Annotated in this window: 64 protein-coding genes (2 of these 64 running past the window's edge); 33 read left to right on the top strand and 31 right to left on the bottom strand. The window is 62.5% G+C overall.

The window, feature by feature from the left end; all coding sequences use genetic code 11:
* The 6 genes in view from C7451_RS10425 to C7451_RS10400 are tightly spaced (at most 48 nt apart) and all read right to left on the bottom strand, a layout consistent with a single transcriptional unit that may run on beyond the window.
* On the bottom strand, window positions 1-523 hold the start of the coding sequence (locus C7451_RS10425; protein WP_244181801.1) for an NAD(P)H-hydrate dehydratase. 902 nt of this gene lie to the left of the window's left edge; 523 of the gene's 1,425 nt are visible here — the first part of the coding sequence; its start codon is at window positions 521-523; the stop codon falls past the left edge of the window.
* A complete protein-coding gene (locus C7451_RS10420) occupies window positions 516-908 on the bottom strand; it encodes a hypothetical protein (RefSeq protein WP_110298897.1) in 393 nt (130 codons plus the stop codon). The genes C7451_RS10425 and C7451_RS10420 overlap by 8 nt, the downstream gene beginning before the upstream one ends.
* Window positions 889-2,610 (bottom strand): dihydroxy-acid dehydratase, encoded by a 1,722-nt coding sequence (ilvD, locus tag C7451_RS10415; RefSeq protein ID WP_110298896.1) that lies wholly within the window; start codon window positions 2,608-2,610, stop codon window positions 889-891. Before ilvD ends, C7451_RS10420 begins: the two co-directional genes overlap by 20 nt.
* Window positions 2,611-2,654: 44 nt before the next feature.
* Window positions 2,655-3,389 (bottom strand): N-formylglutamate amidohydrolase, encoded by a 735-nt coding sequence (locus tag C7451_RS10410; protein WP_110298895.1) that lies wholly within the window; start codon window positions 3,387-3,389, stop codon window positions 2,655-2,657.
* On the bottom strand, window positions 3,386-4,324 hold the full coding sequence (locus tag C7451_RS10405) for a 4-(cytidine 5'-diphospho)-2-C-methyl-D-erythritol kinase (RefSeq protein ID WP_167398505.1): 939 nt from the start codon (window positions 4,322-4,324) through the stop codon (window positions 3,386-3,388). Before C7451_RS10405 ends, C7451_RS10410 begins: the two co-directional genes overlap by 4 nt.
* A 48-nt stretch (window positions 4,325-4,372) precedes the next feature.
* Window positions 4,373-6,025, bottom strand: coding sequence for an electron transfer flavoprotein-ubiquinone oxidoreductase (locus C7451_RS10400; protein ID WP_110299020.1), 1,653 nt, complete (start codon window positions 6,023-6,025; stop codon window positions 4,373-4,375).
* A gap of 114 nt (window positions 6,026-6,139) precedes the next feature.
* On the opposite strand from C7451_RS10400, the gene C7451_RS10395 reads away from it, so the two are divergent.
* From C7451_RS10395 to gpmA, 4 genes are all read left to right on the top strand, one after another.
* A complete protein-coding gene (locus C7451_RS10395) occupies window positions 6,140-6,913 on the top strand; it encodes a uracil-DNA glycosylase family protein (RefSeq protein ID WP_146215348.1) in 774 nt (257 codons plus the stop codon).
* Window positions 6,914-6,917: 4 nt separating this feature from the next.
* Window positions 6,918-8,672, top strand: a complete 1,755-nt coding sequence (locus C7451_RS10390; protein ID WP_110298893.1) for a lytic transglycosylase domain-containing protein — start codon at window positions 6,918-6,920, stop codon at window positions 8,670-8,672.
* Window positions 8,673-8,675: 3 nt separating this feature from the next.
* Window positions 8,676-9,203 (top strand): molybdenum cofactor biosynthesis protein B, encoded by a 528-nt coding sequence (gene moaB / locus C7451_RS10385; protein WP_110298892.1) that lies wholly within the window; start codon window positions 8,676-8,678, stop codon window positions 9,201-9,203.
* Between the two features lie 123 nt (window positions 9,204-9,326).
* Window positions 9,327-10,013, top strand: a complete 687-nt coding sequence (gene gpmA / locus C7451_RS10380; RefSeq protein WP_110298891.1) for a 2,3-diphosphoglycerate-dependent phosphoglycerate mutase — start codon at window positions 9,327-9,329, stop codon at window positions 10,011-10,013.
* Window positions 10,014-10,022: 9 nt separating this feature from the next.
* On the opposite strand, the gene C7451_RS10375 is transcribed toward gpmA, so the two are convergent.
* From C7451_RS10375 to C7451_RS10335, 9 genes are all read right to left on the bottom strand, one after another.
* Window positions 10,023-11,045 carry an adenosine deaminase gene (locus C7451_RS10375; RefSeq protein WP_110298890.1) on the bottom strand — a complete coding sequence of 341 codons (1,023 nt, stop codon included), beginning with the start codon at window positions 11,043-11,045 and terminating at the stop codon, window positions 10,023-10,025.
* 153 nt (window positions 11,046-11,198) lie between these two features.
* Window positions 11,199-11,756, bottom strand: a complete 558-nt coding sequence (locus C7451_RS10370) for a phosphoribosyltransferase (RefSeq protein WP_110298889.1) — start codon at window positions 11,754-11,756, stop codon at window positions 11,199-11,201.
* A gap of 57 nt (window positions 11,757-11,813) precedes the next feature.
* On the bottom strand, window positions 11,814-12,245 hold the full coding sequence (locus tag C7451_RS10365) for a phosphate-starvation-inducible protein PsiE (RefSeq protein ID WP_244181799.1): 432 nt from the start codon (window positions 12,243-12,245) through the stop codon (window positions 11,814-11,816).
* A 15-nt stretch (window positions 12,246-12,260) separates the two neighbouring features.
* On the bottom strand, window positions 12,261-12,404 hold the full coding sequence (locus C7451_RS10360; RefSeq protein ID WP_110298888.1) for a DUF2474 family protein: 144 nt from the start codon (window positions 12,402-12,404) through the stop codon (window positions 12,261-12,263).
* Window positions 12,404-13,399, bottom strand: coding sequence for a cytochrome d ubiquinol oxidase subunit II (gene cydB / locus C7451_RS10355; protein ID WP_110298887.1), 996 nt, complete (start codon window positions 13,397-13,399; stop codon window positions 12,404-12,406). Before cydB ends, C7451_RS10360 begins: the two co-directional genes overlap by 1 nt.
* A gap of 2 nt (window positions 13,400-13,401) precedes the next feature.
* Window positions 13,402-14,835: a cytochrome ubiquinol oxidase subunit I gene (locus tag C7451_RS10350; protein WP_110298886.1), complete on the bottom strand. Its 1,434-nt coding sequence runs from the start codon at window positions 14,833-14,835 to the stop codon at window positions 13,402-13,404.
* A gap of 147 nt (window positions 14,836-14,982) precedes the next feature.
* Window positions 14,983-15,891, bottom strand: coding sequence for a YghX family hydrolase (gene yghX, locus C7451_RS10345; protein ID WP_110298885.1), 909 nt, complete (start codon window positions 15,889-15,891; stop codon window positions 14,983-14,985).
* Between the two features lie 17 nt (window positions 15,892-15,908).
* Complete coding sequence (locus C7451_RS10340; protein WP_110298884.1) at window positions 15,909-16,826, bottom strand: haloalkane dehalogenase; 918 nt, start codon at window positions 16,824-16,826, stop codon at window positions 15,909-15,911.
* A gap of 142 nt (window positions 16,827-16,968) precedes the next feature.
* The gene (locus C7451_RS10335) at window positions 16,969-17,592 is read right to left on the bottom strand and encodes a TetR/AcrR family transcriptional regulator (RefSeq protein ID WP_110298883.1); all 624 of its coding nucleotides are present in this window, start codon (window positions 17,590-17,592) and stop codon (window positions 16,969-16,971) included.
* An 839-nt stretch (window positions 17,593-18,431) separates the two neighbouring features.
* Here C7451_RS10335 and C7451_RS10330 point away from each other — a divergent pair.
* From C7451_RS10330 to bfr, 3 genes are all read left to right on the top strand, one after another.
* On the top strand, window positions 18,432-19,670 hold the full coding sequence (locus tag C7451_RS10330; protein ID WP_110298882.1) for a DUF418 domain-containing protein: 1,239 nt from the start codon (window positions 18,432-18,434) through the stop codon (window positions 19,668-19,670).
* 65 nt (window positions 19,671-19,735) lie between these two features.
* Window positions 19,736-19,906 carry a (2Fe-2S)-binding protein gene (locus tag C7451_RS10325; protein WP_110298881.1) on the top strand — a complete coding sequence of 57 codons (171 nt, stop codon included), beginning with the start codon at window positions 19,736-19,738 and terminating at the stop codon, window positions 19,904-19,906.
* 146 nt (window positions 19,907-20,052) lie between these two features.
* On the top strand, window positions 20,053-20,532 hold the full coding sequence (bfr, locus tag C7451_RS10320; protein ID WP_066284375.1) for a bacterioferritin: 480 nt from the start codon (window positions 20,053-20,055) through the stop codon (window positions 20,530-20,532).
* 265 nt (window positions 20,533-20,797) lie between these two features.
* On the opposite strand, the gene C7451_RS10315 is transcribed toward bfr, so the two are convergent.
* Window positions 20,798-22,000, bottom strand: coding sequence for a glycoside hydrolase family 5 protein (locus tag C7451_RS10315; protein WP_110298880.1), 1,203 nt, complete (start codon window positions 21,998-22,000; stop codon window positions 20,798-20,800).
* A gap of 228 nt (window positions 22,001-22,228) precedes the next feature.
* Between C7451_RS10315 and C7451_RS10310 the strand changes: the two genes are divergently transcribed.
* From C7451_RS10310 to C7451_RS10295, 4 genes are read left to right on the top strand one after another with little or no spacing between them, the layout of a single operon-like run.
* Window positions 22,229-23,206, top strand: coding sequence for an alpha/beta hydrolase (locus C7451_RS10310; protein WP_110298879.1), 978 nt, complete (start codon window positions 22,229-22,231; stop codon window positions 23,204-23,206).
* The gene (locus C7451_RS10305; protein ID WP_110298878.1) at window positions 23,203-23,955 is read left to right on the top strand and encodes a hypothetical protein; all 753 of its coding nucleotides are present in this window, start codon (window positions 23,203-23,205) and stop codon (window positions 23,953-23,955) included. The genes C7451_RS10310 and C7451_RS10305 overlap by 4 nt, the downstream gene beginning before the upstream one ends.
* A gap of 16 nt (window positions 23,956-23,971) precedes the next feature.
* Window positions 23,972-24,448: an RNA pyrophosphohydrolase gene (locus C7451_RS10300; protein WP_110298877.1), complete on the top strand. Its 477-nt coding sequence runs from the start codon at window positions 23,972-23,974 to the stop codon at window positions 24,446-24,448.
* A gap of 37 nt (window positions 24,449-24,485) precedes the next feature.
* Window positions 24,486-25,433: a DUF481 domain-containing protein gene (locus C7451_RS10295; RefSeq protein ID WP_110298876.1), complete on the top strand. Its 948-nt coding sequence runs from the start codon at window positions 24,486-24,488 to the stop codon at window positions 25,431-25,433.
* Window positions 25,434-25,708: 275 nt separating this feature from the next.
* On the opposite strand, the gene C7451_RS10285 is transcribed toward C7451_RS10295, so the two are convergent.
* From C7451_RS10285 to C7451_RS10270, 4 genes are all read right to left on the bottom strand, one after another.
* Window positions 25,709-26,464: a hypothetical protein gene (locus C7451_RS10285; RefSeq protein ID WP_146215347.1), complete on the bottom strand. Its 756-nt coding sequence runs from the start codon at window positions 26,462-26,464 to the stop codon at window positions 25,709-25,711.
* Window positions 26,465-26,632: 168 nt separating this feature from the next.
* Entirely contained in the window at window positions 26,633-27,187 is a 555-nt protein-coding gene (locus C7451_RS10280) for a GNAT family N-acetyltransferase (RefSeq protein ID WP_110298874.1), read from the bottom strand.
* A 149-nt stretch (window positions 27,188-27,336) separates the two neighbouring features.
* The gene (locus C7451_RS10275; RefSeq protein WP_110298873.1) at window positions 27,337-27,825 is read right to left on the bottom strand and encodes a glycine zipper 2TM domain-containing protein; all 489 of its coding nucleotides are present in this window, start codon (window positions 27,823-27,825) and stop codon (window positions 27,337-27,339) included.
* 209 nt (window positions 27,826-28,034) lie between these two features.
* Window positions 28,035-29,168 (bottom strand): zinc-binding dehydrogenase, encoded by a 1,134-nt coding sequence (locus C7451_RS10270; protein ID WP_110298872.1) that lies wholly within the window; start codon window positions 29,166-29,168, stop codon window positions 28,035-28,037.
* Between the two features lie 95 nt (window positions 29,169-29,263).
* Between C7451_RS10270 and C7451_RS10265 the strand changes: the two genes are divergently transcribed.
* Window positions 29,264-29,806, top strand: coding sequence for a pseudouridine synthase (locus C7451_RS10265; protein WP_110299017.1), 543 nt, complete (start codon window positions 29,264-29,266; stop codon window positions 29,804-29,806).
* Between the two features lie 9 nt (window positions 29,807-29,815).
* On the opposite strand, the gene C7451_RS10260 is transcribed toward C7451_RS10265, so the two are convergent.
* Together C7451_RS10260 and pspF are read right to left on the bottom strand one after the other, a co-directional pair.
* On the bottom strand, window positions 29,816-30,961 hold the full coding sequence (locus C7451_RS10260) for a cupin domain-containing protein (RefSeq protein WP_110298871.1): 1,146 nt from the start codon (window positions 30,959-30,961) through the stop codon (window positions 29,816-29,818).
* Window positions 30,962-31,002: 41 nt separating this feature from the next.
* Complete coding sequence (pspF, locus tag C7451_RS10255) at window positions 31,003-32,064, bottom strand: phage shock protein operon transcriptional activator (RefSeq protein ID WP_110298870.1); 1,062 nt, start codon at window positions 32,062-32,064, stop codon at window positions 31,003-31,005.
* A 162-nt stretch (window positions 32,065-32,226) separates the two neighbouring features.
* Here pspF and C7451_RS19790 point away from each other — a divergent pair, with 162 nt between their 5' ends.
* From C7451_RS19790 to queC, 14 genes are all read left to right on the top strand, one after another.
* Window positions 32,227-32,427 carry a hypothetical protein gene (locus tag C7451_RS19790; protein ID WP_146215346.1) on the top strand — a complete coding sequence of 67 codons (201 nt, stop codon included), beginning with the start codon at window positions 32,227-32,229 and terminating at the stop codon, window positions 32,425-32,427.
* A gap of 127 nt (window positions 32,428-32,554) precedes the next feature.
* Complete coding sequence (gene pspA, locus C7451_RS10250) at window positions 32,555-33,250, top strand: phage shock protein PspA (protein ID WP_110298869.1); 696 nt, start codon at window positions 32,555-32,557, stop codon at window positions 33,248-33,250.
* 4 nt (window positions 33,251-33,254) lie between these two features.
* Window positions 33,255-33,557, top strand: a complete 303-nt coding sequence (gene pspB, locus C7451_RS10245) for an envelope stress response membrane protein PspB (protein ID WP_060978252.1) — start codon at window positions 33,255-33,257, stop codon at window positions 33,555-33,557.
* Window positions 33,554-33,961 (top strand): envelope stress response membrane protein PspC, encoded by a 408-nt coding sequence (gene pspC / locus C7451_RS10240; protein ID WP_110298868.1) that lies wholly within the window; start codon window positions 33,554-33,556, stop codon window positions 33,959-33,961. Before pspB ends, pspC begins: the two co-directional genes overlap by 4 nt.
* A 39-nt stretch (window positions 33,962-34,000) precedes the next feature.
* Complete coding sequence (locus tag C7451_RS10235; protein WP_110298867.1) at window positions 34,001-34,321, top strand: hypothetical protein; 321 nt, start codon at window positions 34,001-34,003, stop codon at window positions 34,319-34,321.
* On the top strand, window positions 34,318-34,644 hold the full coding sequence (locus tag C7451_RS10230; RefSeq protein WP_208597918.1) for a hypothetical protein: 327 nt from the start codon (window positions 34,318-34,320) through the stop codon (window positions 34,642-34,644). Before C7451_RS10235 ends, C7451_RS10230 begins: the two co-directional genes overlap by 4 nt.
* A gap of 29 nt (window positions 34,645-34,673) precedes the next feature.
* A complete protein-coding gene (locus C7451_RS10225) occupies window positions 34,674-34,940 on the top strand; it encodes a hypothetical protein (RefSeq protein WP_110298866.1) in 267 nt (88 codons plus the stop codon).
* Between the two features lie 24 nt (window positions 34,941-34,964).
* A complete protein-coding gene (locus C7451_RS10220) occupies window positions 34,965-35,225 on the top strand; it encodes a hypothetical protein (RefSeq protein WP_208625190.1) in 261 nt (86 codons plus the stop codon).
* Between the two features lie 17 nt (window positions 35,226-35,242).
* A complete protein-coding gene (locus tag C7451_RS10215; protein WP_110298865.1) occupies window positions 35,243-35,518 on the top strand; it encodes a hypothetical protein in 276 nt (91 codons plus the stop codon).
* A 50-nt stretch (window positions 35,519-35,568) separates the two neighbouring features.
* Window positions 35,569-35,808: a hypothetical protein gene (locus C7451_RS10210; RefSeq protein WP_110298864.1), complete on the top strand. Its 240-nt coding sequence runs from the start codon at window positions 35,569-35,571 to the stop codon at window positions 35,806-35,808.
* A 51-nt stretch (window positions 35,809-35,859) separates the two neighbouring features.
* Entirely contained in the window at window positions 35,860-36,276 is a 417-nt protein-coding gene (locus C7451_RS10205; protein ID WP_110298863.1) for a SufE family protein, read from the top strand.
* A gap of 157 nt (window positions 36,277-36,433) precedes the next feature.
* Window positions 36,434-37,333: an Hsp33 family molecular chaperone HslO gene (hslO, locus tag C7451_RS10200; RefSeq protein WP_110298862.1), complete on the top strand. Its 900-nt coding sequence runs from the start codon at window positions 36,434-36,436 to the stop codon at window positions 37,331-37,333.
* A gap of 167 nt (window positions 37,334-37,500) precedes the next feature.
* Complete coding sequence (locus C7451_RS10195) at window positions 37,501-37,917, top strand: hypothetical protein (protein WP_110298861.1); 417 nt, start codon at window positions 37,501-37,503, stop codon at window positions 37,915-37,917.
* Between the two features lie 174 nt (window positions 37,918-38,091).
* Complete coding sequence (queC, locus tag C7451_RS10190) at window positions 38,092-38,775, top strand: 7-cyano-7-deazaguanine synthase QueC (RefSeq protein ID WP_110298860.1); 684 nt, start codon at window positions 38,092-38,094, stop codon at window positions 38,773-38,775.
* Window positions 38,776-38,856: 81 nt separating this feature from the next.
* On the opposite strand, the gene C7451_RS10185 is transcribed toward queC, so the two are convergent.
* Both C7451_RS10185 and lipB read right to left on the bottom strand, forming a co-directional pair.
* Window positions 38,857-39,177: a hypothetical protein gene (locus C7451_RS10185; RefSeq protein WP_110298859.1), complete on the bottom strand. Its 321-nt coding sequence runs from the start codon at window positions 39,175-39,177 to the stop codon at window positions 38,857-38,859.
* A complete protein-coding gene (gene lipB / locus C7451_RS10180; protein ID WP_110298858.1) occupies window positions 39,174-39,884 on the bottom strand; it encodes a lipoyl(octanoyl) transferase LipB in 711 nt (236 codons plus the stop codon). Before lipB ends, C7451_RS10185 begins: the two co-directional genes overlap by 4 nt.
* Before the next feature lie 111 nt (window positions 39,885-39,995).
* Between lipB and C7451_RS10175 the strand changes: the two genes are divergently transcribed.
* The 4 genes from C7451_RS10175 (at window position 39,996) to C7451_RS10160 (ending at window position 43,409) form a co-directional block, all read left to right on the top strand.
* Window positions 39,996-40,757: a glycerophosphoryl diester phosphodiesterase membrane domain-containing protein gene (locus C7451_RS10175; RefSeq protein WP_110298857.1), complete on the top strand. Its 762-nt coding sequence runs from the start codon at window positions 39,996-39,998 to the stop codon at window positions 40,755-40,757.
* A 63-nt stretch (window positions 40,758-40,820) separates the two neighbouring features.
* Window positions 40,821-41,390, top strand: a complete 570-nt coding sequence (locus C7451_RS10170) for a peroxiredoxin (RefSeq protein ID WP_110298856.1) — start codon at window positions 40,821-40,823, stop codon at window positions 41,388-41,390.
* A 45-nt stretch (window positions 41,391-41,435) separates the two neighbouring features.
* Complete coding sequence (locus tag C7451_RS10165; protein ID WP_110298855.1) at window positions 41,436-42,965, top strand: acyl-CoA carboxylase subunit beta; 1,530 nt, start codon at window positions 41,436-41,438, stop codon at window positions 42,963-42,965.
* 108 nt (window positions 42,966-43,073) lie between these two features.
* Entirely contained in the window at window positions 43,074-43,409 is a 336-nt protein-coding gene (locus tag C7451_RS10160; RefSeq protein ID WP_146215345.1) for a hypothetical protein, read from the top strand.
* 13 nt (window positions 43,410-43,422) lie between these two features.
* Here the strand turns inward: C7451_RS10160 and C7451_RS10155 are convergent, their stop codons facing one another.
* The 6 genes from C7451_RS10155 to C7451_RS10130 are packed head-to-tail and all read right to left on the bottom strand — an operon-like array spanning window position 43,423 to window position 49,545.
* Window positions 43,423-44,349, bottom strand: coding sequence for an RDD family protein (locus C7451_RS10155; RefSeq protein WP_110298853.1), 927 nt, complete (start codon window positions 44,347-44,349; stop codon window positions 43,423-43,425).
* Window positions 44,349-45,380 carry a stage II sporulation protein M gene (locus tag C7451_RS10150; RefSeq protein ID WP_110298852.1) on the bottom strand — a complete coding sequence of 344 codons (1,032 nt, stop codon included), beginning with the start codon at window positions 45,378-45,380 and terminating at the stop codon, window positions 44,349-44,351. Before C7451_RS10150 ends, C7451_RS10155 begins: the two co-directional genes overlap by 1 nt.
* Window positions 45,377-46,699, bottom strand: coding sequence for a DUF58 domain-containing protein (locus C7451_RS10145; protein WP_110298851.1), 1,323 nt, complete (start codon window positions 46,697-46,699; stop codon window positions 45,377-45,379). The genes C7451_RS10150 and C7451_RS10145 overlap by 4 nt, the downstream gene beginning before the upstream one ends.
* The gene (locus C7451_RS10140; protein ID WP_110298850.1) at window positions 46,696-47,652 is read right to left on the bottom strand and encodes an AAA family ATPase; all 957 of its coding nucleotides are present in this window, start codon (window positions 47,650-47,652) and stop codon (window positions 46,696-46,698) included. The genes C7451_RS10145 and C7451_RS10140 overlap by 4 nt, the downstream gene beginning before the upstream one ends.
* On the bottom strand, window positions 47,649-48,962 hold the full coding sequence (locus C7451_RS10135) for a DUF4350 domain-containing protein (protein WP_110298849.1): 1,314 nt from the start codon (window positions 48,960-48,962) through the stop codon (window positions 47,649-47,651). Before C7451_RS10135 ends, C7451_RS10140 begins: the two co-directional genes overlap by 4 nt.
* A 1-nt stretch (window position 48,963) precedes the next feature.
* Entirely contained in the window at window positions 48,964-49,545 is a 582-nt protein-coding gene (locus C7451_RS10130) for a hypothetical protein (protein WP_146215344.1), read from the bottom strand.
* Window positions 49,546-49,749: 204 nt separating this feature from the next.
* Between C7451_RS10130 and C7451_RS10125 the strand changes: the two genes are divergently transcribed.
* The gene (locus C7451_RS10125; protein WP_110298847.1) at window positions 49,750-50,493 is read left to right on the top strand and encodes a hypothetical protein; all 744 of its coding nucleotides are present in this window, start codon (window positions 49,750-49,752) and stop codon (window positions 50,491-50,493) included.
* A 42-nt stretch (window positions 50,494-50,535) separates the two neighbouring features.
* Here C7451_RS10125 and C7451_RS10120 read toward each other — a convergent pair whose 3' ends face one another.
* Window positions 50,536-52,296: a class I adenylate-forming enzyme family protein gene (locus C7451_RS10120; RefSeq protein WP_110298846.1), complete on the bottom strand. Its 1,761-nt coding sequence runs from the start codon at window positions 52,294-52,296 to the stop codon at window positions 50,536-50,538.
* A 274-nt stretch (window positions 52,297-52,570) separates the two neighbouring features.
* Here C7451_RS10120 and C7451_RS10115 point away from each other — a divergent pair, with 274 nt between their 5' ends.
* Both C7451_RS10115 and C7451_RS10110 read left to right on the top strand, forming a co-directional pair.
* On the top strand, window positions 52,571-53,308 hold the full coding sequence (locus tag C7451_RS10115; RefSeq protein WP_110298845.1) for a Crp/Fnr family transcriptional regulator: 738 nt from the start codon (window positions 52,571-52,573) through the stop codon (window positions 53,306-53,308).
* Between the two features lie 50 nt (window positions 53,309-53,358).
* Window positions 53,359-54,166, top strand: the 5' portion of a protein-coding gene (locus tag C7451_RS10110; RefSeq protein ID WP_110298844.1) for a sensor histidine kinase. The gene runs 278 nt beyond the window's last position; the window shows 808 of its 1,086 coding nt (coding positions 1-808); the start codon lies at window positions 53,359-53,361; its stop codon lies off the right edge, out of view.

Here is a 54,166-nt window from a genome sequence, read left to right as displayed (position 1 = left end):
GCGCCAGCACATGGTCGAAATGCAGCGGTTCGTTGAGCCAGACCGCACGGTCGGCATCGGCACCGCTGGGCAGATCGACAGCGAAGCTGCGCTGGGCCTGGTGCACCAGGGCTGCAAACTTCTCCCACAGCGCCGATTCGAGCGGACGCGTCAGCCCGCTGCCGAACAGGCAATCGACCACCTGCGTCGCCGGCCTTGCATCCTCGAATGCCATGACCTCGCCATGATAGCGCGCCCGCGCATTCCGCGCCGCGTCGGTGCGCGGATCACTCAGGGCGGCGACGGTAACCTGGACACCCCTTGCACGTAAAAACTCAGCGATAACATAGCCATCGCCGCCGTTATTGCCGGGACCACAGAGCACCAGGGTGGGCGTCGTGCCGCCAATGCGCCAGATCATCTGGCCCGCCCCCTCGCCCGCGCGCTGCATCAGCGCATCGACCGACACGCCCGATTCAAACATCGCCTGTTCGGCCGCCACCATCTCCGCGACCGTCAGCAGGGCGGCTCCGCGATCAGCCACCGCCTGCGCCAGGCTTGATCGTGGCGGGGATACGATACCGATCATCGCCGACCGAAAGCTGGATCCGGCCATCGGACAGAGGGGTTACCACCGCCTCTTCCGCGCCATCTGCAGACACGAGACCACGACCATCGGTGACAATCTCGAAACGGCGAAAGCCGCCATCGGGGTGGCGCAGCACCAGTTCGCGCCGATCGCCGCCCTGCACACGCTCGACATCGCATTTCTCGGCAAATTCGGCCTCGCCCGCCAGCGCGCAGGCGATGCGGCTATCATCGCCGCCGGCGACATCCGCCGGATCGGGGGGGGCAGTGTCGGTCGAACAAGCCGCCAGCAGGGCGAACCCTGCCACCATAGGCAGCGCGTCAGATATCCGCAAAGACATGCGTTTCCGCCTTTGCACCCGGGTGCGTAACCGCGCCCTTGCTCGCCGGACCGACATTCTGGGCATAGCGCCACAAGGCACCTGCCTGATAGTCGTTGGTGCGCGGTTGCCAGGCCTTGCGGCGCTCGGCCAGCACGGTCTCCTCGACATGCAGGTCGATCGTACCAGCCTCGGCGTCGATCGAGATCAGGTCGCCATCCTCGACCAGCGCGATCGGGCCGCATTCCGCCGCTTCGGGACCGACATGGCCAATGCAGAAACCGCGCGTCGCGCCGGAAAACCGTCCATCGGTGATCAGCGCCACGCTTTCGCCCATGCCCTGACCGTAGAGCGCGGCGGTCGTCGACAGCATCTCGCGCATGCCGGGGCCGCCCTTGGGTCCTTCGTAGCGGATCACGATGACCGAGCCCTCCTTGATCTGCCGCGCCTCGACCGCTGCGAAGCAATCCTCCTCACAATCGAACACCTGGGCCGGCCCTGTGAACTGCAGCCGGTCCATGCCCGCCACCTTGACGATCGCACCATCGGGCGCCAGCGAGCCCCTCAGGCCGACCACACCGCCGGTTGGGCTCAAGGGGGTCTTCACGTCATAGATGACCTTCTGGTCGGGGTTCCAGGTAACCTGGTCGATATTTTCGCCCAGCGTCTTGCCCGTCACGGTGATACAGTCGCCGTGCAGCAATCCGTTTTCGAGCAGCGTCTTCATCAGCATGTAGACGCCGCCGGCCTCATACATGTCGCGCGCGACATAGCGGCCACCGGGCTGGAGGTCGGCGATATAGGGCGTCGTCTTGAAAATTTCGGCCACGTCGAACAGGTCGAAATCGATGCCCGCCTCGCTTGCCATCGCCGGCAGATGCAGACCGGCATTGGTCGAGCCACCGGTTGCCGCGACGACACGGGCCGCATTTTCAAAGGCTTCGCGCGTGCAGATGTCACGCGGCCTCAGGTTGCGTGCCAGCAGTTCCATCACCTGCTCGCCCGCGGCAATGGCAATATCGGCGCGGCTTTCATAGGGCGCGGGCATCATGTTGCTGTTGGGCAACGACAGGCCGATCGCCTCTCCGACGCAGGCCATGGTGTTGGCGGTATACTGCCCGCCGCATGCGCCATGGCCGGGGCAGGCGACCTTTTCCAGCGCGATCAGATCCTTGAGCGGGCAATTGCCGGCAGCATGCTTGCCCACTGCCTCGAACACATCCTTCACCGTGACGTCGCGGCCATCATACTGGCCGGGCAGGATCGAACCGCCATAGACGAAGATCGATGGGACGTTGAGCCGCAGCATCGCCATCATCATCCCGGGCAGCGACTTGTCGCATCCGGCAAAGCCGACAAGCGCATCATAGCAATGACCGCGCATCGAAAGTTCGATGGAATCGGCAATGACTTCGCGGCTGACAAGCGAGCTCTTCATACCCTGATGGCCCATGGCGATGCCGTCGGTCACGGTGATGGTGTTGAATCGGCGTGGCATGCCGCCCGCCCGGTTGACGCCATCGCGGCAGACATCGGCCTGCGCGTTGAGCGTCGTGTTGCACGGGGCGCTGTCATTGCCTGCGCTGGCAATCCCCACGAAAGGCCGCGCAATCTCTTCTTCGGTCAGCCCCATCGCATAATAATAGCTGCGGTGCGGCGCGCGCTCGGGACCCACCGAAACGTGGCGGCTGGGCAGTTTCGACTTGTCGAACGAATGTGTCATGATGGGGCCTTTCTCTGGCCGCGCTCTTTCCAAAATCGGGCGCGCTACGCAAGTCTATTGCGGCATCCCAGCAGTACGGGTGCCAATATCTCCGCCATGCGGGCGGCCCCGGCGGCGTCCGAAACCTGGTCCTGCCGCATTTCGACCCCCAGATAGGCGCGGCCCGGGGCTTCGGCATGGCGGTTCATCGTCGCGTTGAGCAGCGCGCCCGAATAGGGCAACTGGTCGCCAACATTCAGCCCGGCCCCGGCAAGCAGCGGAATGGCGATCCGGGCCGCCCGGTCATCGCGATTGTACAATATTCCGATATGCCAGGGCCTTGCCTCTTCAGGCCGGGTCGCAAGTTCGGGCGTGAAGCTGTGCAGCGAGAAAATGAACGGCTCTGCCATGGCGGCCAGAGTCCGCGCCACGGCGTCATGATAGGGGCGGTAATAGGCCGCAAGCCTGACTTCGGGATCGACGCCCAGGTTTCCCGGAATATCGATTCCGTCGCTGGTCAGCGGGATCAGACCTGCGGCATCCTCCTCGCGATTGAAGTCGATCACCAGCCGCGAAACCCGCGCCAGTACCGCGCCGCACCCTATCTTTTCACACAGCAACCGGGTGACTTCGGCGACGCCAATATCGATCGCGACATGCTGCGTCATCACTTCCGGTGGCACGCCCAGATTGATGCCGTCGGGCACGTGGTTGCTGGCATGATCGGCAATGATGACGATTTTTTCGCCTGCTGATCCCGGCTTTGGCGCAATGATTTCATAGGGTTGAAATCCATTCATCGCAGCAATCCTGACATAAGCCACCATTCTGGCTGTTCCGCAGCGATGATCTGGTGCGCCGACTGGCACGCTGAAACCGAATCGAAAAGTGCAAAGCAGCTCGCCCCGCTGCCAGACATGCGCGCCAGCCGGACACCGTGGGCGGCACTCAGGCGTTCGAGCACCTGCCCGATCTCGGGCACCAGGGCGCGTGCCGGGGGTTCGAGATCATTGCGGCCAAGCGCGATCACCGCCTCCAGGCTGGACGTATCGAGCGGCCCTCGGTCCTGCTGATCCCAGCCCTTGAACACCGGCGCCGTGCCGAGCGGAATACCGGGATTGGCGAGCAGGATCGGCGTTCCGGACAGGCCCGGCAGTTCCAGCGCTTCCAACGCCTCCCCCCTGCCCTCGACGCGCAGGCTCTGGCTGATGACACAGGCTGGAATGTCGGAGCCCAGCGTTTCCGCAATGGCGCACAGCGCACGGTCGTCCAGCCCGCAATTCCAGAACCGGTTGAGCAGGCGCAGGGCGGCGGCGGCATCGGCAGAGCCTCCGCCGATGCCGGATGCAACAGGGAGGTTCTTGGTGAGATGGAGATTTGCGCCCGCCTGTCCACTATCCATGATCTGCAACCCATCCGAGTTCCCGAGCGCAGTCGAGGGACGTGCTCGCATCGGTCGCGGATACGTCCCTCGACTTCGCTCGGGACAAACGGAAATTAGCGATCTGGCAGCACGGTACACCAGGTTTTCTGGGCCGGTATCTAGACCTTGCGCGAAAGGCCCCTCGATAGAGAGCGTCAGAAGACCATCATTTCGCGGCTCTGCACGAAGCACATCGCCAGAATCGACAAAGGCAAACAGGCTTTCAAGCTCGTGATAGCCGTCTGCACGCCGCCTGCGGACGTGGAGCGCGAGATTGATCTTGGCATAAGCGGTTTCGATGAGCACCGGCACGGGTTCCTGAGAAAAACCCCTCCCCGATGCGGGGAGGGGCGAACCGCCTTACATGTTCGGATAGTTCGGGCCGCCGCCACCTTCGGGCACCACCCAGTTGATATTCTGGCTCATTTCCTTGATGTCGCAGGTCTTGCAATGGACGCAGTTCTGCGCGTTGATCTGGAAGCGCGGATTGCCCTCCTCCTGTCCGACCACCTCGTACACGCCCGCCGGGCAGTAACGCTGGGCCGGTTCGTCATAAAGCGGCAGGTTGACCTGGATCGGGATGCTCGGGTCCTTGAGCTGCAGGTGAACCGGCTGGTCTTCCTCGTGATTGGTGTTCGACAGGAACACCGAGGACAGACGATCAAATGTCAGGACACCATCAGGCTTGGGATAATCGATCTTCGGGTACAGGTCCGCACGGCCCATATGCTTGTAATCGGGATCGTGCTTCATGCTGATCGGCAGGCCTATGCCAAGCTGGCGCATCCACATGTCTATGCCGCCCAGCACCGTACCGATGGTGCCGCCAAACTTGTCGACGCAAGGCTCGACATTCTGCACCTTCTTCAGCTCCTCGGCGATCCAGCTGTCGTTCAGCGTTTCCTGATAATCCGACAGTTCATCCGAAGTGCGATCGGCCTGGATCGCGCGGAATGCAGCTTCGGCGGCGAGCATGCCCGATTTCATCGCGGTGTGGCTGCCCTTGATGCGCGGCACGTTGACGAAGCCTGCGCTGCACCCGATCAGCGCACCGCCCGGGAAGGCGAGCTTGGGCACCGACTGCCAGCCACCCTCATTGATCGCGCGCGCACCATAGGAAACGCGCTTGCCGCCCTCCAGGATCTTGCGGATTTCCGGATGCGTCTTCCAGCGCTGGAATTCCTGGAACGGCGACAGGTGCGGGTTCTGGTACGAAAGCGCCACGACAAAGCCGAGCGCAACCTGGCCATTGGCCTGATGATAGAGGAAACCGCCACCCCAGGCATCGTCGAGCGGCCAGCCCTGGGTGTGGATCACCCGGCCCGGCACGTGCTTCTTGGGGTCGATGTCCCAAAGTTCCTTCAGGCCGATACCATAGACCTGCGGCTCGCAATTCGCCTCGAGATCGAACTGACGCTTGAGGATCTTGGTCAGGTGTCCGCGCGCGCCCTCGGCAAAGAAAGTGTAGCGGGCATGCAGTTCCAACCCCGGCGTGTAGTCGGCCTTGTGCTCGCCGTCCTTGCCGATGCCCATGTCACCCGTGGCGACGCCCTTGACCGAGCCGTCCTCGTTATACAGGATTTCCGCTGCGGCGAAGCCGGGGAAGATCTGGACTTCCAGTTCCTCAGCCTTTTCCGCGAGCCAGCGGCACAGATTGCCGAGGCTTCCGGTATAGGTGCCCTTGTTGTGCATGAACGAAGGCGTCGCGATATGCGGGATCGCCATCTTCTTCGTCTTGGTCAGCACCCAGTGATGGTTCTCGGTCACGGGGGTGGCGGCCATCGGACAGCCCTGCTCGCGCCAATCCGGAATAAGCTCGTCGATCGCCCTGGGGTCGAACACCGCACCCGAAAGAATATGCGCGCCGACTTCCGAGCCCTTCTCGATCACGCAGACTTCGATTTCCGCGTTGTTTTCCGCAGCCAGCTGTTTGAGCCGGATTGCCGCAGACAGGCCCGCAGGTCCTGCGCCGACAATCACGACGTCAAAAGGCATGGATTCGCGTTCACTCATCTCGTGTTCCCCGTTGCTCAGGATGGGGCCTGTGCCATAAGGCGATGGCATGCCCCTTCCCGTTCACTCCAATAGCGCCAAGAGCGCCAAGTCAACCCGCTTTGGGGTATCAACGTGCTGACACCGGTGAACGATCCCCTGCGCGAAGCCCAGAGCCTGGTCGACTGGTGGCAGCTGGCGGGCGTCGAATGGGATTTCGTCGATACGCCCAATGACTGGCTGGCCGATGACCTGCCGACCGCCAGTGCGACGCCGCCAGCTACGGCATTGCCGCATCGCAGGCCTGCGCCCGCGCTCGCACAGGCCGCCATCGCCCCGCCGCCGCCACAAGCGCCGGCCTCGCTGACACTGCCCGATACCCTGGAAGCCTTTCAGGCTGCCTGGAAACAGGGTTCGCTTGCGGCCGATGGAGGCGATGGACGGCATATTGCCCCCATCGGAACGGCAGGCGCGCGACTGATGGTGCTGACCGGAGCGCCCGAACGTGATGACGAGGAAGCCGTGCTTTCGGGCCGGGCGGGCCGCCTGCTGGACAATATCGCCCGCGCCTGCGGGATGAGTCCGGATGGAATCTATCGCGCCTCGCTCTTCCCGAGGCTGGTGCTCGATAATCAGGCGGCACTGCCGCATCTTCCGATCTGGACGAGAATTGCCAATCACCATATCGGGCTGGTCGCGCCGGAAATGCTGGTGGTTGCGGGCGAAGACACCGCCAGAGCGCTGCTGAAACACGATCCATCGCAAAATCCAACCGATTTGCATTTTCTTAACCATGGTGGGCGGACTGTCAAAACGGTTGTCACGCGCAAGCTCAGCCTGATGTTTAATCGCATCGCGCCAGAGAAGAGCATGGCGTGGAAGCAATGGCAGCTGCTGCTCTTGGAGTGAGACCTTGCTGAAGAAAGCGCTGATCATAGCCGGGGGCGCGGCCCTGATCTCCTGCCAGCCTGCAATGGCCGAGGAAACATCCTACAGCTATTTTTCCAGCCGTGTCGCCAGGACCCAGGTGCCGGAGCTGCTGTCCTCGTCAGACCGCCAGTATTATACTGAAGTCTTTGCCGCGATCCGCGGGCAGAAGTGGGCCAGGGCCGGCGAGTTGCTCGACAGCCGCGACAAGGGCCTGCTTCACGAGATCGCTCGCGCCGAGCTCTATCTTGCAGCCAATTCGCCCCGTATCGAGATGGGCCCGTTGCTCAGCCTGCTCAACGCTGCACCGGAGCTGCCGCATGCCGAGCGGCTGGCGACCCTTGCGACCAAGCGCGGTGCGACGATCCTGCCCGATCGGCCTCAGATGGTCCGCATGGCAAGCTTTGGTGGCCTGACCCGGCGAGGCAAGCCGCGCAGCATTTCCGACGGCACCGTGCCGCCGACGCTCGCTGCCCAGATTCAGGAACGCATAGTTGCCGATGACCCGGCGGGCGCAGCCGCTGCACTGGCCGAACAGGTCGACACGCTGAGCCCCCATGCCCGCACCGAATTGCAGCAACGCGTGGCATGGTCCTATTATCTCGAAAATCGCGATCAGGAAGCGCTGGACATGGCGAGGGCCGCGACGCTCGGGTCTGGCGAGTGGCTCGGCGAAGCGCACTGGACCGCAGGACTGGCCGCGTGGCGCCTTGGCAATTGTGCGGCAGCACTGCAGGGTTTCGAAGGCGCGGCAGCCAATGCCTGGAACGAGGAACAGCGCGCTGCCGGTTATTACTGGGCCTCGCGCGCGGCGACGCGCTGCCGTCGTCCTGACCTGGTTCAGGCCAATCTGCGTGCGGCAAGCCAGTATGGCGAAACGCTGTACGGTGTGCTCGCAGGCGAACAGCTGGGACTGGCCAGCCCCGCCGCGCGCACGCCGGACTTCAGCGACAGTGACTGGAAGGATCTGAAGGACAGGCCGAATGTGCGCCGTGCCATCGCCCTCGGGCAGATCGGCGAATCGACGCTGGCCGATCAGGTTCTTCGGCATGAGGCGCAGATTGCCGGCGACAGGGCGCACGACGCGCTGCTGCGACTGGCACGAGATCTCTCGATGCCGCAGACCCAGATGTGGCTGGCGCATAACGGCCCGCAAGGCAGCCGTCCGGATACGTTCGCTCGTTTTCCGTCACCGCGCTGGGTGCCGATCGAAGGATGGCGTGTCGATCCGGCGCTGGTCTATGCGCACACCCTGCAGGAATCGAACTTCCGTAGCGACGCGCGCAGCCCCGCTGATGCCCGCGGGCTGATGCAGGTGTTGCCGGGCACCGCGCAGGACATGGCACGCGCCCGTGGCCAGTCGGTCAGCGCAACCGACCTTTATCAGCCGTCGGTCAATCTCGAATATGGTCAGCGGTATCTCGAGTTTCTCAGCAAGCGATCCGAAACCCAGGGCCTGCTGCCCAAGATCATCGCCGCCTATAATGCCGGCCCGCTGCCGGTCAGCCGCTGGAACAGCAAGGTGCGCGACAATGGCGACCCGCTGCTGTTCATCGAATCGATCCCCTATTGGGAGACGCGCGCCTATGTCGGCATCATCCTGCGCAATTACTGGATGTACGAAAAGCAGGCCGGGGTGAATTCGAAGAGCGCAACCGGCCTTGCCCAGGGCATGTGGCCACGCTTCCCGCATGCGGGGGGAATCGAGCTTGTAAGGCTCGATACGGTGCAGAACAACTGAGCGATGGCGATCGACGAATCGCGGGTCTTCAGGCCCATCAACATCGCGCTGTTGACGATATCGGACACGCGCACCGCTGCAGACGATAGCTCAGGCGACATTCTCGCCGGGCTGATCACGGGCAAGGGTCACAGGCTGATCACCCGCGCGATCGAGAAGGACGATGTCGCGAGGCTCGTGGTGCGGCTGAACAACTGGATCGACGATCCCGAGATCGACGCGATCATCTCTACCGGTGGCACCGGCCTGACCGGTCGCGACATCACCCCCGAGGCGCTTGACCGGGTGAAGGACAAGGACATTCCAGGCTTCGGCGAACTTTTTCGCTGGCTCAGCTATCAGACGATCGGGACCAGCACCGTCCAGTCGCGGGCCTGCGCGGTGCTGGCGCGCGGCACGTACATCTTTGCGCTGCCCGGATCGAACGGCGCGGTGAAGGATGGCTGGAATGGCATTCTCAACGAGCAGCTCGACAGCCGCAACCGGCCCTGCAATTTCATCGAGCTCATGCCGAGGTTGCGCGAGAAATAGCTTCGATGGCCACTCCGGCGGGCTTCGCCGCCGGGTCCTGACCCATCTGCCGAAGGCGAAACGGGGTTGCGCGCTCGGGACCGGGCGCTAAACGCGCTCCCAAGATCAAAGGAGACGCCTCGCATGCCTCAGCTTGTCCTCATCCGTCATGGCCAGTCGCAATGGAACCTGGAAAACCGCTTCACCGGCTGGTGGGATGTCGACGTCACCGAAAAGGGAGCGGCCGAGGCGCGTGCGGCGGGGCAGCTGATGCGCGACAAGGGGCTGGATTTCGATATCGCCTTCACCTCGCTGCAGACCCGCGCGATCAAGACACTCAATCTGGCGCTGGAAGAAATGCAGCGTCTGTGGCTGCCGGTCGAGAAGGACTGGCGGCTGAACGAGCGCCATTATGGCGGGCTGACCGGGCTCGACAAGGCCGAGACCGCCGCCAAGCATGGCGACGAGCAGGTGCATATCTGGCGCCGCAGCTTCGACATTCCGCCGCCGCCGCTCGACGCGGGTTCCGAATTCGACCTGTCGAAGGACCGCCGCTATGCCGGGATCGCGATTCCCGATACCGAGAGCCTGAAGAACACCATCGCGCGCGTTCTGCCCTATTGGGAAAGCCGCATCGCGCCTGAACTGAAAGCGGGCAAGCGCGTGATCATCTCGGCGCACGGCAATTCGCTGCGCGCTCTGGTCAAGCATCTGTCGGGCATCGCCGATGATGCGATTACCGGCCTCGAAATCCCGACCGGCCAGCCCATCGTCTATCAGCTGGATGACAATCTGGTCGAAATCGAGCGCTATTATCTGAGCGAGCGCTGAGCCCCACGATCAGGCGAAATGCGCATCATACAGGTCGATCTCGGCCAGCAAATGCGCTTTCGCCTCTTCGGGGAGGAATGATCCGGTGAAGCTGTTAGCAGCGAGCGTGCGCAAGTCGTCGCGGCTCAGATCGAGCGCTGAGGCGATTGCCCGGTAATTCTCGTTCACATAGCCGCCAAAATAGGCGGGATCGTCCGAATTGACCGTCGCGCGAATACCGGCGTCGAGCATGCGCTTGACCGGACTCTGGCCAATCTCGTCGATCACGCACAGCTTCAGGTTGGACAGCGGGCAGACGGTCAGCGTCATCCCGTCGGCGACGATCCGCTGAACAAGCCCCTCGTCTTCGAGCGCGCGGTTGCCATGGTCGATCCGGTCGACATTCAGGATGTCGAGCGCCTCGTGGACATATTCGGGCGGCCCTTCCTCGCCGGCATGCGCGACGATCTTCAGGCCCAGCGAGCGCGCACGGGCAAAGACGTTGCGGAATTTCGACGGCGGATGGCCGACTTCGGAAGAATCGAGACCGACCCCTGCGATCCTGTCCAGAAACGGAACCGCCTCGTCCAGCGTCGCTTCGGCGCTGGCCTCGTCGAGATGGCGCAGGAAGCACATGATCAGCCGCGAGGTGATCCCCCATTGCTTCTCGCCATCGGCCAGCGCGTCGGAAATGCCGGTGACGACATCGGCAAAAGCGACGCCGCGCTCGGTATGGCCCTGGGGATCGAAGAACATCTCGACATGGCGGACATGGTCGGCATGCGCGCGTTCGAGATAGGCCCAGGTCAGATCGTAGAAATCCTGCTGCTTCAGCAGCACCGCCATGCCCTGATAATAGATATCGAGAAAATCCTGCAAATTACTGAAATTGTAAGCGTTTCGGATTTCCTCAACGCTCGCAAACGGAATGGATACGCCGTTGCGCTGTGCCAGGTCGAACAGCATTTCGGGCTCTAGCGAGCCTTCGATATGCAGGTGGAGTTCGGCCTTGGGCAGGCGGTCGATATAGGCGTAGCGCTGATCGGGGGTCATGGTAGCAGGTTATGCCAAGTGGCGCGGATGGGCGCAATTCCCATCGCCAACTTTCGTCACCCCTGCGCATGCGGGGTCCCGCTATTCACACCACCGTCGACAGGGAAGCTGGATACCCGCGTTCGCGGGAATGACGATTGGATGAGTGCCGTTCTATTCGCCCAAGATGATCCTCGCCCCCGGCTTGTGCTCGCGGATCTCCTCGACGCTCAGCCCCACGATCTCGTGCGGAAAAACCAGCCATTGCTCGGTTTCGTGGACGAAATAATCGGGCGTCATGTCGGTCTGATTGCGTGAGGGCTTGTAATAGACCGTGGCGATCCGCCAGTCGTGAGGCATGTTGTAGCGGCACTTGGCCGCAAGCTCGTGAATGAACGCCTGGATAGACTTGCCGCTATCGAACACATCGTCGACCACCAGCAGCCGATCCTCCGGACTGAGCGTGTCCACCAGATAGCCGAGCGCATAGACGCGCACATCCTTGCTCTGCTGATCGATGCCATAATAGCTGGCCGTGCGGATGGCGATGTGATCGGCATCGATCCCGTGATATTCCAGCAGTTCCTGCACGGCGATCCCCACCGGAGCGCCTCCGCGCCAGATCCCGACGATATGCGTGGGCTCGTATCCGCTCTCGACCACCTTCATCGCCAGGCGATAGCTGTCCTCCAACAGGCTGTTGGCGGTAATATAGTGCTTTTCGCTGGTCATGGGCTGGGCTTTGCTTGGAGCGTGGATATTGCCTTCATGCCACCAGCAATGCGGTGGTCAACCCCTGCCGGCCCGCGTGATCACCACCGCTGCGATGGCCAGCAACAGGATCGCGCCCGCCTCGAACAGGATCTTGTCCGGTGCCATGTCCTTGCCCTGCAGCACGATCAGCCGCGCCAGCGCGGTGATCGCGATGAAGATCGGATATACGAACGGCGACCCGCGCCCGGTATAGAAGACTGCGATCATGCCGATGACTTCGGTATAAAGGAACATCAGCAGGATATCGGCGAGCGAGATCGTGCGCGCAGCCAATATGCCGCCTACCTCGATGCCCGCCGCGCCCAGGGTCATCAGCGCGACCAGAATCAGCAGCACGTGCTCGATCAGATGGAAGCCGCGCACCGCGAGGGTATCAGCGGTCAGGTTCGGATTTGCGCCCGCATCAGGAAGAGGGTCGACCGGGTCTGCCATGCCGCAGAATAACATGGCATCGCCCGCGCGTCAGGCGTTAATCCACCATCTGATGGCATAGGCGACCAAACCGATCACCCCGACCGAGATCAGCCAGATGACGACCATCCAGCCGAGCCGCTCGGCCAGCGGTCGCGCGTCGCCGCGATCGGCATTGTCGGGGTCGAGCGCCATCAATGATACCCCTCATCCCCCACCTTGCCGCGGAACACCCAATAGGCCCAGGCGGTATAGCCGATGATCAGCGGCACGATGAACAAAGTGCCGACCAGCATGAACAGCTGGCTGCTGGGGTGCGTCGCCGCGTCCCAGATCGTTACTTCTTCGGGCACGACATAGGGGAACATGCTGATACCAAGTCCGATCATGCCGAGCAGGAACAGCGCCAGCGTCAGCAGGAACGGGGCATAGTCGTGCCGCTTCCGGAGCGAACGGAACAGCAGGATGGCGATGACAGCGACCAGGAGCGGCACCTGCGCCGAAAACAGCACGTTGGGGAAGGTGAACCAGCGTGCGAAATATTCGGCCTCGAGGAACGGGGTGTAGAGGCTGACCGCGCCCAAGGCGAGCAACGTCGCGGGAAACAGCTTCCAGCTCATCCGGAAGGCATGGTCCTGCACCGGGCCTTCGGTCTTCATGATCAGCCAGGTCGATCCCAACAGCCCATAGCCGATCACCGTGCCCACGCCGGTGAGCACCGAATACAAGCTCAGCCAATCAAGCCAGCCGCCCGCATAGGCGCGGCCCTCGACCTCAACGCCCTGCAGCAGCGCGCCCAAAGTCACGCCTTGCGCAAAAGCTGCGACGAACGATCCGGCGGTGAAAGAGAAATCCCAGAACGGCTGGTGATTGGGGTCACGCCAGCGTCCCTCGAATGCCACCCCGCGCAGCACCAGACCCAGCAGCATCGCGATAATCGGCGGGTAGACGGCGGGCAGGATGATCGCATAGGCGAGCGGAAAGGCCGCGAGCAACCCTCCGCCGCCGAGCACCAGCCAGGTCTCGTTGCCGTCCCAGACGGGCGCGACCGAATTCATCGCCTTGTCGCGCTCGGCACCACGGCCCAATGCCGGAAAGATGATGCCGATGCCCAGATCGAACCCGTCCATCACCACATAGGCGAACACGGCAAAGGCGATGATGAACGCCCAGATGATGGTGAGATCCATGCTCATGCGCCCTCCTCCATCATCGTCCCGCTGAGGCCGCGCTGCGTGCTGTCGGCCGCAGCTGGCGTGATGCCGGCGCTGCGCAGAGGACCAGAAGCAGCAGCCTCTTCATGACCGGTGGCAGGCTTGCTCATCAGCTTGAGGATATAGGCGGTGCCCGCACCGAACATGATGAAGTAGGTGACGATGAAGGCGACCAGCGAGGCGCCGACGGCAGGGGCTGCGAGCGGCGAAACGCTGTCCGCCGTGGTGAGCAGGCCATAGACCGTATAGGGCTGGCGGCCGACCTCAGTCGTCACCCAGCCCGCAATCACCGCGACGAAGCCCGACGGGCCCATCACCATCGCGGCACGGTGCAGCCAGGGCCAGTCGTACAGCTTGCCCCGCACCCGGGCGAGCAGGCTGAACAATCCAATCCCCAGCATCGCAAAGCCGATGCCGACCATCACGCGGAACGACCAGAACACCATGCCCACCGGCGGGCGTTTGTCTTCGGGCAAGGTGTCCAGCCCCTTGAGAGGTGCGTTCAGATCATGCTTGAGGATGAGCGATGAGGCCTTCGGAATTTCTATTGCGTAATCAATGCGCTGCTCCTTGCTGTTGGGAATACCGAACAGGATCAGCGGCGCACCATCGGGATGGCTCTGATAATGGCCTTCCATCGCCATGACCTTGGCCGGCTGATGCTCGAGCGTGTTGAGCCCGTGCATGTCGCCGGCAAAGATCTGCAGAGGCGCGACCAGAGCCGCCATCCACATCGCCATCGAGAACATGCGACGGGCGCGGTGATCTGCCCTGTTCCTGAGCAGGTGGAACGCGCCGACTGCACCGACAACGAAGGCAGTCGTCAGATAGGCCGCCATCACGGTGTGCACGAGGCGGTAGGGAAAGCTGGGGTTGAAGATGATCGCGAGCCAGCTCTCGCCGGGCACGAACTGGCCGTTCTCGGCGATCAGATGCCCGGTAGGAGTCTGCATCCAGCTGTTGACGCTCAAAATCCAGAAAGCCGAGATGAACGTGCCGATCGCGACCATCAGCGTCGCGGTGAAGTGCAGCTTGCGCCCCACCTTGTCCATGCCGAACAGCATCACGCCAAGAAAACCGGCTTCCAGGAAGAACGCGGTGAGCACTTCGTACGCCATCAGCGGGCCGATCACCGGGCCGGTCTTGTCCGAGAAGACCGACCAGTTGGTGCCGAACTGGTACGACATGACGATGCCCGATACGACGCCCATGGCAAAGGCGATCGCGAAGATCTTGCGCCAGTATTTGAACAGGTCGAGATAGGTGCTGTCGTTCGTCTTCAGCCAAAGCCCTTCGAGCACCGCCAGATAGCTGGCGAGCCCGATAGAGAAGGCCGGGAAGATGAAGTGGAAGCTCACCGTGAAGGCAAACTGGATCCGCGCCAGCAACAGCGCGTCAAAACCGTCAAACATCGGCGCGATCTCCCGTCTCGCTCCGTCGCATATCGGTGACCACCGGCAAGGCTCCGGTCCGTTGGTCTGCGACTGTCATTCAATTATGACACGGCAAGACTAACGGCAATATGACACAATGTCCAAGATGCCAGCCACCAGCTATCGTCAGGCTTTCAGATACTTGCCGAAATGTCCCAGCGTTCGCTCCCAGGCGAGCTTCGCTGCCGCCTCGTCGTACCGGGGGGTGGTGTCATTGTGGAAACCGTGGCTGGTGCCGGGATAGAAATGCGCTTCGTAGGTCTTGCCATTCGCCTTGAGCGCCGCCTCGCAGGCCGGCCAGGTGGCATTCACCCGCTCGTCATTTTCGGCAAAATGGATCAGCAGTGGCGCCTTGATCGCGGGCACCTCCTCAGGCTTGGCCTGGCGACCGTAAAAGGGTGCGGCCGCAGCGAGATCGGGATAGGCCACGGCCAGCGCATGGCAGACGCCGCCGCCATAGCAGAATCCGGTAACGCCGACCTTGCCGGTGCTCGCGTCATGCGCGCGCAGGAATTCGAACCCGGCAAAGAAGTCTTCCATGAGCTTGGCCGGTTCGAGCGAAGCCTGCATCGTGCGGCCCTCGTCGTCGGTGCCGGGATAGCCGCCCAGTGACGTCAATCCATCAGGCCCCAGCGCAAGATAGCCCGCCTTGGCAAGACGCCGCACGACATCCTCGATATACGGGTTGAGCCCGCGATTTTCGTGCACCACCAGCACGGCGGGCAGCTTGCCCCTGGCATCGGCGGGCCAGGCCATCAGGCCCTTGACCGTACCGTGACCTTCCGGGCTCTTGTATTCGACGCGCTGGGTCCGGATTGCCGGATCGTCGGGCGAGACCTGCTGCGCCAGGGCATAATCGGGGCTGAGCTGGCTCAGGATCATGGCGCCGGTCACTCCCGCTGCCGCATAGCGACCCGCCTGGCTGATGAACTCGCGTTTGCTCAGCTTGCCATGCACATAGCCGTCGAAAATCTCGAGAATGTGCGGGTGAAAGTCGCTGGCGCGCATCCGGCGCGGGGCGGTGCTGTCGGTCATCGATGATCCTTTCTCGATCAGGCAGGCGATGTATCGCCAAAAGCTGCAAGCGCGGCACGGGCGATTTGTTCCCCCCATTCCTGCACGAAATGCCCGCCTTCGGGAACGATCATCGGTTCGGGGCAGCCCCGGATGATCGCCCGCAACCGTTCCATCGGCTCCACGCCCAGCACCGGATCGGCCGCGCCCACGGCCATGAAGCTCGGTCCTGTCCAGTCTTGCGACCAGAAGCGTGCCGCCGCCTTGCCGTGCTCCACTCCGGGCATGTCTGGCGACACCGGCACCAGCGCGGGAAAAATCTGCGCGCCCGCCTTGTACTCAGGGCCCGGATAGGGAGCATCATAAGCGGCGATTTCCTGCTCGGTGAGATGCGGTGTGCCACGGGCAATGATCCGCCCGACGGGCAGATCGGGCGTGGACAGTGCATAATTCTTCCAGGCATCGAAGCCCGGACCAGGGCTTGTCCCCTGACCCAGACCGGTGTTCATCACGATAAGCCGGGACAGGCGCGATGCAAAACCGGGGTCTGCCGGCAACGTCAGCCCGAGCAGCCCGCCCCAGTCCTGCACCACCAATGTGATGTTGCGAAGATCCAGCCGTTCGACGAGCCGCAGCAGATGGCTGCGGTGGAAGTCGAAACTGTAATCCTTCTGCCGGACTGGCTTGTCGGATCGTCCGAAACCGAACAGGTCGGGCGCGACCACCCTCGCCCCGCTTTCGAGGAACACCGGGATCATCCGTCGGTAGAGGAACGACCAGCTCGGCTCGCCGTGCAGGCAGAGGAATGACCGGTCGGCATTGTGCGGCCCGGCGTCGACCCAGGCCGCTCGCAGCCCCTCATATCCCGGCAGGTCCTCCGCATAATGCACCGGAAAGTCGAAATCCGGAACGGCCGCAAAGGCCTCGTCAGGGGTCCGCAGCGCCTCTATCGTCATGATTGCCTCTCCTGGATCTGTTGGCATGCCGCTGTTCGAGCGCGGGCACAGCCGCGTTACCATTGCCCGTACTGCCCGCTAGACCGCCAGGTTTTTCGAACAGACCATTTGGTCTATACGTCGAAAATGCCGCAAATACAGGCTATCCGCGTTCGACCATGATGCACAGCATGTCCGTGACCAGCCTGACCGGGGCGGCATCGTGGCGGCTGCGGGCCAGCACCAGTGCGCCCTCCTGAGCCGCTATGATGGTGGCCGACATGTCTCGCGCGCGAACGACGGCCACGCCTTCGGCCATCAGCCAGCGCGCCAGCCGCATTTCGATCCGCTGGTACGCAATGCGCACCGCTTCGCTCAAGGGGCCGTTCGCTCCGCCCTGTTCCTGACCGATCACGGCCAGCAGCGAACCATCCAGCCAGTCGGTCCGTTCGAGCCAGGCCGCCGTAACGTCCGACAAGCTGCGCAAAAATCCAATGATATCAATCCCGCTTGCCGAAAGCTGATCGATGGCGTGCAGAGAAGAATCCGCAATCCGCCCGACACAGGCTTCGGCCAGCTCAGGCTTGCCGCCCGGAAAATGGTGATAGAGCGAGCCCTTTGGCGTCTCCGAAAGCGCCAGAATCTCCGAAAGACCGATCGCATGATAGCCGCGTTGCTGGAACAGGCGGGTCGCCACGCTGATCAGGCGCAGCCGCGTGGGGTGCATATGGGAATCAGCGCCATCAGGTCCCGAAAGCGCAGTGGGATCGAGCAGAAATGCCAGCATAGACCAAGCAGTCTAGCGACACCTCTTATCGTGTCAAGCAATCGCCGAATCCCATGCTGTTTGCCGTTAACTTCTGCCCGCCTGACCGCAGCTGACTGGCTCTAATCGAGGAAAAATCTGTTAACCTGTGGCTCAGCGGCGTTAATGCCGGATCAACCCGTTGTCCTTGCGCATTAACTTTTTGTCAGGGCGGAGTTACCTGCGGATTATGGGCCGACCAGTCCATCAACCCTTTTGCAAGATTTGGAGCACTAGACCAACACCGCACCTCCGAAATTGCGCAGGAACGTCATGTATAACATTGTTTTTATTACCTTAATTTTTCTTCATAAATTCCTTAAGAACAGATAAACCGGCCCAATCTATCCGTTAACCATTCCTAACAATGATCTAACAAGCCGCAGGCTCTGCCGCACCTGTTGCAGACGGCGATCCGATGGCAATTTTTGGTCTGGTTGGTCCATTAACCTTTGCACGGCGGACCGGACGGTCCAAAACGCCCATTTGGCACACGATTTTTCCTCGATATTGGGGTGCACAACGCCTTCCCGCGCTTTCAGCAGGCCTCGCAAGCATCCGATTTCGGCTCTTGCGGCTGGACCGCGCGGTCCGAAGCCAGACTGGGCGGTCTGCGAGTGTACCGCAAAATGGACCGCTTGGTCTGGACGGGCCTCGAAGCTCGGGAATCCGGCCTTTTCTGCCCTCCCCTGCCCTTTTCTGACCCAACGCTGCTTGCTACTCGCACTCAAGCCTTGTTGCCGGACCGCGCAACTGTGTTACAAGACTAACGCGGCAGGACCTGCGCACGCGCAGATGGCGGTCGCAAGGGGGCTTGGCAGATGACACAGACCGATCGCCACTTATCGCTCGATGCCATTCGCGGTTTTGCCGTGATGGGCATCCTGCTGCTCAACATTATCGGTTTTTCGATGCCGGACGCGGGCTATGTGAACCCGGCAGCTTGGGGCGGCACGGATCCGGTTAATGCCGGCGTCTGGGCCATCAACTTCACCCTGTTTGACGGCAAGATGCGCGGGCTGTTCAGTGTGCTGTTCGGGGCGAGCATGCTGCTGGTGATGCAGCGGGCAGAAGCGGCCGGGCAGAACGCCCGGAGCGTGCACCTCAACCGCATGGCCTGGCTGTTCGTGATCGGAGCCGCCCATTTCATCCTGCTCTGGTGGGGTGATATCCTGGTGCCTTATGCGATCTGCGGCACGCTGGCGCTGTTCTTCGTCGACAAGGACGTGAAGCAGCTGCTGCGCTGGGCGGCCATCTTCTACCTGCTCTATTTCCTGCTCACCCTGGTCATGGTCGGCGGCGGCTGGTGGCAAGCGATCCAGGCGGCGGAACCCGGCGCCAATCCCGCCATGGTCAGGGGCACGCAGGAAATGCTGGCCAGCTTCGGCAAGCCGGGCACAAAGGACATTGCCGAAAGCCTCGACGTCTATCGCAGCGGCTGGCTCACGATCGTCCAGCACCATCTGGCGCTGTTTCCGGACTCGCTGGTCAGCACGCTGTTCTTCTTCACGCTCGATACGCTGGGCATGATGCTGCTGGGCATGGCGATGCTCAAGAGCGGCTTCATCCTGGGGCTTTGGGCACCTGCCATCTATGCGAAAATCGCGACGCGCGCCTTTCTCATCGGCCTGCCGCCGATGATCGCGCTGGCCGTATGGGTCATCATGAGCGGTTTCGATACGGTCATCACCTTCGGCGCGTTTTTCAGCTTTTCCTTCCCCTTCCGCATCGTTCTGACCGTGGGCTGGGCCGCTGCGCTGCTGCTGCTGATCGTGAAGCACCGCGAGAACCCGATGATCACCCGCGTCGCTGCAGCAGGACGAGCCGCATTCAGCAACTATCTCGGCACCAGCCTGGCCATGACGTTCGTCTTTTATGGCTGGGGGCTGGGGCTGTTCGGCCAGATCGACCGCGCAACGGCCATGCTCTTCGTGTTCGCGGCGTGGGGAATCATGCTCGCCTGGTCCAGACCCTGGCTTCAGCGCCATCGGTTCGGCCCTGCCGAATGGCTGTGGCGCTCGCTCGCGCGCCGGAAACTGCAGCCGATGCGTTTGCGATAGAATCGCAAAAAGACTGTTGCGATGCGTTCTCAATATCGCTATCTGGTTGCGAACAGGAGAGACGCATGGTTGTTTGCATCTGCAATGCGATTCGGGAACAGGATCTGAAGGACGCCCTGCGCGATGGCGCGGCCCGTCCGGCAGAGGTTTATGCCCGGCTCGGTCGGCGTCCGAAATGCGGCCAGTGCCTTTCGTTTGCGCAAAGCATTATCACCCGGGAAACTGCGACCGCCTAGCAATATCCCAGGATTTTCCTGTTAAAATTCAATAATTTCCCGCGCTGCACAGTCTTTCTTTTTGGAAAGATTACCGCTATTCTGTGCTCCTGATCGAAATACCGCTACAGGCCCGGGACCGGCCTGGCGAATACAGGAGCATCCACATGAAGGGCGACCCCAAGGTCATCGAATTTCTCAACGACGCGCTCAAGAACGAGCTGACGGCGATCAACCAGTATTTCCTCCATTCCAAGATGCTGGCCAACTGGGGCATCAACAAGCTCGCCAAGTACGAGTATGAGGAATCGATCGACGAGATGAAGCACGCCGACAAGCTGGCGGACCGCATCCTGTTCCTCGATGGCCTGCCCAATTTCCAGCTGCTCGGCCGCCTCAAGATCGGCGAGACCGTGGAGGAAATCCTGAAGGCCGACCTCGCGCTCGAAAACGAGGCCATCCCCCTGCTCAAGGAAGGCATCGCCTATTGCGAGAGCGTCCGCGACTACGGCACGCGCGACCTGCTCGCCTATATCCTCAAGAGCGAGGAAGAGCATGTCGACACGATCGAGGCGCAGTTCGACCTGATCGAGCGCATGGGCATCCACAATTACATCCAGTTGCAGTCGAGCCCGGTCGAGGATTGACGAGAAAACGCGCTGCGCGGCGGCTCACACCCCGCCCGCAGCGCCTTCCATCGTCCAGCCGGGCCTGGCCGGTGTACTGGAACCGCCCGATATTGCCTGAGCCAGGGATGCCATATTCGTCATAGCGGTTGATCGCGATGGTGTTGCTATTGCCATCGGCGATCGCTGTGACCGATCCCTGGTGGTTGGTGAACAGATAGCGGCGGATCGAGGCAGACGTTCCAGCGCCCTCGAACCACAGCTGCGGCGTATCCGCGCCTTGCGTTCAGAACCGCTGATTGAGCCGCCAATGGCGCAGCAATGTCCTGTGCCCTGGCGAGTTCACCCCCCCGAAAAGCGTCGGATAGGTGCCGACCTGCTCGGCATCGGGCGCGAAGCTGGGGTTCCAGCCGTTCCAGGTGTTGTAGGTATGGAACAGCCAGTCGATGCCATTGTCCTCCAGGATCGCGACCATGTCGGCTATCCACGTATCGCGCCCCTTGGCCCAGCGGACCACGCCGAATTCGGTCGCCATCATGCGGACACCGTGTTGCCGGGCGAAGTCGACCGCCGGCTGCATCGAGCGCGCCAGCGCGCCCTTGTCCCAGAACCGGGGCATTTCGCTGTCATATTCGCGAAGGATGCCGGGATAGACGGCTCCGCGCGCAATCGTGCCCACGCCCTGATGGGTGAAATTGTGCGGCGCATAGTCGTGAAACGAATAGAGAATGGCCGGATCGTCGAGCAGCGGCATCGAGCCGTATCGCCCCGGAAAGCCCCAGGGCCAGGGCATCACCGCAATCCAGATATGCGGGTTGATGGCGCGGATCCTGCGAATAGCCTCCGGCATGATCTGTTCGTACCAGATCGCGCCGTCACGCTCGCGGCGCAGCGTGTAATTGGGCTCGTTGAAAACGTCATAGGCGAAGATCGCAGGATCATCGCGCAACTCTTCCGCCATTGCGGTCCAGAACTGCATCAGGCTGGGGCGGATATGCGTTCTGAACGAACCTCCGGTGGAATCGTCGAGCTTGACCAGATCGCGTCCAAAGACGCCGCTGGCGGCCAGCATGACGCCGACGCCCAGACGGCTGCATTCTGCGGTAAACCTCTTCAGCATGGCCAGATTGTTGCGATAGGGCGCGAGCGGCTCTGCGCGGGTCGGGCGCAGGGCGACGCCCTTGGTCGCGGTGCCCGCAGCCATATCGGTGCCGAAATTGATACGGACGGTGTTCACGCCCCATGAGGCAAGCTCGCGGGCGATGGATGGCGAAAGGCTGCCCGGTGAAAGCTCAAGGTTGAGGCCGCGCATCCTGGGCGGCAGGACCGGGGTTCCGGCGATCGGTCGCGGTGCCTGGCCCTGCCATGCTCCCGTCGCCGTCTGGGTCAGCCCGACGATTGCCGCCGCTCCTGCACCCGCCAGCAACGCCCGGCGGGTCACCGGGTCTGTCGCATCGGGCTCGGGCAAAGGGTGTTCGGGCAGTGTCATCGGGTCCCAGCATATTCCGCGAAGCTGAACGCTCTATGACATGCCCCCCAAAGGGCCCGACGTCATCAGCTTGGCTGGCTGCTGTGTCATGGATCAGCCGGTGCGCAAAGCTCAATCACGGCAGCGCGGCGGGCTGTAGCGGGAAAGCCGGGCAGAAAATGACGATGGACCGACCGCCACCGAGCGGTTAACCTCGCGATTAAACAGCAACAGGCAGACGAGGCGAGGATGAGCGAAACGATCGAGATGGAACCGATGGCGGGCAGTGCAGAGGCACCGTTCGTGCGGCCTGACGTGGCGATGCTGCTGGCGATGATGCAGGCAACGGGCGCCCCGCCGATGAACGAGATGCCGCTCGCCGAAGCGCGCGAGGCCTATCGGATGATGCGGATGGTCGCCGATGCCGATCCGACGCCGCTGGCCATCATCCGCGACCTCACCTGCCCCGGCCCGGCGGGCGATATTCCGCTGCGCTATTACGACGCGCGCGAAAGCCGCGAGCCGGGCCCTGCGATCATGTTCTTCCATGGCGGCGGCTTCGTGATCGGCGATCTGGAGACGCACCACCCCTATTGCACCGAGCTCGCCGCCAAGCTGGACCTGCCGGTCATCGCGGTGGATTACCGCCTGGCCCCCGAGCACCCCTTCCCCGCCGCGCCCGATGATTGCGAAGCAGCGGCCCGCTGGCTGGCGGAAAACGGCAAGCAGCTCGGCCTCGACATAACCGGCCTCGTCTTCACCGGCGACAGCGCGGGCGGCAACCTGACCATCGTGATCACCCAGGCACTGATGGCAAGGCCCGCTGCCGTGCCCGTCATCGCCCAGGCCCCGCTTTACCCGGTGGTGGATTCGAGCCAGACCGGCGGATCGTTCACCGAGTTTTCGGAAGGCTATCTGCTGACCGCCGACGCCATGAAATGGTTCGGTGACAATTATGCCGCGGTTCCCGGCGATGTCCGCAATGACTGCATCCTGGGCGCTCTTGCCAGCCTGCCACCGACGCTGCTGGTCACCGCCGGGCTTGATCCCCTGCGCGATCAGGGCCGGGATTTCGCCGCCAGGGCCATCAAGGCCGGGGTTGATGTTACCTACAGGGAGATGCGCGGCACGATCCATGGCTTCATCTGCCTGCGCAAGGGCGTGCCCTCGGCTCAGGACGACTGCGACGCGATCTTCGCCGGCATGAAGGCGCTGCTGTCCCGATGAGCGTCCGCACCGGCACCATATGGTATCGGCGTCTGGCATTTGCCGGGCTGTCGCTGGCTGCGCTCGCGACACCCGATTTTGCAATTTCGCAAAACCCGCCTCAGGTTCGCAATGCCCCCGATCTGGCCGGGGAGATTGCGACCTATCGCGAGCAGCGCGCGAAGGATCCGGAAGGGTGCTGTACATATTCGGCGCCCGTTTTTGGCCGCGAGGTGCGTTTTCAGGTGTTCGGCACGTTCGAACCGGCGTTTGAGGCGAAGAACGAGCGGCAGATGATCGTCGAATTCGTGCCAGAGGGCGAAACGGTCGAGAACTGGACGCGGATGATCACCTTTTCCACCTTCAGGGGCGCAGGCGCCGCACCGGTCTCTACGGCTGACATGCAGCAGCGGTTCTTCAACGTGTCTGCAGGCTGCGAAGTTGCGAACTTCTCGCGGGTCATCGCCAGCGGGAGGCTTGCCGATGGCACCGAATACAACCTGTCGAGCAATGGATGCGGCTCCACAGCCGCAGGTGGCTATCCCGGAGCGCGATCGGGCCGAGGCGAACAGTTTCTGGCGCTCCTGCTGCGCGATCCCGCCAATGTCGCGGTGCTGCAATATGCCGAACGCGGCGAGGGCTTCTCTGCCGGTCAGGAGCCGGTCACCGATGCCATGGTTCCGGCCGTGATGAGCCGCTTTCGTTCCATCGCAATTTGCCGCGACAAGGCCGTGTCGGACAATTGCTCCATTGCCTTTGCGGCTCCCTGACAGCTAAGGCACGGCGATGAACGGATTCGACAGCCTTCCCTATCGCCCCTGCGCGGGCATCATGCTGGTAAACCAGTTGGGCAAGGTGTTTGTCGGCCAGCGGCTCGACAGCACGGCCGATGCCTGGCAGATGCCGCAGGGAGGCATCGACCCCGGCGAGGATCCCGAACAGGCCGCCTATCGCGAACTGGGCGAGGAAACCGGCATCGCCCAGCATCTTGCCGAGATCATTGCCCGCTCGCGCGACGAGCATCTGTATGATCTGCCGCCGGAACTGATGGGCAAGGTCTGGGGCGGCAAGTACCGCGGCCAGCGCCAGCTCTGGTTTCTCATGCGGTTCATGGGCTCGGATAGCGACATCAATATCGAGACCGAGCATCAGGAATTTCGCACGTGGCGCTGGGCCGATCCCGACAGCCTCGAGGGACTGATCGTGCCTTTCAAGCGACGACTGTACCGCGCCGTGGTGGAAGAGTTCCGCCCGTTGATCTAGGCTGGTCGCCCGCAGACCAATCGGGAGCCCTTCAGGCATGACCATCCGCCGCGCGCTCTCCGGCGCTATCCTGCTTTTTTCGTCATGTGCCTCCCCTTCGGCCGCGCAGGCTCCCGATGCGGTCAGCAAGATGATCGATGCAGCCCTCCAGTCCGGTGACGCCGCCGGACTGGACGTGGTCATACGATACGCCAAGCAGGCGCATCCCCAGGCCGCTGAAGCCATCGATGCGCAAGTTGCAGCCTTTCGGGCAGCCAATGCTCCGGCAAGTTCTGCCCCGGAAACGGTGACCGCCGCTGCAGCGCAAACCAAGTCCGAGCAGGCGTCCGTCGAACAGGCTTCTGCCATCAAATATTCCGGCGAAGGTGAACTTGGCGCTTTTGCGACCACGGGCAATGCTCCCGGCATCGGGCTGGCAGCCGGTCTGAAACTGAACAGCGAAGGCGAGGATTGGCGTCTGGCACTGCTGGGCCGGGCAGATTATCAGGAAGCAAACGGGGTGGTGGTGCGCGAGCAATATCGCTTCAGCGCCGAGCCCAATTACAAGTTCGACCAGCGGGGCTATGTCTATGGCCTTGGCCAGTACGAACAGGATCGCTTCCAGGGATTTCACGCACGCTACAGTCTCTCAGGCGGTGTCGGATACAGCGTGCTGACCGGCGACAGCGCCAAGATGAGCGTCAAGGCCGGGCCCGCGTGGCGCCACACGCGCCTGACAACGGGCATGAATGAATCGGTACTGGCCGGGCTCGCCTCTGTGGACATCAAGGTCAAGCTGACGCCAACCATTCAACTCACCGAGGCGGCCAGTGCCTATGTGGACGAGGAGCGCAGTACGCTATTCTCCGTCGCGGCGCTGGATTCGCAGCTGATCGGCAAGCTGAAGGCGCGGCTGTCCTATACGGTGCAATATGAATCGAATCCGGCCCTGGGCCGCGCGCCGACCGACACCACCAGCCGGCTCACTCTGGTCTACGGCTTTTAGAGCACTTTCCGACCAATCTAGATCACCGGGACGGAGCCGATTTTGGCCGAGTGCAAGGATCGAGGAGGGAGCCATGCCAACGCATAGTGACCGACGAGAGACGCCGCAATCGGCCAAAAGGGGCCCGCCCCTCCGGGGTTGTCGCAGGAAGCTTCTCGGACGGCGTCGCCTTGCTTGGACGGGCCACCAGCCCGCCCGGCGCAACGCTCCTTGCCAAGACGCTTCCTGCGACAATCACGGTGACCCAGATTGGTCGGAAAGTGCTCTAAGCGCTCTCAGCGCCCGCCATTGGCGACGATATCGACCTCGGTCCCGCCATTCGCCATGGGCTTGAGGAACAGCACATAGGCCGCATCCCCCTTGGTTCCGCCGAGCACATGGTCGCTGCCGCGCAGCTGATATTCTGCGGAATAACCACCGCGCCTGGCCTTGGTGTAATAGAAATCGACCACGTTCTTCAGCGCCGCCGGTGTGGTGAAATTCACAACGCGGATGTTGCACTGGCCCTTGGCGACGCCGGCAGCCTCTTTCACATTGGCCCGCGGATAGACGGCGAAATCGGCAGGCATGCGGCTCGCCCAGCTCATCGCATATTCCAGCTTGCCCTGACACAGACCATTTTGCTGAGCGGCCTTCGCCCCCAGAGTGCTTCCCTGATTGCAGTCCTTGCATTCTTCAGCCGCGACCTTGGTCGGCTCGGGCGCCTTCATCAGTCCACGCGGGCCGATTGCAGCAGCAGCCGCCTTTTCCGTAGCCGCCAGCTGGCCCTTGGGCGTGCTGGCAGACGGAACCGATCCATCGCTGCCTTCGCCCAGCACCGCATTGCGGTTCGATTTGTCGACAAGATCGGGATCGACAAGAATCTGATCTTCCAGAGCGCCCTTCATCGCAGGATCCGCCGCATCCGCCAGAAGTGCCGCGTCTTCATTCTCGGCCGACTTTTCGGCGGCATCCTGGCACGCTACCAGCGCGAGCGCCGCACCGCCCAGCACCAGCAGATTGCGCGTCATTGCAAACGGAATTCGGGCCATGGCTCATATCCTCGAAAAATCGACCGGATGCCGTCCCTTGGCAGAGAAGGCGTTAGCATTACGTTAGCCATGCCTTGCGGGGCGCGAAACTGTCCCGTCGAAAGAGGGTTAACCCTGCGACTATCTCGGGCCTCATTGTCCCAAAACGGGATTGGGCGCTAACCCGTTTCAGAACCGGACAAATTTCTTTCGGTTTACCTGCCATTCGGCCTTGGTCTGGCCGTAGCGATCGACGGGATGGTCCTGATACGGCGCGGGCAGACGTGTCGGCCCCTGATTGGTGGAGCCGAGCCGCTCGGCAAGCGCGATCGACGCCTCGTTTGCCGGATCGATCGTGTGTATCACGCTTTCCCAGCCCAGCAGATCGAACGCATAGTCGATGGTGGCGACGGCAGCTTCGAGCGCGTACCCCCTGCCCGCATGGCTGCGCAACACGCCCCAGCCAACTTCCTCGCCGGGCCAGCCATCAGGATACCAGGGGCCGACGCGTCCGATCCATTCGCCGGTGTCGCGCGTGACCAGCGAAAACATGGCATATCCGCGTATGTGCCAGGCGCCAGCCATGGAGCAAAGTCCCCGCCATGCGACAGAGCGCGGCTGGACACCGCCCAGAAAGCGCATGGTTTCTTCATCCGCGCAGAATTCGGCCCAGCGCTCGAAATCCTCTGGCCCCGGCGGCCGCAGGATCAGGCGCTCCGTCACCAAAATCGGTCCGTTGATCATTGCGCCCTCCCCTGCTGTCTGCCTGCGGGGATAGGCATGGGCGGACGCCTTGGCAAGCACCGCGCACAAGCGAAACCCCTCCCCGCCTCGCGGCGAGAAGGGGTCTCCCCGTTCACCCTGCCGCGGACACTCGGCAGGGGTGACCTCTGTTAACGGCAGCGGAAGCCGTTGCCGCTGTTGCGATCGATCGACCGGCCCAGCAGGGCACCAGCGATACCGCCGATCACCGCTCCCGTGGTACGATCACCGCGGCCCGCAATTTCGCTGCCGGCCAGGGCGCCAGCGGCACCACCGATCAGCAGGCCCGTCGTGCCGTTGTCGCGGCGGCAATAGTATCGACCGTCATTGCCGCGCCAGTACTGGCCGTTCCAGCCGCGCGCCTGACGGCGGTCGAAGCGACGGTCGAAGCGGCGATCGTTGCGGTCGTCCCAGCGGTCGCGGCCATAGCCGCGGTCATAGCCGCGACGACCCCAGTCGTCGTCATAACCGCGCCACTGGTGCGCGACCGGCGCCCGATAATCGACACCATAGGCCTGCACTACACTTGTTGCGGGATGGGCAACCGGGGCGGCCATGGCTGGAGCGGCCGAAATGGTGACTGCACCGGCGGCGGCAGCAGCAAGAATGAACTTCTTCATAATCTGTCTCCCTTGAGACCGGGACAGCGCCGATTCGCCATCCGTTGCGTTCATGTTTAAGGGAGCGAAACTGAACAGGCCGTGGGAGCGTCGTTCATCTTGCAGCAGGTTTTGATGAAGGCCGTAACGCCGAAGCGGGATCCCCGCATTCGCAGGAAGGACGTCAAGGGGGGCGAGGAAGGCGAATGCCTCCCATCGCCCCCGCCCAATCACTTTTGCGGGCAGATCAGGAACTTTTCTCCGGTTGCCTTAGCATAATAGCGCGACACGACGTCAGCTTGCAGCGCCTCTTCCAGCGAAAGTTCATCGGTATAGTGGCTCGCAAAAGTGGTCTTGAGCTCATCGGCGACCCGCGCACGCAGGCGCATCGCGACCTCGGTGCCAGCCTTGGCGAGGAAATTCGGCAGCAGCCAGCCACCGACGCCCCAAGCCATGCCATAGCCGCGGCTGAGCACTGTCGGCGAAGTATCGAGGCCACCATATAGATAGACCTGCTTGTGATGCACCGAACCGTAGATGCTGTACGCACCGGGAGTCCGCGCCGCGGCACCTTCCATGGCCGTCAGGATGTTCGACGCCAGTTGTCCGCCGCCGGTCGCGTCGAATGCCAGCGTGGCGCCCGTTGCATGGACCGCATCGGTCAGATCGGCCATGAAGCTTTCGCTGCTTGAATCGACAATATGCTTGGCCCCCATGCCACGCAGCAACTCGGCCTGCTCGGGCTTGCGCACGACATTGACCAGTTCGACACCATCGGCCCGGCAGATTCGGTTGAGCATCTGCCCCAGATTGGATGCAGCGGCGGTGTGGACCAGCGCCGAATGGCCTTCCAACCGCATGGTCTCGACCATCGACAGCGCGGTGAGCGGGTTGACGAAGCACGACGCGCCGTCGCGTGCGGTGTGGCCGTCCTTGAGCACCAGGCACATCATCGCCGGGGCCTTGCGATATTCGGCATACATGCCGCCGCCCATCACCGCGACAACCTTGCCCATCAGGCTCTGCGCATAATCGCCCGCACCTGCCGCAACCACGGTGCCCGCACCTTCGTTGCCGACGGTCAATGCCTGACCGATGCGCGCCTTCATCACGCCCATGCCCTGCGGGGAGACCGGCACCGACAGTTTCGTCGCCTTGCCTTCGCCCGAACTTGTCGCCTTGGCCATGCTGGCCCATCCGAACATCACGCCCTGATCCGAAGGATTGATCGGCGTCGCCTCGACACGAATGAGAACGTCGTCCTCGCCCAGCTCGGGAATCGGCTTTTCTACCAGTTCCATCGTCAGTTCGCCCTCGGCGCTGACGGTGGAGATCATCTGCAGATAGGTTGACGGAAGCGTCATGTTTCAGGCCTCTCTCTTAAAGGGTTGTTGTGCGATGCATCCCTGTGCCAAGCCTTGGCCGACAATGCCACCCATGATGCGCAGAAAGTGTGCTCTTGCCCCGTCTGATCCTGCTCAACAAACCCTTTGGCGTGATCTGCCAGTTCAGCGGGGATGGTTCGCGCCCCACGCTTGCGGATTACGTGCCCGTGCCGAATGTCTATCCCGCAGGCAGGCTTGATCAGGATAGCGAGGGCCTGGTTCTGCTCACTGACGATGGAAGGCTGCAGGCTCGTATTGCCGACCCGAAGCACAAACTGCCCAAAACCTATCTGGTGCAGATCGAAGGCGCGATCACAGATGCCGCGATTGCGAAGTTGCAAACAGGATTGATGCTCAAGGATGGCATGACCCGACCCGCTGAGGCCAGTCGCATCGATCCGCCCCTTATATGGCCGCGCAATCCACCGGTACGCTTCCGAAAATCGGTCCCGGATGGCTGGATCTCGCTGATTTTGCGCGAAGGCAGGAACCGGCAGGTTCGCCGCATGACCGCTGCCGTCGGCTTTCCCACGCTCAGGCTGGTCCGATGGCAAGTGGACCGCTGGTCGATCGAAGGACTGGCTCCGGGCGAGTGGCGTGAGGTGAAAGCGGCTTGAAACCTTGCCTCAGTCGCCTTGCTGTTCAAAGGCAATAGCGCCGAGATTGGCCAGTTCCAGGAGTAACATTTGACTAGACCGATCGGTCGAGCCCACCTGAAGGCGTGTTCCTGCGCACAATTGTTCCGCCAGGGCCGCGCACGCCCCCTCACAGACATAGGTTTCGCCGTCGACGAACAGCAAAATAGCCTCGCCCTCACGAACAAACATCAACCGGCTTGCAAAGTTGCGAAGCACGGGGTGCCCCTGGCGCAAGGCCGACTGCACATCTTCCATCGTTATCGGCTCTTCTGGCCGCCAATCGATGTCCGGATATTTGGCAGCACTGTTGAAACCGCCGAACCAGCGCGCAAACTGCGCAGGATCCGACAGCGCTTCGATCACCATGGCTTGCAGCCGGCCCAGGGCTTCGGGTGTGATTTCGCCAGGATTCTCCTGTAATTTCAATCCGGTATCAGAAAAGCGATCGTCTTCGCCCAGACTGTCGAGCACATGGTCGCTCCACCCGGTGACCAATTCGGCCCTCGACGGCGCACGAAAGCCGATCGACAACGTCATGCAGTCATCGTCCAGGGCAATGCCATCATGTGCGACGCCGGGGGGCACATACAGGATATCGCCCGGCTCGAGATCATAGACTGCCTGCTCATCAAAATTTTCCAGCAATTTCAGATCTTCATGCGCCTTCAAGGGGGTGGAATCGGTGCATTGCTGCCCCACCCGCCAGCGCCGCCGTCCGCGCCCCTGGATCAGGAACACGTCGTACTGGTCGAAATGAGGCCCGACCCCGCCGCCAGTGTTGGCGAAGCTCACCATCACGTCATCGATCCGCCAGCTGGGAATGAAGCGAAATTGCGAAAGCAGCTCGGCAACTTCTGGCATGTGATGGTCGACCGCCTGCACCAGCAGCGTCCAGGGCTCGTTGCCTAGCTGTGCAAAGCGCTCTGCATCGAACGGCCCCTGCTCCAACGCCCAGTTTTCCGTGCTCTTGCGCAGCACAAGCCGCGATTCCACCTCGGGCTCGCAGGCCAGTCCCGCCAGTTCATCCGGCTCGATCGGGCATTGCCAATCATCCCAGGGATTGCGAATTTGCAAAGGTGCCTGTTGCCAGTGCGATGCGAGGAAGGCGGCGGGATCAAAGCGGGCGAGTTTCATGGCTCCCCCTTTTCAGCGAAGCCGCATGCCGTCCAGCAATTTCACCCCAGAAGATCGTGCTTTTTCAGGCAATGGCGCAACTGGTCATAGCTGAGGCCGAGCGCCTTGGCGGTCTGGCGCTGGTTGTAGCGATGGCGCGCGAGTGCCGCCTGCAGGATACGCTTCTCGTGCGCATCGACGGCACCGCGCAGATCGTCGATCGCATCGAAATTGAGCGTCTGATCCATTGCCGAGCGCACGCCGGGATCCGAAAGCGCTGCGTCGATCACCTCGTCACACGGCGATTCAGTGCCGGAAGAAGAGCCTGTGCGAGACATGGCCCGGGGTTTCCATGGCGATTCGAACGGATCGAACACGATATGATCGACCGGCCGCTCATAGTCGTCCCAGCGATAGACCGCGCGCTCGACGACATTGCGCAGTTCGCGGACATTGCCAGGCCAGCTGTGCCGCTGCATCGCTTCGGTCGCCATCGGACCGAAGCCGGGCCAGCGATCCCAGTCTAGCTCGGCCGCCATCCGCCGCCCGAAGAAATCGGCTAGAACCATCACATCGCCTTCGCGCGCGCGCAATGGTGGCAGCGTCACCACCTCGAACGACAGCCGGTCGAGAAGGTCGGCGCGGAAGCGGCCCTTGTCGACGAGTTCGGGCAGATGCTCGTTAGTCGCAGCGACAATGCGCACATCGACCTTGATCGAGCGCGACGAGCCGATGCGTGTCACCTCGCCATATTCCACCGCGCGCAGCAGTCGCTCCTGTGCGCCCATGCTGAGCGTCGCGAGTTCGTCGAGAAACAGGGTGCCGCCATCGGCCTCTTCGAACCGCCCCTGGCGCGCGCGGGTCGCGCCAGTAAAGGCGCCTGCTTCATGCCCGAACAGCTCGGCCTCGATCAGCGTTTCGGGCAGTGCCGCGCAATTCAATGTGATCAGCGGGCCATCCCAGCGCGAAGACAGGCGGTGGAGGCGTTCGGCGATCAGCTCCTTGCCCGTGCCGCGCTCGCCGATGACGAGCACCGGGCGGTTCAGCATGGCGGCGCGGCTGGCGCGTTCGACCGCATCCAGAAACGCCCCCGATTCCCCGATGAACTGACTGCCCCGTTCCATGCGCCAAGAGATAGTGCAAAATCCCAACTCGTGGCAATCCTAACCAACATGCCCTTTCAGGGAAATTTTCAAGCCTATGTTTTCTATATGTTTTTTGGTTTGGCACGGTAGCTGCAATGTAGCTGGCAACACCGACACAAAGCGGTCTGAGGGAGAAAGAAAGTGAAAACCACCCATGCTTCGAACGCGAACAGCCAGGATCAGGACAATGTCCTCAAGTCCACGCTGGTCACCACGGTCGCCGCACTGGCGCTGGTAACCACGCTGTTTCTTACCGCCTTTGCGAGCATCGAGGCTGCCGCCTCGCCCGTCCACCATAACGGAGATACTCGCGCACTCGTTTCCGTCCGGTACCTTGCCTGACGGATTTGGCCGGGACGCTTACCCCCCCTTGCCCCGTCCCGGCCAATCACTTTCCACTGAACTGCAAAAGGGGGTAAGGTGGACGCCGGATCCAGTCCGCCTGAATTTACGAAACGGAGTTTTGGCCATGGGAATTTTCTCTCGCACCCGCGATATCATCGCCGCGAACGTTACCGAACTGCTCGACAAGGCCGAAGACCCGGCAAAGATGATCCGCATGATCATCCTGGAAATGGAAGAGACGCTGGTCGAAGTCCGCGCCTCCGCAGCCCGCACCATTGCCGATCAGAAGGAAATGAAGCGGCACGTGAACAAGCTGGAACAGCTGCAGGCTGACTGGACCGACAAGGCGGAGCTCGCGCTGTCGAAGGACCGCGAAGACCTAGCCCGCGCCGCGCTGCTCGAAAAGAAGAATGCCGCCGATATGGCCGATCAGCTCAATGTCGAAATCGCGGTGCTCGATGACGCGCTGCGTGCTTCGGAACAGGATATCGCCAAGCTGCAGGCCAAGCTGCGCGAGGCCCGGATGCGCCAGAACAACATCATGAGCCGCCTGGAAAGCGCCGAAAACCGCGTCAAGCTGCGCACCATGTACAATGGCGACAAGGTCCGCGAGGCGTTCAGCCGCTTCGACCTGCTCGAGCGCCGCGTCGACATGGCCGAGGGCCGTGCCGATGCGCTGGGCATGGCCGAGGATGAGCGGAGCGAGCGCAAGGCGCTCGGCCAGCGCAGCCTCGACGACGAATTCGCCGCGCTCGCCGATAGCGACAAGGTCGACGAGGAGCTCGAAGCCATGAAACGCGCGCTGAAGAAGGAGGGCTGAGACGATGGAAGATATTCTGGTTCCCATCTTCGTCGTCGGTATGCTGTTCATTGGCCTGCCCTGGCTGATCTTCCACTACATTACCAAATGGAAGACCGCAGCGACGCTGACTAATTCGGACGAGCACCTGCTTGAAGAGCTGCATGCGATGGCCCGCCGTCTGGACGATCGCATGGATACCGTGGAGCGGATCATTTCCGCCGACAATCCCGACTGGCGCCCGGCGCGGCTGACCAGCTCGGACGACCAGGACGATTATGGCCTGGAACAGGTTGAGCGCCTGCTGAAGGAAAGGGTGAGGAAATGAGCCGGCTGGACAAGTACAAATATGAAGCCCCTGCTCCGCGCAAGACGAAATTCTATCGCGACAAGCAGAACGGCAAGTTCATGGGCGTGTGCGCCGGGATTGCCGACTATACCGGGATCGACGTGGTGTGGATCCGTGTTGCCGCTGTCCTGCTGACGCTGATGACCGGCTGGGCGCTGGTCGGCTATTTCGCCATGGGCATGTTTGCGGAAAAAAAGCCTTCGCACCTCTACGCCGACGATCAGGATCGCAAGTTCTGGCAGGGCGTGCGTCAGTCACCGACCCGCACCGCGCGCGATGTGAAGGCCCGGTTCCGCGAAATCGACCGCCGCCTGGCCGATGTCGAGCTGTTCTACACCGCCAAGAACACGCGCCTGGCCGACGAGATTGAAAGCCTGCGCTGATCTGCGGCGCGACTATAAACAAGGTATCAGGAGAATATCATGAGCTGGGGTGGACCGGGTTTCGTCCTTACGATCATCATGCTGTCCATGGGGGCCTGGGTCATCACCACCTGGATCCGCGCCAAACATGGCTATCCGATCGAGGATCAGTGGACCGGCAAAGTCATTGAACGAAGCGATCCAGACGCTGATCGAAAAATATCGCTGCTCACCAATGAAAACGAGCAACTGACAGGCAAGATCGGACGACTTGAAGAGCGGATCGCGGTGCTGGAACGCATTGCTACCGACGCCAACAGCTCCAGTGTTCGCCTGGCCGATGAGATCGAACGCCTGCGCATCGAGAAGGACCCCGCATGACCGAGAAGATGATGTTGTTCCAGACGCTGGGCCCGATCATTTCGATCGTGGTGGCCATCGGCACCGCCGGCTGGGTCGCCAATACCTGGCTGCGGATCAAGAACGGCTATCCGCTCGAAAGCAGCTGGGGCAAGCCGATCTATCCCAAGGCGGACCTGGAATCGGTCGAGCGGATCAAGCTGCTGAGCCAGGAAAACGCTCAGCTGCGTGCCGAGCTGGGGTCGATCAAGGACCGTCTGGGCAATGTCGAGCGGATCGTCACCGACGACGCGCACCGCCTGACCCACGAGATCGAGGCGCTGCGCGACAAGCGCGCGAACTGAGCGAACCACGAGGATAACGGGAGGTCATCATGCCGGACTGGATACTATTCTTCATGATTGTCGTCGGCCTGCCGGTTCTGGTCGGCACGACGGGCGATGCCTATAAGCGGCACCTCAAGTTCAAGGAAAAACAGCTCGAGGCGTTCAACAAGGAAACGGCGGAAAAGGCGGCACGCTATGCGGCTCAGACCGAACGTTTGGAGCAGCGTGTGCGCACACTCGAGCGGATCATCACCGATGGTCGCAGCGACCTCGCCCAGCAGATCGAGGATTTGCGGGACGCCCCGCTGAACTGACGCAATTCAAGGGGGTTTTTTGAGATGATCGACTTCGATGCGCTTCTGGTCCTGATCCCGCTGGCTCCGTTCATGCTGGGCGGGCTCGCGATCTGGACCCGCCACCAGCGCAAGACATTGGAATTGCAGCTGGAGCTCGCCAAAGCGCAAGCAGTCGCCCGCCCTCCAGCCGATGATCGCATCGAACAGCGTTTGCGGACGCTGGAGCGGATCATCACCGACAACCGCACCGGAGACGCATTGTCGCGTGAGATCGAAGACCTGCGCGAAAAGCAGCTGAGCTGACAACAAGGACATACGAAATGTTCGACAATCCCTTTTCCATGGTCGTGGCCATCGTGTTCATCGTGATGATCGCGAATGTGCTGAAGGCCCGTTACAAGGCGCAGCACGGTATCGTCGAGGACGCCATCGGAAACCAGAAGCGCGTCGCGGCTGCGGATAGCGGCGAAACGCAACGGCTGCGCGAAGACGTACGCGCGCTGAAGGAGCGCGTGCAGGTGCTCGAACGGGTCATTACCGACCAGCGCCAGACGAGCGATCTGAGCCTTGAAATCGAGAAACTGCGCGACCGCTGAGCGGAAACGCACATCACCAACCGGGCGGCGGGGGCCGTAAAGGGAAGAAGATGGAAAGCGCCTATCTCTACATGACCGTGGCAACATCGGCACTGCTGGGTGTTGCGCTGGTATCGTCGACCTTGCTGCGCGGCTGGCGCGAATGGCTGGCGTTCAAGCGCCACGAGATGGAGGCGCATGCGCCGCGCCACGACGGCGGATCGCCCTCGACGCACTCGCGGATCGAGATCGCCGATCTCAAGGAACGCATCCGCAAGCTTGAAGCCATCGCCGCCGGAGTGGAACTGTAATTTGCGCGCGGCGGGGTGACTTTGCCCCGCCGCGTCGCTATCTGCGCGGCCATGACGACAGCAGCCCCCAGCATTGCCGACCTGGCCGAAGAATATGAATTTCTCGATGCCGATGATCGCTATCGGCTGATCATCGATCTGGGCCGCACGCTCGATCCGATGCCCGATGCGCTCAAGACCGATGCGACCCTGGTGCGCGGCTGTTCGGCTTCGGTCTGGGTCTATCCCACGCAGACCGATAACGGCCGACTGCACTTCCTCGCCGACAGCAACGCCGCGATCACAAAGGGCATCATCGCGCTGGTGCTGCTGACGGTGCAGGACAAGGCGCCCGCAGAGGTGGCGGGAGCGGACATCGAAGGTGCGCTGGCACCGTTCGACCTGAAGAACCAGCTCTCCTCGAACCGGACGCAGGGCATCCCGAACATGATCGCCCTGATCCGCGAGACGGCAGGGCGGTATAGCTGAAGTTGCAAAACAACATCGTCACCCCCGCGAACGCGGGGGTCCCGCTTCTCCAACTGATGGAAAAGCAAGCGGGATTTCCGCGTACGCGGGAATGACGGTTGTGAGCAATCAGCGCGCAGGTTTGACGCCGCCCCTCCCCCGCACCATATAGCCGCGCATGACCACTGCCTTTGACACCCCGCCCGTTCATTTCACCCTTCCCGGCCAGGATGCGCGCGGGCGGTTCGTCCGGCTGGACAGCGTGCTGCGAGAAATCCTCGCGGCACATGATTATCCGACCTCGATCAAGCTGGTGCTGGCCGAGGCGATCACCATATGCGCGCTGATCGGATCGCTGATGAAGCAGGATGGCGGCCAGGTCACCATCCAGGCGCAAACCGAGGGCGGTATCGTCGAACTGCTGGTCGTCGATTATCGCGGTGGCGAGCTGCGCGGCCATGTGCGGTTCGATGCTGAGCGGCTCGCGCGGCTGGGTGCAAATCCCTCGCTGTTCGCGCTTTTCGGCAAGGGCTATCTTGCGCTCACCTTCGACCAGAGCTTCGGAAAGGGCCGCTATCAGGGCATCGTCCCGCTCGACGGGGATTCGCTGGCCCAGGCATGCGAGAGCTATTTCACCCAGTCCGAACAGGTGCCGACGATGATCCGCATCGCGATCGAGAGCGATGCCACCGGCTGCCGCAGCGCAGGCTTTCTGGTCCAGCACCTGCCCGAGGGCGAGGAAGGCCGCGAGCGGCTGCATGTGCGGCTGGATCATCCGCAATGGGAACATGTCTCGATCCTGGCGGGCACGCTCAGCCATGGCGAGATGCTCGACCCGGCGCTGAGCGGACGCGACATCCTGTGGCGGCTGTTCCACGAAGAAGACGAGGTGCGTACCGTCGACGGCGCACCGCTGGTCAAGGGTTGCCGCTGCAATATCGACCATATCCGAGACGTCATCGGGCGTTTCCCGGCGGAAGAACAGGCAGAAATGGTCGGCGACAGCGGGACGATTGCGGTGGATTGCGCCTTCTGCTCGCGCATCTTCCATATCGAGCCCGTCACGCCGGCAGGCTGAATTCGGGTCGAAGGCGTCGCAAACCCGCCATAATTGGCGGCTGATTCTGCCATCATCTTGAGCTAGCCATCTCGCATTGCCTGGGGCAAGAAACCTGAATCGGGTCGCACGCCATTGACTGTGCCTGCCGCGCTGACCGGCAGGACCCAACGACAGGGTAAACCCGCATGACTGCCTTCCCCACCCTTTTCAAACTGTTTGTCGTGCTCGCCATCGCGCTGGGCCTCGCCTCGACTGCCACCCGCGCCGAAGCACCGGAACTGGCCATGCTGAGCAAGCTGCAGCCGGGCCTGTGGAACCTGAAGGAACGCGGCAGCGCCGATGGCAGCGACAAGCTGTGCGTCCGCGATCTGCGCAAGCTTTTGCAGCTGCGGCACCGCGATCAGCAATGCCATCGCTTCGTAGTCTCCGACCTGCCCGACGAGGTGACCGTGACCTACCGTTGCCCCGGTGGCGGATCGGGCCGGACGACGATCAAATATGAAGGTCGCGGCCTGATTCAGATCGATTCGCAGGGCATCGCGCAGAACGCGCCCTTCGCCTTCGCCATGGAAGGCCGTTATGCCGGGTCATGCAGTGGCTGATCGTTAGCGAGGCTGCACCTTTTCTTAACCAACATCGGGTTATAACGGTCCCGTGCCGGATTCGGTACGCTTTCCTCCATTCAGGTCGTGAAGACCTCACTGGGCCGCCGGACATGTCCGCGCGGCCCGATTTTTTGAATTGCCCGTTTCGCCGCAGCGCAATATGCGCAGGCCATGAGCGAACCGCAGAAAACCGCTGTCGTGCTGCTGTCTGGCGGCCTGGATTCCATGGTCTCCGCCGCGCGCGCACGGGAGGCAGGCTTCGCGGTGGCCGCACTGACCATCGATTACAATCAGCGCCACCGGGTGGAGATCGATGCTGCAAGGTCCATCGCAGCCCATATCGGGGCAGTTCGTCATATCGTGCTGCCACTCGATCTTCGCCAGTTCGGTGGATCGGCACTGACCGACGATATCGATGTCCCCAAAACGGCCGTGGGTCAGGATATTCCTGTCACCTACGTGCCCGCGCGCAACCTCATATTCCTGTCGCTGACACTGGGCTGGGCTGAAGCGCTCGGCGCGCGCGACATCTTTATCGGGGTCAATGCGCTCGATTATTCGGGCTACCCCGATTGTCGCCCGGAATTCATCCAGGGTTTCGAGCGACTTGCCGATCTGGCCACCAAGGCGGGGGATCAGGGCGAGCCCTTCACCATTCATGCGCCACTGCAATATCTGGGCAAGGCCGAGATCGCGGCGGAGGCGGTGCGGTTGGGCCTTGATCCTGCGATGAGCTGGTCCTGCTACGATCCTCTGCCCGATGGCCGCGCCTGTGGATTGTGCGACAGCTGCCGCCTGCGCAAGCAGGGCTTTGCCGATGCAGGGCTGGTCGACGGGACGATCTACGCCGCTTGAGGCCTTGTTATCCGGGCAAGCGCCGATAAGGGGTTGCTGGCAAAGGCATCCGCACACCGGGACCTTCAGGTCGCTGCAAGCTTACTCCGCAATCGAGCCTTCAAGCTTCGGCTCTGCAGGCCTGTCGGCGGCAGGCGCTTCAGGCTCTGCCTCCTGCGTATTTTCACTGCTTTCACCCGTCGGCGTGACTGGTGCAACGCTGCCAGGTACCGGTGGCAGGTCCGCAGGATCGGCGAGCGGCGCATCATTCGGCAGCAGGTTCAGATTCGGCAACTCGTCGCTGATCGTGCCTTCGGGCGCACTGCCCTGTGCAACCGCCGTCGTGTCAGTGCCCTGCTGCTGGCAGCCGCCAAGTGCCAGTGCAGCGAGTACGGCAGCGATAATGGCTGGCTTCAGCGTCATTGGTCACCCTTTCCTTTGGCGGCGCCTTGGCACGTCCCGCCCAGCGCTGCAAGAAACGCATCAGCGTGCGCTGCCAGCGCAGCGTCCAGATCGGCCATGGTCGCGCTGATGCCCAGATCGGCCAGGCTGGTGACCGGATATTCGGCAATCCCGCAAGGCACGATGCCGCCGAAATGCGAGAGGTTAGGATCGACGTTGACGGCAAAGCCATGCATCGTCACCCATCGGCGCACCCGTACGCCGATGGCCCCGATCTTCGCCTCCTGCCCTGCCCGGTTATCCGTCCAGATGCCCACGCGCCCTTCGGCACGGCGCGCCGAAACCCCGAGATCGGCGAGCGCTGCTATCACCCAGCCTTCGACTGCATGGACGAAACAGCGGACATCCTTGCCGCGCTGGCGCAAATCGAGAAGCACATAGCCGACCCGCTGACCCGGACCATGATAGGTATAGCGCCCGCCGCGCCCGGTATCGAAGACCGGAAACTGCTGGCTGAGCAGTTCGGCGGGATCGGCACTGGTTCCCGCCGTGTAAAGCGGAGGATGTTCCAGCAGCCACAACAGCTCGCCTGCCTCGCCTCGCTCGATGGCGCTGTTGCGCGCCTCCATCTGGGTCAGCGCCTCGGGATAGAGCGACAGTCCCGGCGATATTCGCCATTCTGGTACGGGAACTGCGCTGCTTGAAAAATCGGTCAAGATTGCTGCCATGGGTCCTGCCTGTCGGCGCGCGACGGGCCGTGCGGCAAATGCCTTGCACAGCGCCCGCACGGCGTTTAGCGCAAGCCTTTAGTCGCTTTAGCCAGAGAGGCCAATCCCGCCATGACGCGCAAGCTCGATCTTTCCGGCTGCTGGAACGACGTGATGCACCTGTTCCGCGCGCACCGCGAACTGCTGCTGAGCGTCGCCGGCGTGTTCATCCTGCTGCCGAGCCTCGCATTTGCGATGTTCGTTCCGCAGCCTGCCGCTGCACCCGATGCGGACCTGCAGGCGATTTATGCGAATTTGCAAAGCTTCTATGCGGACAATATTTTCTGGATCGTGCTCATTGGCGTGCTGAACGGCTTTGCCACCATCACCATGCTCGTGTTGATGCTGGACCGCCACCGGCCGAGCGTAGGGGAAGCCATGAAGCGCGCACTGGCCATCATCCTGCCTTATTATGCGCTGGGCGTGCTCAGCGGCGTGCTGACCTTTCTGGGCTCGCTCGCCTTCGTCCTGCCCGGCATATACATATTCGTGAAGCTGCTGATCGCCGGGCCTGTGATGGTGGCCGAGCGCAAGCACAGCATCGTCGAACCGATGCGCCGATCCTGGGCACTGACCAAGGGCAATAGCGGGCGCATCCTCATCTTTCTTCTCGTCGTCGGCGTGACCGCCTTCTTTGTCTATATCACCAGCGTCACTGTCTTTGGCATCGTCATCCGCCTCGCTCTGGAAGGTTCGATCGCCGATACGCTCACGACACTCGTCGATGCGGTAATGAGCATGCTGCTGTCGGTACTGATGGTCTGCGTCTATGCCGGCGTCTATCGTCAGCTTGCCGGACCGGATGCCGAGGATATCGCCCGCGAATTTGCCTGAACGGCTGGAAATCGGGCACAATCGTCCTAAGTTGCCGATATCACGAACAAAGGGGTTTCTGACATGCGCGCATTTGCACTTTCGCTTTCCGCCCTCGCCCTGACGGTCGGCTCTGCCGCCATGCTTGCCCCCGCACCTGCCATGGCCGCAACTGCCGGCAAGATCGCGATTGGAGGCAAGGCTCCGATGTTCACCACCACCGGCGCAAAGGCAGGCAAGGCGTACAAGCTCAATCTCGCGAGCGAATTGAAGAAAGGGCCTGTGGTGCTGTATTTCTTCCCCAAGGCGTTCACCAGCGGCTGCACCGCCGAGGCCCATGAGTTCGCAACCCGCATGGACGATTTCAGGAAGGCGGGGGCTACCGTGATCGGCCTGTCCGCCGACGGAATTGACGAGCTCAAGAAATTCTCGACCGAGGCCTGCCAGAGCAAGTTCACCGTCGCCCAGGCCACACCGCAGATGATACAGGCCTATGGCGTCGGTCTGGCCGGTCGCCCGAACATGACAGGGCGCACCAGCATGGTGGTCGCCCCCAATGGCCGTGTGACATTCGTCCATGACGACATGGACTATCGCGATCATGTCAAGCTGACGCTGGGTGCGGTCCAGTCGATGGCCAAGAAGAAGGGCTGATTTTCCCGCGTGACCGGCGGGGTTCGGCGCGCTAGCGTCAGCCCCATGAGTTGGCAGGAAGAGATCGACGAACTGGCGCGCCGCCGTGCGCTGGCAGACAAAATGGGCGGGGAAGACAAGGTCGCGCGGCAGCATGCACGCGGCAAGATGGATGCCCGCGCGCGCATCGATGCGCTGCTCGACCCAGGCAGCTTTCGCGAAATCGGTAAGATCGCCGGACGCGGCAGCTATGACGAAAATGGCGATCTGATCGACCTGGCGCCTTCCAATTTCATCTTCGGGCGCGGCGATGTGAATGGGCGCGCGATTGTCGCCAGCGCCGACGATTTTACCGTTCGCGGCGGGGCTGCGGATGCAGCGCTGCACCGCAAGTTCGTGCAATGCGAAGCAATGGCGCACGAGCTGCGCCTTCCGCTGGTGCGGATGATCGATGGAACCGGGGGCGGCGGATCAGTCAAGACGCTCGAGACGATGGGTTACACCTATGTGCCCATGGTGCCCGGCTGGGACCATATCGTCACCAATCTCGAAACCGTGCCCGTCGTTGCGCTGGCGCTTGGACCGACCGCAGGGCTAGGTGCCGCACGCACGGTGGCGAGCCACTATTCGGTGATGGTAAAGGGCTTGTCGCAGCTTTTTGCTGCGGGGCCTGCCGTAGCAGCGGCGATCGGCGAGACCGTGGACAAGGAGCAGCTCGGCGGAACCGAGATCCATTGCCGCAACGGCGTGGCCGATGAAGAGGTGGCCAGCGAGGCCGAAGCCTTTGCAGCGGCGCGCCGCTTTCTCTCGTTTCTCCCCTCTTCCGTCGACAGCCTGGCGACCCGCACGGAGTCCGTCGATCCTGTCGACCGGCGCGACGAGGCGCTGCTCAGCGCCGTGCCACGCGATCCGGGCCAGGTCTATGCGATGCGGCGGGTGCTGGGCCATGTGTTCGACAGTGGCAGCGTATTCGAGATGGGCCGTCGCTGGGGTCGCGCCGTCATCACCGCCTTCGCGCGGCTCGACGGCTGGCCGGTGGCGGTGCTGGCCAGCGATCCCAGCTTTCTGGGCGGATCATGGGAGGCCAAGACCAGCGAAAAGGTCGAACGCTTCGTCAAGCTGGCAGATCAGTTCCGTCTGCCCATCGTGCATCTGGTGGACAATCCCGGCTTCATGATCGGCGCCGATGCGGAACGAGCCGGCACGATCCGCTATGGCGTCAACGCCATGAACGCGATCTATCGTGCAAAAGTGCCGCTGGCTTCGGTCATTGTACGGCGCGCCTACGGGATCGCAGGGTCAGCCATGTCGAATGCAGAGCGGTTCCAGTACCGCTTCGCCTGGCCGAGCGGCGATTGGGGATCACTGCCGATCGAGGGCGGGGTCGAGGTCGCCTACAAGTCCGAGCTGGAGGCCAGCGCTGATCCGCAAGGGCATCTCGCCGCAATTCGGGCGCGGCTCAACAAGGTGCGCAGCCCTTTCCGCAGCGCCGAGCATTTTTCTGTCGAAGATATCATTGATCCGCGCGAAACGCGGCCGTTACTATGCGAGTTCGCGGACCTGGCCTGGGCCAGACTTCAAGCAGGTCGAGCATAGGATATGGGCCTTGCAATATGCTTAACCCGGCACACGCCATGTTCGACAACATGCCCTTAACACCCGGCATGGCATCGTCTGCCTGAAAAACTATCAGGACCCCGTGCCATGATCAACAATTCAGACCCCCCTGGCTCGCCTACGATGCGGACGGTCTATATCCGTCCGAATTATCAGGCGAATGATGTCGCACCGCGCAATACCGACCCTGCCCCCGCACGGCCGGTGAATGACGGCGTGATCAATCTCGTCAACCGGCCCACCGCACCCAGCGGCGCGATGGAGAGCCTGGCCAAGGCTGCCGGAAGTGCAGAACTTCCCAAGTCGCTCGACGATTTCGCGCGGCAGGTTGCCCAGTCGATGCTCGGCGATCCCGAACAGGCCATGCGCACGCTGCGCCCGCCGACGGCAGAGGTGGTCACCGGTCTGCTCAGCGCAGCCTGACCACCGCACCGTCTCAACTGTTCTTGTCCGCGCGCCTCTGGCCGAACCGCATCCCGCGTTCGAGCCGGGCGCGCAATTGCGTGTAATAGGCTTCCAGGAACGCCTGCTCGTCGCCGATCGGCGGTGTCCAGCCGATCTTGCCGCAAATCGTGCCCGCCACGGTTGTCATCGCATCGGGATTGGCCTTGCGCAGAACCTGCTCCAGCATCTGCAGCTCGTATTCGCCGTACACGGACAGCTCTTCGTCTTCGAAGCGGTAGCGGTCGGCGGGCAGAGCCGCGACCGCCGCGTTGACCGGAGCACCGGTCGCCACCACGCTGCCCAGCATCGCCTTGGGAGTCTGGATGACCCAGGTCCCTGCAATCAGGTCGCCACAGCGCAGTCGGTCCTTGTTGAGCAGCGGAAACAGCAGGAAAATGCCTACCCAGGCGATTCCCGACCAGGCCGCAAATTCGCTGAGCGTCCCCTGCACTCCGCCCGATGTCATGAACATCAGCGGCAGGAACATTTCTATATCGCGCAGCAGGTTGCGCGCGATCACCGCTTCCGCTGTCAGACGCCCGCCATCGCGCGCGGCCACGCGGATGCCGATGGATCTCTTGCCCCAGGTTGCTGCACGCTGGCCAAGCTCGAAGAACAGGAAATAGGCGTTCCGCGCCAGAAACGTGCCGATGATGAACAGGATGGCCAGAAAGCCGAGAACGCCGTCCGACATGCGGGGCAGTCCCGCCCGCTGATAGGCCCAGACGATCAGCAGCACTGTGATCACGAAGGCCAGAAACAGCCCGAACAAGGCAGCAAGATCTATGAACAACGCGCCGACGCGCGCGCTGGCAGGTGCCACCTGAACGTCGAGTGCCACGCCTTCGGGCGTCACCAGCGTTCGCCGCAACCTGGGGTCGGCGCCGTGTGTGCGTCCGAGATCGGCAGCCCTCGCCATCAGGCGCGCCTCGGCTGAAAGAGGAAGAAATAGACAAGCCAGAAGGTCAGGATGCCATAACCGATGCCATAGCGCGTGCCGGTCGACTGGATCAACTGGCGAGCAAATCCTTCCAGCAGACCCGCGCAGATCAGCATCACGATGACGCCCACCATAACTTGCGCGGCCCTTCGCCCTGCTTCGCCCAGCGCGGCCAAATGACTGCGCGGACCCGGAAAGCCCAGAGCGCGGCCGATATGCAGACCCGCCCCGCCCGCAAGCAGGATCGCCAGCAGTTCGGTCGTACCGTGTATCGAAAGCCATCCGACGAACTCAACCGTCAACCCGCGCGATGCGAAGACCCAGAGCAAGGCGCCTAGCCCGACCATGTTGTACACCAGCATCAACAGCGTCGGCACACCGAACGCGAAGCCGAGCGCAAAGGCCAGGATCGCGACCTGCGCATTGTTGCTGAACAGATAGGCCGCAAATACCGCCAGCCCTTCCGATTCCGACTTGCCGAACAGCGTCCCCATCAGAGCCTCGCGCGAGGCACCCGGCACACGGACATCGCTGAACTGCGCGGGCACCAGGCGGAAATACCACTGGGTATCGGCGTCGACGAGGCAGAAGCCCAGCACCGCGCCAGCGATCATGGCTGTCAGGGCGATGAGCAGATCGAGCCAGATACTGCGGACCGCACGGCCGAGCCCGCCGCCGAAGAAGCTGCGGCACCAGGCGCCAAAAGTGGTGCGGGTGCCGTAGACGATGAAATAGGCACGCAGCGTCAGCGATTCGAGATAGGCGATCAGCCCGGCATCGAGCGAGCTTTCGCGCGCGATGGAAAGGCTGGAGAGCAGATTGCGGTAAAGCACGGGCAAGGCCATGACATCGGCGTCGGAAAGGCGTTTGAGCCGCCCCTTCTCCATCGCTGTGACCATGGCATCGAGCCGCTGCCAGTCCCCCTCGCGCTCGAGCCGGAAGCGGTCGCTGCGCAGAACCGCCGCAGCGATCGCCTGTTCGCCAGAAGAGGGCAAAGCCGCTTCGGTCACAGCTGCCCTCGCCGCTTGATCCTCAGATAGGCGTTCATCAACCGTGTGCCGATCTCGTCATGTCGCCCCTCTATCACTTCGATGCCCATATGCCGCAACCGTGCGATGACCAGCCGCCGCTGCGCGAGCAGGCTGGCCGCCGCTACGCTTTCGGCTACCCTCTCGCTGGTTTCCGGCGGTTGATCGACCAGCGACAGCAACTCTTCATCCTCCATCGCGACGAACAGGAGCAGATGCCGATCAATCAGCCTCCCGACCGATTCGAGCATCAGCTCGGCGCTGGTCGGATCGGTAAAGTCGGTGAAGACCACGATCAGCGAGCGGCGCTGCAATTGCGCCGCCAGGGTAGACAGGGCGAGCGTATAATTGCTCTCCTCGAACCGGTAATCGATCGCTGCCGCCTCCGATTGCAGGCGAAAGAAATTGCGACTGCCAGAGACGAAGGGCGTCGCCCGCTCGGGCCTTGCGGCAAAGGAGAACAACCGGACCTGATCACCGGCCTTCAAGGCGACATAGCTGGTCAGCAGCGCCGCCGAGACAGCGCGATCGATACGCGGCAAGCCTGCCACCGGCTCGCACATGTCCGACCCGCTATCGAGCGCGAAGACGATCTGGTTGTTCCGCTCGGTATCATATTCGCGTGCAAGCAGCTTCGAATGGCGCGCCGAACTCTTCCAGTCGATCGAACGGCGATCGAAGCCCGGCTGATATTCGACAAGGGCCTCGAACTCGCTGCCCTCGCCGCGCATCTGCCGTGCCAGAATGCCGTAGATCGCGTCCCTGATGAAAATTTGCAAAGCCGGCGCGCGGACGGCCGCGATGTCCGGCAGGATGGCAACCGTCTCTTCACTGGCGCGCTGGTCCTGACGCCAGCCAAGCCCCAAAGGCCCTTGCCAGCGCAGCCATAGCCGATCGATCGTCAACGAACCGCGCCGCACCGTCGCGAGTGCGAACTCGCCGCGCAAGGCATCATCGGCGCCCGTCCTTTGCAATCTTGCAAACCCCCTGCCCCCCGGAACGAGGCGGTTTGCGACCTGGATGCTCGCCTCGGCGCGTACGACCGGAATCTTGCCCGCCAGTTCGGCCGTGATGCCGATGCGCACATCGCTGCCCAGTTCGCTGCTGGCCGGGACGATCAGATCCAGATGCCGCACCTTGCCCGCGATCAGTGCATCAAGCAGCGCAAGCAGCAGCACGGTCGCCGACCAGGCCGGACCAAGCGCCCACAAGCCCGGTGCGAAAGCCGCCAGCAGTATTGCCAGCAACGCACCGCCCGCGATCAGCAGGCCGGCGCGCAGGGTGGGATAGGCTCCGATCAACGCGGCGCCTCGGTTCGCGTGACCAGATCGGCCACGATCGTTTCGACCCGGCGCCCCTCGATTTCGGCGGAGGGCGACAACAGGGTGCGGTGGCGGAGCACTGACGCGGCGAGCTGCTTGACGTCATCGGGGATCACATAATCGCGTCCCTGCAACGCAGCCCGCGCGCGGGCCGCGTTGGCGAGCATGATCGCGGCCCGCGGGCTGGCTCCGCTCTCGAAATCGGCAGTCTCACGCGTCGCTCGCACCAGGCGCACGATATAGGCGACCACTTCATCCACCAGTCCGACCTCGCTGACCGCAGCGCGCGCCGCAGTCAGCTCGTCCCGAGTGACCTGAGGTTGGATCGCGAAGGCATCGGGACGCTGCACGCCGTTGCGACGGCCATATTCGGCGACGATCCTGGCCTCTTCCGCCGCATCGGGATAGCCTACAAGCAGCTTGAAGAGAAAGCGGTCGAGCTGCGCCTCGGGCAAGGGATAGACCCCCTGCTGCTCGATCGGGTTCTGCGTCGCCACCACCATGAAATGCGGCGACAGCGCATGGTGCGTTCCGTCAAGCGTGACGCAGCGTTCCTGCATCGCTTCCAGCAGGGCCGCCTGAGTCTTGGGCGGCGTACGGTTGATCTCGTCCGCCAGCAGCAGGTCGGTGAAGATGGGCCCGCGTGTCAGCGTGAACTGGCTGGTCTGGAAGTTGAACAGGTTCGAGCCGACAATGTCACCCGGCATCAGATCAGGGGTGAACTGGATGCGCCCAAAATCGAGCGAAAGGCACGCCGCAAAGCATTGTGCCATGAACGTCTTTGCGGTGCCCGGCGGGCCTTCCAGCAGCACATGGCCATTGGAGAACAGGGCGATAAGCAGATGATCGATGATCTCGTCCTGGCCGATGATCGCCTTGGCCATTTCTGTGCGGATTCGGTCCCCCAATGCGTGGATATCGGCCAGCTTCATCCCATTCGTTCCTTTTTCCATCGATACAGCGCACGCGCAGCCGCCGACAATGCGGGCCGGTCGCGCGCGCTTCGCAAGTTCGCAACAAGGGTTTCGTAGCTATTGCCTGCGCTGTCGTCCGGCACCAAAGCGAGCCGGGCATCAACCTGGTCCGGCGGCAGCGCGGGCGGCAAACCGAGCGCGCGCGCGGCACGGTCGCGCAGCAGATCGGCATAAGCCTGGGCTACAACTCTTTCGCGGCCGAGCCTGCGCACCAGAGCAGCGCTGCCCTTGACCAGCGCGGTCTTGCCGAAGCCGAAGGGCCGTTCATCCGCAACCGGCGGGCCAAAGCGAAAGAACGCCATCCGGGCAAAGGCGATCGCGGCAAGCACCAGGCTTGCCACCGCGCCGACAAAGGGCGGGCGGAAGGCCACCGAAAGCAGATTTTCCGAAGCGCCGAGCCCGTTCTGGGTCAGGTCGAACACCACCCCTTCCCCACCGCCGGACCAAGCCGCATCGACGATCTGCAAGGCCTGCGCCGCCGTCTTTCGATTGGCGAGGCCCAGATTGTTCATGAGATCGGCATCGGCGACGATGACCACCGGGTAGCGCCCCTGTAGCGTGTCGGATGTCCGCGGCGCTTCGGCTGGTGCATCGCGATCGAGAGAAGGATACCAGCCGCCATCATCGATCACCGCCACCCGCGCCGCTCCGGTTTCCGGATCGGCCAGGACCGTCTTGAGCTTGTCACCCGAAATGGTCACCCGCGCACGTATCGCCTGCCTTAGCATCGCGGTCTTCTGTTCGGGGGTCTGCGCCTGAATGAAGGGAGCTTGCGCGACCTTTTCGGTGACGCCTTCGATCCGGGTGCTGACCGTTACCAGGCGCGACAGGACCTGCGGCGCCTGAGCCGCCACCCAGGGCGATTCGAGCTGCACCCAGCCAGCGTTGAACCCCTTGATCGGGGTCACCTGCCATTTGGGCAGGATGATGATCGTAGGGCCGGTATAGGCGCGCTGGCTGACCAGGGCAGCCAGTTCCTGCGGATCGGCGTAAAGCTCGGGCGTGACGATCAGCAGGTCCTGCTGCTGCGCTGCGACCGGGCTGCGTCCGTAGCGAACCGGCGTACCGGTCTTTTCCAGCAGCTGGCCGAGCGCGGAATAGCCGACAATGCTCGAAGAGGCTCCATGTGCCTGGCCGTTATTGCCCGGTCGGAGAGCTCCGCCCGCCCCAATCGCATAGAGCAGTGCCAGAAACGCGACAAAGCCGATCGCGACCATCAGCAGTACGGAGCCGCGCGCAAACGGACTGGAGCTGGCTTCTGCCGCCATATCAGCTGCCATCCAGCGCGAAGGCGCGATAGGCTTCGCGCGAGCTGTCCCACGCGCTGCGATCAAGGGGGCGGCGCGCGAAGAAGCTCGCCTCGACATGGCCGGCAATCACCCCGAACGCCGCGCGCGCGCGCTGCGACAGCGCATCGAATGCGCCAATTTCCCTTGCGGTGGTCGACGGGCGCAGCAGGTCGGGCCTGCTGGCTGCAATATCCTCGATAGACCGGTAGAGCAGCAGATGCGCGGCCTCGTCATATCGGGCTTCGGCGGCAAGCCTGTCCGCTTCGTCCAGCAACGCAAGCGCCTGTGCCTGGTCGGGCACCCAATCCGACTGGGCCCCGGCGCGGCGCTCGCGCCAATCGGCGATATAGGGTGCGAGTATGACCCATAGCAGCACCAGCACCCCGGCGATCAGCGCCACCTGCATCACCTTGCTCAACCACGGCCAGGCCGCCGCAAGTGCCCTGACGACGGGTTCGAGCATTTCGCCCAGCCAGCGCGCAAAGTCCTGCCACCAGCCCGGTGGAGGCTCAGGCGGCTTGGAGAACTCCGGATTGAACTGGATACTGCCGTCGCTGCGCACCTGATCATAGGCTGCATCAAAACCTTCACGCCGAGGTGCAATAGGGGCCGGGCCAGCAGTCACAACCCGTTTGATCGCAGAAGCTTGCGGACCGGGCAAGGCGAATTGCTTGTGGCCAACTGCACTGGACGCGCTGACAGCACATGATAGGCTGGCGGCAAAAGAAGATTCGGTCGCTTGGGACAATCAATCGGGAGTTTTGATATGGCCAGCCAGCCAGCCGAGTTCAGCATCGCAAATGTGTTTTCAAACACCTTTGGCGTAATAGTCCGCAACGCTGCACTGTTTCTGGGACTTTCACTGGTGATCGTGGGCCTGCCCCAGCTGGGCATGGGCCTGTTCGTGTCACCAGGCGTAGCCGATCCGGCTACCGTCTTTCTCAGCCCTGCCCTGATGCTGAGCAGCGTGGCGGGCTATTTCGTCTTTCTGTTTCTTTCGATCATCCTGCAGGCCTCGCTCATCGTGGCATCAGCCAACGATCTTGCGGGCAAGCCGGTCAACTTCGGGGAGTGCGTCAGCCGGGCCATCGCCAAGCTGCTGCCGCTGATCGGTCTCGGCATTGTTGTCGCCATAGGCATCAGTATCGGACTGGTCATGCTGATCATTCCGGGGGTAATCCTGTACCTGATGTGGATGGTCGCAGTGCCCGCACTGATGGTGGAAAACCTCAGCGTCGCAGAGGCGCTGAGTCGCAGTGCCGCACTGACCAAGGGCTCGCGGCTCAAGCTGCTGGGCCTCATCATCGTCTTTTTCATTTTCAGCATGATCATCGCCATCCCCATTGGCGTGATCTCGATGATCAGCGCCAGCCTCTCGGTAGTGAGCAGCGCGCTGCTGAGTACGGTAAGCGCAGCGGTTGGTGCAGCAGGCATTGCGGCAATCTACCTCGAACTTCGCGGAACGAAGGAAGGCGCCAGCAGCGAGGAACTGGCAAGCGTGTTTGCCTGACCGATCGACCGGGCTGTCATCGGGCAGCCCGGTCGTCCCTGTTCAGCTGAACAGGCTGGCCAGGTCCTTTTTGAGGATCTTGCCGTTGGCGTTGCGCGGCAGCGTTTGCTCGCAGAACACGATCCGCACCGGTACCTTGAACGCGGCAAGCCGCTCACGCACCCAGGCCTGAAGCTCGGCCTCGGTAGCATGGCTGCCAGGGGCCAGATGCACGACCGCCGCCGGCTCCTCTCCAAGGGTCCGGTGCGGCAATCCGATCAGCGCGGCGTCGGTAACCGCCGGATGGTCGTAAAGCACGTTCTCCACCTCGGACGAATAGATGTTCTCGCCACCACGAATGATCATGTCCTTGGCGCGATCGACGATGTAGCAGAAGCCCTCCTCGTCGAGCCGCGCAAGGTCTCCGGTGCGCACCCATCCGTCGACAAAGGTCGCGGCGGTTGCTTCGGGCTTGTTCCAATAGCCCTTCACGATCTGCGGCCCCCGCGCCCAGAGTTCGCCCACCTGGCCCACCGGCAGTTCGGTCTGACCATCGGCGTCCATGATCTTGAGATCGCTTACAGGCACGGCCGGACCGCAACTGTCGGGACGATTGAGATAATCCTCCGCCGTATGGCTGGTCACCGTCGCCATCGTCTCGGTCATGCCCCAGCCATTGCCGGGCAATGCACCGAACACTTCGCGGATCTTGCGCACCAGCTCGGGCGCGGATGGAGCGCCACCATAGGAAATCGACTTGAGCGAGGAGAGATCGTACTTGTCACGGTCGGGATGCTCGATCAGCTGCCAGGCAATGGTCGGAACGCCGCCAGTGGCCGTTACCCGCTCGCGCTCGATGATTTCCAGCGCCTTGGTTGCATCCCATTTGTGCATGAACACGAGGGTCGATCCGCTGAACATGACACCGGTCATGCCCGCGCTGCACGCGGTCACATGGAAGAGCGGAATGACGGTGAGCATCACTGCAGGCTCGGGCGCCGGGGGTGCCTCACCCCGACGCAGCGAGGATCGCACCCCGGCATAGGCAGTGGTCAGGATGTTCGTCGTCATGTTGCGATGGCTGCCCAGCGCGCCCTTGGGATGCCCCGTCGTGCCCGATGTGTAGAAGATCGTTGCCGCATCGTCCGGCGCTATCTGGATGGCAGGGAGCTCTGCTGCGGCAAGATCGGCATAGGCAGGTGGTGCGCCGATGACGGACTCCAGGCTCTTCGCCGCAGCAGGCAGCGCGCCGTGACTGCGGCTGACGAGCATCATATCGAGGGCGCTCAGCTCATCCAGATGCGGCGCGATGCGGTCCAGTCGCTCGGCATCGGCAATCAGCAGCCTAGCGCCGGAGTCGGCAAGACCATAGGCCAACTCGGCTCCGGTCCACCAGGCATTCAGCGGAACCGCAATGGCACCAATGCTGACGATAGCGAAAAACGCGACCGGCCATTCGGGCAGGTTGCGCATCGCAAGGGCCACGCGATCACCCTTGGCGATTCCCGCGGCCATCAGATGCTGCGCCAGCGTGGCTGTCGCGCGGAACCAGGCATCATAGGTGACGCGTTCATCCTCATAGACAAGGAAAGTCTTCTCGCCATGCATGCGCGCGATCTGCGCCAGCGCGGCAAGGCTTGGCGGAGCATTCTTCCAGCACCGCGTGGCGACTCCCTCGACCTCGATCGTTTCCATCTCGAATGGCTGACCGGGGGCGCACAGCATGGCTTCGATCTGCTTGATCGACATGGCTGGCCAACCCTCGGGCGCGCTCCAGCTATCGGTGCTGGTCTGTGGGCTGACGGGGCTCTGGGTGAGCGTCATGTTGGGGCGATCCTCTCCGAATGAATTTACGTTTGCGTCAACCTTATGGAATTGAGCGCGACACGCAATCACTGATTTGAAGGATCGGTTTCGGCTGCCGTGCGTAAACCCGCTTTAGAAGCGTGTTCGGATTTATAACATATGTTAATATTCTGATTTTGCTGGATATTTAAGCTGACCCACCTAAAGGCTAGGCCGCCGAGCAGCAAACCAAGTTCGATTGACGGGGCGGTTCGGCAGGTCGGCTGGACGCCCTTCTTGCAGGAGCCCGACCATGTCAGACAGTTGTTTCGTTGTCCGACTGAACCGATATCTCGATCTTACTCCTACCGAAAAAACGGCCATCGCGAGCCTGGAACGAGAACCGCGCGAATATGCGTCGGGGAACACCCTGTGGCAGGAAGGCGATGATCTGTCCGAACTGCTGATCGTGCATCAGGGCTGGGCTTTGTCCGAAAGCCGACTTTCCACGGGCAAGCGGCAAATCCTTCGCTTTCACTTCTCCGGCGATCTGATCGGCGCCTCGGGCATTGCATTTCGCGATGCACCGTCAAGCATCGTTGCGGCCACGGACATGGTGGTCTGCCGCTTTCCCCGGCGCGCGCTGGGCGAAACCTTCATCCAGCATCCGCGGCTGGCGGCGCTCTTCTTTTCGATCAGCCAGATGGAAAGCATCGACCTTTATGACCGGCTGCGTGCGCTGGGCCGCAGTGAGGGTAAGGCCAGGCTGGCAAACCTGTTTCTCTCGATCGCAGCGCGCATGCGGGCGGTGAGCGGGCAGCACAATCCCGTGGTCCGCATTCCCCTCACCCAGAGCGATCTTGGCGATGCGGTCGGCCTGACACAGGTTCACGTCAACCGCCTGATCCGCCAGATGACCGAAGAGAAGCTGATCACCCGGAACCGCAGCACCGTAACGCTGCTCGACGAGCCTCGGCTGATAGAGATTTCGCGGTTTATCGACCGGTTCAGCTCGCTTGATTCGAGCTGGTTTCCATCTCCGCGCGGATGACCCTTGCTTCTCAACACTGTCGGCGGACAGGTCCGCTAGAAAGCTGACCCATGTCCGAGCTCGATTTCCTTGCCCAAGCTTTCGGCGTCACTCGCGGCCCAGCCGAGGACAGGTCGCTGTCTGCACGCGACACGCTGCGGCGGATGAACTCGGCCTTCCGGATCCTGACCGACGCGATGCCGCAGATGGTCTGGTCCACCCTGCCCGACGGCTTTCACGACTATTACAACGCGCGCTGGTATGAATTCACCGGCATGCCCGCCGGGTCTACCGATGGCGAAGGCTGGAACGGCATGTTCCATCCCGATGATCAGGAACAGGCCTGGAATGTGTGGCGACGGTCGCTCGAGACCGGCGAGCCCTACGAGATTACCTATCGCCTGCGTCATCACAGCGGGGACTATCGCTGGACCTTGGGGCGGGCATTGCCACTGCGCAACGAACAGGGGGAAATAGTCCGCTGGATTGGCACCTGCACCGACATTCATGCATCCAAGATGATGGCGGAGGAGAACGAGGTCCTGAGCCGTGAACTCAGTCACCGGATCAAGAATATTTTTGCGGTGATCAACGGGCTGATCGGCATGTCTGCGCGCCAGAACGCCGAGCTGCGCCCGCTGGCAGCAGAGCTGCAGGATCGCATCGCCGCTCTTGGCCGGGCGCACGAATTTGCTCGCCCGCATAGCGAGCAATCTCGGCCGGTAACAATCGCATCCACCCTGCAGGGTCTCTTGACCGAAATCCTGAAAGCCTATCCCGCGCAGGGCGAGGGGCGGCTGACGATCGACGGCGATGACCCGGAAATCGACGACCGCAGCGCCACGCCGATTGCGCTGGTGTTTCACGAACTCGCCACGA

Origin of the sequence: Blastomonas natatoria (assembly GCF_003201955.1) — a bacterium.
Lineage (GTDB): Bacteria > Pseudomonadota > Alphaproteobacteria > Sphingomonadales > Sphingomonadaceae > Blastomonas > Blastomonas natatoria.
This window is presented reverse-complemented; position numbering and strand designations above follow the sequence as displayed.

What these genes read in the sequence shown, in the direction of transcription:
- C7451_RS10300 (WP_110298877.1), top strand. Translation starts at nt 23,972, where the DNA reads ATGAACGGATTCGACAGCCTTCCCTATCGCCCCTGCGCGGGCATCATG.
- C7451_RS10270 (WP_110298872.1), bottom strand. Translation starts at nt 29,168, where the DNA reads ATGACGCTTCCGTCAACCTATCTGCAGATGATCTCCACCGTCAGCGCC.
- C7451_RS10115 (WP_110298845.1), top strand. Translation starts at nt 52,571, where the DNA reads ATGTCAGACAGTTGTTTCGTTGTCCGACTGAACCGATATCTCGATCTT.
- C7451_RS10225 (WP_110298866.1), top strand. Translation starts at nt 34,674, where the DNA reads ATGCCGGACTGGATACTATTCTTCATGATTGTCGTCGGCCTGCCGGTT.
- C7451_RS10400 (WP_110299020.1), bottom strand. Translation starts at nt 6,025, where the DNA reads ATGAGTGAACGCGAATCCATGCCTTTTGACGTCGTGATTGTCGGCGCA.
- C7451_RS10310 (WP_110298879.1), top strand. Translation starts at nt 22,229, where the DNA reads ATGAGCGAAACGATCGAGATGGAACCGATGGCGGGCAGTGCAGAGGCA.
- hslO (WP_110298862.1), top strand. Translation starts at nt 36,434, where the DNA reads ATGACCACTGCCTTTGACACCCCGCCCGTTCATTTCACCCTTCCCGGC.
- C7451_RS10160 (WP_146215345.1), top strand. Translation starts at nt 43,074, where the DNA reads ATGATCAACAATTCAGACCCCCCTGGCTCGCCTACGATGCGGACGGTC.
- moaB (WP_110298892.1), top strand. Translation starts at nt 8,676, where the DNA reads ATGGCGATCGACGAATCGCGGGTCTTCAGGCCCATCAACATCGCGCTG.
- C7451_RS10210 (WP_110298864.1), top strand. Translation starts at nt 35,569, where the DNA reads ATGGAAAGCGCCTATCTCTACATGACCGTGGCAACATCGGCACTGCTG.
- C7451_RS10140 (WP_110298850.1), bottom strand. Translation starts at nt 47,652, where the DNA reads ATGAAGCTGGCCGATATCCACGCATTGGGGGACCGAATCCGCACAGAA.
- C7451_RS10360 (WP_110298888.1), bottom strand. Translation starts at nt 12,404, where the DNA reads ATGGCGCTCGACCCCGACAATGCCGATCGCGGCGACGCGCGACCGCTG.
- queC (WP_110298860.1), top strand. Translation starts at nt 38,092, where the DNA reads ATGAGCGAACCGCAGAAAACCGCTGTCGTGCTGCTGTCTGGCGGCCTG.
- C7451_RS10375 (WP_110298890.1), bottom strand. Translation starts at nt 11,045, where the DNA reads ATGACCCCCGATCAGCGCTACGCCTATATCGACCGCCTGCCCAAGGCC.
- C7451_RS10340 (WP_110298884.1), bottom strand. Translation starts at nt 16,826, where the DNA reads ATGACGATAGAGGCGCTGCGGACCCCTGACGAGGCCTTTGCGGCCGTT.
- C7451_RS10295 (WP_110298876.1), top strand. Translation starts at nt 24,486, where the DNA reads ATGACCATCCGCCGCGCGCTCTCCGGCGCTATCCTGCTTTTTTCGTCA.
- C7451_RS10285 (WP_146215347.1), bottom strand. Translation starts at nt 26,464, where the DNA reads ATGGCCCGAATTCCGTTTGCAATGACGCGCAATCTGCTGGTGCTGGGC.
- C7451_RS10275 (WP_110298873.1), bottom strand. Translation starts at nt 27,825, where the DNA reads ATGAAGAAGTTCATTCTTGCTGCTGCCGCCGCCGGTGCAGTCACCATT.
- lipB (WP_110298858.1), bottom strand. Translation starts at nt 39,884, where the DNA reads ATGGCAGCAATCTTGACCGATTTTTCAAGCAGCGCAGTTCCCGTACCA.
- ilvD (WP_110298896.1), bottom strand. Translation starts at nt 2,610, where the DNA reads ATGACACATTCGTTCGACAAGTCGAAACTGCCCAGCCGCCACGTTTCG.
- C7451_RS10315 (WP_110298880.1), bottom strand. Translation starts at nt 22,000, where the DNA reads ATGACACTGCCCGAACACCCTTTGCCCGAGCCCGATGCGACAGACCCG.
- C7451_RS10410 (WP_110298895.1), bottom strand. Translation starts at nt 3,389, where the DNA reads ATGAATGGATTTCAACCCTATGAAATCATTGCGCCAAAGCCGGGATCA.
- C7451_RS10420 (WP_110298897.1), bottom strand. Translation starts at nt 908, where the DNA reads ATGTCTTTGCGGATATCTGACGCGCTGCCTATGGTGGCAGGGTTCGCC.
- bfr (WP_066284375.1), top strand. Translation starts at nt 20,053, where the DNA reads ATGAAGGGCGACCCCAAGGTCATCGAATTTCTCAACGACGCGCTCAAG.
- C7451_RS10135 (WP_110298849.1), bottom strand. Translation starts at nt 48,962, where the DNA reads ATGGCGGCAGAAGCCAGCTCCAGTCCGTTTGCGCGCGGCTCCGTACTG.
- C7451_RS10120 (WP_110298846.1), bottom strand. Translation starts at nt 52,296, where the DNA reads ATGACGCTCACCCAGAGCCCCGTCAGCCCACAGACCAGCACCGATAGC.
- pspB (WP_060978252.1), top strand. Translation starts at nt 33,255, where the DNA reads ATGGAAGATATTCTGGTTCCCATCTTCGTCGTCGGTATGCTGTTCATT.
- C7451_RS10215 (WP_110298865.1), top strand. Translation starts at nt 35,243, where the DNA reads ATGTTCGACAATCCCTTTTCCATGGTCGTGGCCATCGTGTTCATCGTG.
- C7451_RS10230 (WP_208597918.1), top strand. Translation starts at nt 34,318, where the DNA reads ATGACCGAGAAGATGATGTTGTTCCAGACGCTGGGCCCGATCATTTCG.
- C7451_RS10170 (WP_110298856.1), top strand. Translation starts at nt 40,821, where the DNA reads ATGCGCGCATTTGCACTTTCGCTTTCCGCCCTCGCCCTGACGGTCGGC.
- C7451_RS10350 (WP_110298886.1), bottom strand. Translation starts at nt 14,835, where the DNA reads ATGTTTGACGGTTTTGACGCGCTGTTGCTGGCGCGGATCCAGTTTGCC.
- cydB (WP_110298887.1), bottom strand. Translation starts at nt 13,399, where the DNA reads ATGGATCTCACCATCATCTGGGCGTTCATCATCGCCTTTGCCGTGTTC.
- C7451_RS10335 (WP_110298883.1), bottom strand. Translation starts at nt 17,592, where the DNA reads ATGCTGGCATTTCTGCTCGATCCCACTGCGCTTTCGGGACCTGATGGC.
- C7451_RS10205 (WP_110298863.1), top strand. Translation starts at nt 35,860, where the DNA reads ATGACGACAGCAGCCCCCAGCATTGCCGACCTGGCCGAAGAATATGAA.
- C7451_RS10305 (WP_110298878.1), top strand. Translation starts at nt 23,203, where the DNA reads ATGAGCGTCCGCACCGGCACCATATGGTATCGGCGTCTGGCATTTGCC.
- gpmA (WP_110298891.1), top strand. Translation starts at nt 9,327, where the DNA reads ATGCCTCAGCTTGTCCTCATCCGTCATGGCCAGTCGCAATGGAACCTG.
- C7451_RS10235 (WP_110298867.1), top strand. Translation starts at nt 34,001, where the DNA reads ATGAGCTGGGGTGGACCGGGTTTCGTCCTTACGATCATCATGCTGTCC.
- C7451_RS10175 (WP_110298857.1), top strand. Translation starts at nt 39,996, where the DNA reads ATGACGCGCAAGCTCGATCTTTCCGGCTGCTGGAACGACGTGATGCAC.
- yghX (WP_110298885.1), bottom strand. Translation starts at nt 15,891, where the DNA reads ATGACCGACAGCACCGCCCCGCGCCGGATGCGCGCCAGCGACTTTCAC.
- pspC (WP_110298868.1), top strand. Translation starts at nt 33,554, where the DNA reads ATGAGCCGGCTGGACAAGTACAAATATGAAGCCCCTGCTCCGCGCAAG.
- C7451_RS10185 (WP_110298859.1), bottom strand. Translation starts at nt 39,177, where the DNA reads ATGACGCTGAAGCCAGCCATTATCGCTGCCGTACTCGCTGCACTGGCA.
- C7451_RS10370 (WP_110298889.1), bottom strand. Translation starts at nt 11,756, where the DNA reads ATGACCAGCGAAAAGCACTATATTACCGCCAACAGCCTGTTGGAGGAC.
- C7451_RS10125 (WP_110298847.1), top strand. Translation starts at nt 49,750, where the DNA reads ATGGCCAGCCAGCCAGCCGAGTTCAGCATCGCAAATGTGTTTTCAAAC.
- C7451_RS10260 (WP_110298871.1), bottom strand. Translation starts at nt 30,961, where the DNA reads ATGAAACTCGCCCGCTTTGATCCCGCCGCCTTCCTCGCATCGCACTGG.
- pspA (WP_110298869.1), top strand. Translation starts at nt 32,555, where the DNA reads ATGGGAATTTTCTCTCGCACCCGCGATATCATCGCCGCGAACGTTACC.
- C7451_RS10365 (WP_244181799.1), bottom strand. Translation starts at nt 12,245, where the DNA reads ATGTTATTCTGCGGCATGGCAGACCCGGTCGACCCTCTTCCTGATGCG.
- C7451_RS10195 (WP_110298861.1), top strand. Translation starts at nt 37,501, where the DNA reads ATGACTGCCTTCCCCACCCTTTTCAAACTGTTTGTCGTGCTCGCCATC.
- C7451_RS10165 (WP_110298855.1), top strand. Translation starts at nt 41,436, where the DNA reads ATGAGTTGGCAGGAAGAGATCGACGAACTGGCGCGCCGCCGTGCGCTG.
- pspF (WP_110298870.1), bottom strand. Translation starts at nt 32,064, where the DNA reads ATGGAACGGGGCAGTCAGTTCATCGGGGAATCGGGGGCGTTTCTGGAT.
- C7451_RS10280 (WP_110298874.1), bottom strand. Translation starts at nt 27,187, where the DNA reads ATGATCAACGGACCGATTTTGGTGACGGAGCGCCTGATCCTGCGGCCG.
- C7451_RS10220 (WP_208625190.1), top strand. Translation starts at nt 34,965, where the DNA reads ATGATCGACTTCGATGCGCTTCTGGTCCTGATCCCGCTGGCTCCGTTC.
- C7451_RS10325 (WP_110298881.1), top strand. Translation starts at nt 19,736, where the DNA reads ATGGTTGTTTGCATCTGCAATGCGATTCGGGAACAGGATCTGAAGGAC.
- C7451_RS10155 (WP_110298853.1), bottom strand. Translation starts at nt 44,349, where the DNA reads ATGGCGAGGGCTGCCGATCTCGGACGCACACACGGCGCCGACCCCAGG.
- C7451_RS10330 (WP_110298882.1), top strand. Translation starts at nt 18,432, where the DNA reads ATGACACAGACCGATCGCCACTTATCGCTCGATGCCATTCGCGGTTTT.